We start from the raw sequence: 57,671 nt of genomic DNA, 5'->3' as shown, positions 1-57,671 counted from the left end.
TAACAGCTATGAGCATGCTGATGCTGTTTTTAATGGCCCTATAGGGGAGAAGATTTACGAAAGTCTTAAACCTCTGGGAGTTAAAATTCTCGGCGCTTTCCCGAGAGGATTCAGAGTTGTTTCTAATAATAAAAAACCTATCAATTCCATTGAAGATTGTAAGGGTATTAAAATGCGGGTATGGCAGGGTGAAGTTATTATTAAACTAATGCAGGGCTTTGGGTTCAGCACAGTTGTTATGCCCATGAGCGAGGTCTTTACGGCTTTGCAGCAGGGAGTTGTACATGGACAGGATAACCCCTTGATGACCTCTTATTTCTCTGGCTGGTATGATGTGCAAAAGTATGTTGCTATGACCAACCATATTTTCGGTTTCCAGTATTTTGTTGTTAACCAAAAGGTTTGGGACAAACTTTCCGCAGAGGAACAGTCTATCGTTATGGATGCTACCAAAGCTTCCATTGCAGAAATTACCCGTCTAACGAAAGAACAGGAGAAAGATGTTCTTCAGAAGACTATCGACAAGGGCCTTGAAGTTACATACCCCGATTTGAAACCTTTTGTCGAAAGCGCCCAGCCTATTATTGCTAATTACATAAAAAGCTGTCCCGAGGCAGAACCTTTTGTTAATGAGATTCGAGAGATCGGGAAGAAATTCGAGAAATAGAATACATCTGTTTTTTTAGCAAGGGGAGGCCTAAAGGGGCCTTCCCTTGCCATGAAATAAAGATCAAAGCCCGTGGTTTGAATTATTAGGTGAGAGGAGCTTGTTCTCATATGAAAAAAATGGCCATGGCTCTGTACGAGCTCATGTACCGTATCGCTGATGGACTTGCGATTACGATGCTAGTTGTTATGGTGTTATCTGTATTTACGAACGTAATTTTCAGGTTCTTTTATATGGCTTTCCCGTGGGTGGATGAGGTCAGTCGTTTGGCTTTTGTGTGGATGTCTTTTATGGCGATAGCTTCGGGGTTGAGAATTGGTCTTCATCCAGCCTTCGATGCTTTATCTGAGCAATGTCAAGGCGTTAATGGAAAAATTTTACAGACGGCTATAGATGTCCTTATCGTTGTTTTTTTGCTTTTCCTTCTTAAGGGGGGCATTGATTATGTCTCTAAAGTCTATGTGCAAAAAACGTCAATACTGGTTATTTCTGTAGCTTGGCAATATGCAGCAGTACCGGTAGCCACTGTTATGATGCTGTTAGAGATGGTTCGTCAGCTTGTTTGTATATGGACGCCTGAAGAATTGGAGGAAGCCTAAGATGGGAGTGCTATTGGCTTTTCTTGGATCATTGATGGGATTTACTGTTGTTGGTGTTCCCATTGGTTTCGGTATTGGTTTAGCAGCGTTAATTCTGATGCTTGTTACTGGAACTTTAGAGCCTATGGTTTTGGCTCGTCGGATGATAACTGGGGTTGATGTTTATACTCTTTTGGCTATCCCTTTCTTTATGTTGGCTGGGGAGATTATGAACAAAGCAGGTTTGGTTCACGATATCCTTATGTTCGCTAACGCCCTTGTTGGCCGCGTTCGTGGCGGATTGGCCTATGTTAATGTTATAGCGAGTATGCTTTTCGCAGGTATTAGCGGTTCCGCAGTTGCTGATGCGGCAGCCTTAGGGTCTCTTGAAATGCCTATGATGGAAAATGGAGGGTACGATAAGAACTTCTCCGCAGCTATTACAGCAGCATCATCAGTGATCGGCCCCATTATTCCGCCAAGTGTTCCCATGATTATCTTAGGGTCTATCGCGCAGATTTCCATCGCTAAGCTTTTCCTTGGCGGGGCTATTCCTGGAATACTGATTGGTATAGCTCTTTTGTTTGTATCGTACGTGATATCGAAGAAACGGAACTACCCACTCAGCGAAAAAGTTGGATTCAAGGAGTTTTTAGGAGTCTTTAAAAAGACTATTTGGGCATTGATTCTCCCCGTTATTATTCTTGGGGGGATTCTTGGGGGAATTTTTACTGCTACAGAGGCTGGCGCTGTGGCTGTAATTTATGCTGTGATTGTGTCTTATTTTCAGTATGACGTTAAGTGGTCGGCATATCCTGAAATTTTAAAGAGTGCTGCTTTGAATACTGGCGTTGTTATGCTGGTTTGTGCTTCTGCTATGGCTTTGACATGGTTTTTGGCTGTAGCTCAAGTTCCACAGCTCCTTACGAATGTTATTATGAATATAACTGAGAATAAGATGATGTTTTTGCTGATTCTCAATATCCTCCTCTTTTTGGTGGGGATGGTTATTGACCTCACTCCGGCCCTGTTTTTACTTGTTCCTATTCTCTTGCCCGTATGCCGGTCATATGGGATTGATGATATCCATTTTGGGATCATCATGGTAACAAACTTGTGCGTAGGGCTTATTACTCCTCCTGTCGGAACTGTTTTATATGTTACGAACTCTATTTCAAAAATTTCTTTAGGCGATCTCGTAAAATCTCTGTGGCCAATGTACATTGCTCTTTTTGTAGTGGTGTTGCTGGTAACGTACATTCCACAGTTAGTTTTATGGTTGCCTTCTTTTATGTAGTGGGAAGGTGAGAGAGGTGACGGTGTATGGCACAGAAAGATAAAGTGCTTGTATTGCAAAAGGCAATTTCAATTTTAGAAGATCTTTCGGACCGTAGTGAGCCAGCAGGTCTTACTGAAATTGCGAAAGCAACAGGGCTATCAAAAACAACAGCATATCGAATTCTTTCTACTCTGCAGGATAGCAATGTCCTTTTAAAAAACTCTCATGGGCGTTATCAAATAGGTCCGGCTGTGGTGAAGTGGTCAGCTGCCTATAATCGTCGGTCTGGGTTGCTTGAGATGTCGAGAGATGTTTTGGAAGGGATGCGAGACTATTCTGGAGAGACCATACACCTTTTTGTCTTTGAAAATGGTCGAGCCTACTATCTTGAAAAGCTTGAAAGCCCCAGCCCGTTAGTGATGCGTTCGCAGGTAGGAGTAGAGTTGCCTCTCTATAGTACAGCTGGCGGAAAGGCGATTCTCTTTGCCCTCCCCTCTAATCAACTTGATGACTATTTAGCAAAAAATGTTTTAGAGAGACGCACTCCGAATACAATAACAGATCCAGACAGACTTAAAGAGTTTCTAAAGCAATATAAATCTCTAGGATATAGCGAGGAGATACAAGAAAACGAGGAGGGCATTCGTTGTGTAGCAGCTCCGGTTGTAGATGGGAATGGATATCCTATTGGAGCTGTAAGCGTATCGGCACCTGCCTATCGATTCGATGATAAAAAAGCATCGGTAGTGGGACGAAAGCTGGCACAGGAAACGGCGAAGATTTCTTTGCGTATTAGTCGACGACATATGGAAGGAAACAAGGAGGCATAGCAAGTGGAGTATCTTCGAAAATATGAAGTCCTTTCTGCGGTTCAGGAACAGGGGATCGTAGGCATTATTCGTACAGAAAGTGTGGAAAAGGGAATAGAGATGGCAGATGCCATGTTTCATGGCGGCCTTAAGGCTATAGAAGTTTCTATGACGTTTCCAGGAGCTCTTGACATTATGCGTACAGCTGTAGAACGGCACAGAGATAATGACTGTTTTATTGGAGCTGGTACTGTGGTGGATGAAGCCACGGCTCGAATGTGTGTTGTAAATGGTGCCGAGTTTATAGTTTCTCAAAGTTTACATCAAGAGGTGGTTCAAACCTGTAATCGGTATGGCCTTCCAGCAATACCGGGCATTGGAACAGTTACAGAGCTCATGCGGGCTCTAGAGCTTGGTGTAGATGTAGTGAAAGCATTCCCAGGAAGTGTATTGGGGCCCAAATTTATCAAGGCAGTTCATGGCCCTGTTCCCTATGCTCATATCATGCCTGTAGGGGGAGTGTCTCTTGATAATTTGGAAGAATGGTTTAAAGCTGGAGCTTTTGCTGTTGGGCTTGGTAGCGCTTTAACAAAACCAGCGGGATCAGACGGAAGCTACGAAGCTGTTTGCGAGGCTACAGAAAAAGTTTTGAAAGAGATTGCCCGGATTCGAGGTTCTATGAAATAAGAAAGGAATGGTTTGTTATGGCGAAGTTTATTACATTTGGTGAAATTATGCTGCGGCTCACCCCGCCAGATCACGAAAAAATTTTACAGACGCCTCGCTTTGTTGCCACCTTTGGTGGTGCGGAGGCTAATGTAGCTGTGGCTCTTTCAAATTACGGAGAGGATGCGGCTTTTGTTACAGCTGTCCCAAAGAATCCTCTTGGAGATGGAGTGATGCATGAACTTCGCAGCTTCGGAGTGGACACTCGTTTTATACGTAGAAGCGGGGAAAGACTTGGGCTTTATTTTACGGAGACGGGGTCGTGTATGAGACCTTCAAAGGTTATTTATGATCGTTCTCATTCTGCCATTGCAGAGGTGAAACCTGGAGATTTTGATTGGGATGAGATTCTTGAAGAAGCTGCATGGTTTCACGTAACAGGCATTACTCCTGCTATTGCTGAGGGGACAGCAGCAGTAACCCTTGAAGCGCTGAAAAAATGCAAGGAGAAGGGAATTACTGTTTCTTGCGACTTGAACTATCGAAAAAAACTTTGGAAGTGGGGCAAGAAACCCCTTGAAGTTATGCCCGAACTTATGAAATATGTAGACGTGGTTATTGCCAATGAAGAGGATTGCCAGAAATGCCTGGGGATAGAGGCAGATATTGATGTAACTTCTGGCTCTCTTGATGTAGCTACATATAGAGCGTTGAGCCAGAAAATGCTCACCCTCTTCCCTGGAGTGAAATATTTAGCGGTGAGTCTTCGTGAAAGTATAAGCGCTGATTGGAATAATTGGTCGGCTCTTTTAGCTGAGCGCGGGGAAGTGTATGTAAGCCGCAAATATGAGATTCGCCACATTGTAGATCGTATTGGAGGAGGAGACTCTTTTGGTTCCGGCCTTATCTATGGCTTGAACCACTTTGATACGCCTCAGGAAGCTCTGGAGTTTGCTGTAGCGGCATCAGCATTAAAGCATACGATCTATGGCGATTTCAATCGCGTTTCTGTTGATGATGTTATGACTCTCGCCGGCGGAGATGCTAGCGGCCGTGTTCAGCGTTAGAGACTGTAAAGGAATCTCATTATGAGCCATATAGCGAAGTTCGAGCTCTTTAAAGTTCCTCCGCGTTGGCTTTTTCTTAAGATAACGACAGATGATGGCGTGACAGGCTGGGGCGAACCAGTAGTGGAAGGTCGAGCTTCTACTGTAGCTGCCGCCGTTCGTGAAATGGAAGAGTATCTTATTGGTCGCGATCCTACAGAGATAGAAGATATTTGGCAAGTTCTTTATCGTGGCGGATTCTATCGGGGCGGTCCTATTCTTATGAGCGCTATTTCTGGTATTGAGCAAGCGCTGTGGGATATTACCGGGAAAATATATGGTCTTCCCGTTCATAAGATACTTGGTGGGGCTGTTCGTCAAAAGGTACGAGTTTATTCTTGGATAGGAGGAGATCGTCCTTCAGATGTGGCAGCTCAAGCCCGAGAACGATATCAGGCTGGGATGACGGCTATAAAAATGAACGCCACAGAAGAGATGGGATGGATCGATAGTTATAAAAAGGTGGAAGAGGTTTTAGCCAGAGTTCAGGCCATACGAGATGTCCTTGGCTATAAAATTGATATAGCCCTTGATTTTCACGGCCGTGTCCATAAAGCCATGGCCAGGGTGCTTATGAAAGAACTGGAGCCCTATCATCTCATGTTTGTGGAAGAACCAGTGCTTATCGAGAACCGTGAAGCATTGGTAGAGCTCCGCCGCCATGCTTCTATGCCTATAGCTACGGGGGAACGTAATTTCGGTCGGTGGGATTTCAAAGCGTTGCTTGCCGATGGCGCCGTAGACATTATTCAACCCGATGTAAGCCATGCTGGCGGAATTCTGGAAGTAAAGAAAATCGCCGCTATGGCAGAGGCTTATGATGTAGCAGTAGCCCCTCATTGCCCTTTAGGACCTATTGCTCTGGCAGCGTGTCTGCAAGTGGATTATTGTACTCCTAATGCTTTTATTCAGGAGCAAAGCCTCAACATTCACTATAACGTAGGAGCGGATCTTCTTGACTATCTGGAGAATCCGCAGCTTTTCGATTATAAGGATGGTTTTGTAGGGGTATTAACAGAGCCTGGATTGGGTATTTCTATTGATGAGGATGTGGTGCGACAGCGCTCAGATGAAAGGTTGTGCTGGAAGAATCCGGTATGGAGAATGGAAGATGGTTCCATTGCTGAGTGGTAATGTGAGCATCAGTGGCACTCTCCTCTCGATTCCCTCGCTCTTCTTGTCAAAAAGGACGGGTGTTGAGTAGCAATCCAGGTTATGTGTAAATTCAGCCTCATACTTTCGAGTTCTTAAGTTAAGTAGCTACGAGGATCAAACGTGAATGCTTTTGCTAGAGATACGAAAAGGGGGTTGCCTTTAAAAGGCAACCCCCTTTTTTAGTCTGCCACTCTGTGAAAAAGTTTTTAGAAGGCAGGAACGACTCCACCGTTATATTTAGAGAGTATGAAGTCTTTGACTTTATCTGACTTTAAATGCTTTAAAAGTATTTGAAATTTGGGGTTATCTTTATCTTTTTCCCGAACGGCAATAATATTGGCGTAAGGGGATTCTGATCCTTCAAGAAGTATTGCGTCTTCCGTTGGTTTAAATCCAGCTTCTATGGCATAGTTCCCATTGATAACAGCACCGTCCACATCTGGAAGAATTCGAGGTAATTGGGCTGCTTCGATAGGTTTGAATTTAAGTTTCCTGGGGTTTTCCACTACATCTCGTTCTGTAGCCTCTAGTCCTGCTTTGTCAGAGAGGGTGATAAGACCGTTGGCTTGAAGAAGAAGAAGGGCACGACCACCGTTAACACTGTCGCTTGGAATAGCTATAAGGGCCCCTTCTTTCAGTTCATCAACAGTCTTTATTTTTTGAGAGTAGAGACCGAGGGGTTCTACGTGGATATCGCCTAAAGAGGCCAATTTAGTGCCGTGACTTCCATTGAAATTTTCGAGGTAGGGGAAATGCTGGAAAAAATTGGCATCAATCTCTCCGTCATCTAGAGAGAGGTTCGGTTTTACGTAATCAGTAAATTCAATGATTTCGAGAGTAACATTTTCTTGTGCCAGATCGTCTTTAATGACCTGCAATATTTCTGCATGGGGTACTGGAGAAGCTCCGATTTTAATAATTTCTTGAGCCAAGCTTGCAGAAGGTACTAAGGATATACAAAATAACGCAAAAATAGTAATAAAACGTGCTGATCTCTTCATTTTCAAACCTCCATTTTAAGAATAGTTACTTCTGGTACTTCTTATGCTTTTTTATCCCCTAGCGGTTCCTTGATAGATATAGAGCGGTTCTATTCCCCGCAGCTTGAACTATCTGCACAAATAATATGATGACAACTACTGCGGCTATAAGTACGTCTGTTTGAAAGCGGTGGAAGCCGTAACGAATAGCTAGATCTCCCAAACCGCCACCTCCGATGGCTCCTGCCATGGCTGAATAGCCAACAATGTTAATAATGGTAAGGGTCTCTCCCAACACAAGACCGGGCAGGGCTTCAGGTATCATGACCTTGAACACAATGTCTTTGGGGCTTGTCCCCATGGCTACAGCAGCTTCAATAAGTCCTTTGTCCACCTCCTTTAAAGAGCTTTCTACCACTCGTCCTACGAAGGGAGCGGCTCCGATAGAAAGCGGAACAATTGATGCTGTTGTTCCAATAGTTGTTCCCACAATCAATCGGGATAGAGGAAACAAAACAATCATGAGGATAATGAAGGGAAACGATCGACATACGTTTACGATCCCATTCAAAACCCCATAAAGCGGTTCATTTTCGAGAAGCCCCCCTTTTTCTGTAACTACAAGAGCTATCCCCAACGGGAATCCGAGGAGCGTAGCAAAAAAAGTAGAGAATAAAACCATATACAAGGTTTCTAACGTAGGTGTAGCAAGTAAGTTAAGGAGCGAAATCCATTTATCCATTCCAAATCACATCCACTTCCACATTTTGTGCTCGTATGTAGGAAAGGGCAGAGTTTATCTGCTCGGGGTTGCCGGCAAGTTGAACTGTTAAATTACCAATACGACTACTATGAAGATGGTCGATTTCGCCGGCAAGTATGTTAATTTCTGCGCCGCTTTTTTTTATAGCTTGAGAAATTACAGGTTTTTCAGCCATATGACCGTTAAAAGAGAAGGTAACAATGGGGCACCCAGCCTCTCTTGGAAACTTCTCGTGGGAATATGTGGTGCGAGGTAAATGAGAAAGAAACTCTCGGGCTGTTGCCGATTGAGGCCGCATAAAAACGTCTTTAACAGGGCCTATTTCCACAACTTCCCCTTTTTCAAGCACTGCTACGCGATGGCATATCTGACGAATAACTCCCATCTCATGAGTTACCAAGACAATCGTAATTCCCATTTTGCTGTTAATCTCTTCAAGGAGAGAGAGGATAGACTGAGTTGTTTTGGGATCAAGGGCGCTTGTGGCCTCATCGCAAAGAAGTACCCGAGGGTTATTGGCTAAAGCCCGTGCGATGGCAACTCGTTGTTTTTGCCCGCCACTTAACTGAGAGGGGTAGCTTTGGGCCTTGTCTGTAAGGCCTACTAGCTCGAGCATTTCATATACTCTCTTTTCCATAGATTGGCGAGACCATTTCCCTATTTCAAGGGGGAAGGCTACATTTTGAAAAACGGTCCGAGAGGTGAGGAGGTTAAAATGCTGAAAAATCATGCCAATATGTTTGCGAAGAGCTCGTAGTTCCGATGTGGAAAGAGAGGTAATATCTGTTTCATCGATAAAAATTTTACCGCTAGATGGATCTTCCAGGCGATTAAGAGTTCGGAGAAGAGTTGATTTCCCGGCCCCGCTTAACCCTATAATTCCAAAAATTTCTCCAGACTTGATCTCAAAACTAATATTATTTAGGGCTTTAAACTCGCCATTTTCAGAAATAAAACTTTTTCCTAAGTTCTGTATGTTGATCATCGCTTTTCACCTGCCTTTAAAATTTTAAGAAATTTAAGCCATAAAAAAGGCCGGACCTTCACAATGAAGGCCCGGCCTGATTTATGGTCAACAAACAGCGCTAAACTGCGCCGACCACACCAGGAGGGCCGCCGCACATGCACATCATCATGCTATTCATAGCTATTACCATGATTATATTCATGCTATTCCCTCCTTATTTCTTAAAGGTGTGATGCGCAAATTGTGGCATATGATATATGAAATATGGTGCTGTGTCAACCTCAAGGGTCACCGAATACCTCCAAATGACAATGTGCCACCCCATGTTTTTCCAAGATGTGAGAATAACGATTAGATTACTCTATGAGTTAGCGCTTAAAAACAACAAGAATTTTTCTTATTTCTCTACCAGATGGAGGGCAAATCCAGATATTTGTTTGTCCAGGTAGATTGCTTTAAGTTTGCCATCCTTCCTTTTTGCCGTTTCTGGAAGGGTATGAATGCCTTGTCGTTCAAGATATGCGATTGCACGTTCTATAAAGTTTGTGCTAATAGCTATATGCCCTTTTTCACCGAGATATGGTTCTTTCATAAATTCAAAGCTCGTTCCAGAAAAAATGGAGCTGTTGCCATTTTTTACAGGGAAGTGGAACATCTGTTCGAAAGTTGACGCTTCCTTGAGGGCTTTTTCTTCGCTGATCTCATTAATCCCTATGTGGGCAAGAGAAAAGTTCAGCATGGACAAAACAGTCTGTTGTACTAACTTTGCAATTTCAGTAAAGGCGCCAGCAGCTAGAAGGTCGCTTTTTACCATCCAACTACCACCACAAGCGTGGACAGAGGGAAGAGACAGATAGCTATTGAAGTTTTCAGCATTGACTCCACCTGTAGGAATAAACTTTACACCTTTATAAGGGCCGGACAGGGCCTTGATCATCGCTACCCCTCCAGATGCTTCTGCAGGGAAAAACTTAAGTATAGATACGCCTCGTTCTAAACCCATTTCTATTTGCGAGGGAGAATTGACTCCAGGCGTAATTGGAATTTCATGCTCTATGCAGTAGTCTACCACTTCAGGATTAAAGCCAGGAGAAACGATGAAGGCTGCCCCTGCACCTACCGCTTTTTTTACCTGCTCTACAGAAAGAACAGTGCCAGCTCCTACAAGGAGTTTAGGCAAGTCGCTTGAGAGCCTTCGAATTGATTCTTCTGCAGCGTCAGTTCGAAATGTAACTTCAGCTACAGGAAGTCCTCCTTGGAGTAACGCTTCTCCAAGGGGCACAGCCTTTTCCGGGCTGTCTATTTTAATAACAGGGACAAGGCCGCATAGCCCAATATGTTCGAGCACTTTATTCATTGCTTACGTCACTTCTTTCTTTATCAGGTTCAATCGAGGGCATGATCCCCTTCTCAAGGGTGCGTACTCCAGAGAAGAGGATCCCCTTGTTTTTATCGTTGGGTAACAGGCGTAAGCTTGTACTCTTTGGCAAAATCTTCAAGCATGGCAAATGTAGCATCGTCAAGCTCTACACCTTCCTGAAGAGAGGTGCGCCGTCGTGCCGCTTCTTTTTGTCCGTGAGTATAAATTTGTTTTTCTCCAGGGAGAGGGGTGCTGTTCCGAAGAGCTCTTAGAATGTCTCCCACGTAGGTTTTGATGGGCTCGGGATCTCCGAAGAGATCAAGACGGAAAGCCGAGAAGAAGTGTCCAACATTGGCATCGGGCTTTATGAAAATGTCTCGGGTCCAACTTCCCATAGAGAGGGGCGCACAAAGCAGTTCTACCAGAAGTCCGAGGCCATATCCCTTATGCCCGCCCATTTCTTCTGTGGAGCCACCTAAATATATCTGCCCACCTAAAGGGGTGGCTGGATCAGCGAGAAGTTTGTTTGCTTCCTTGGCGCAGGTGATAGGTCGTCCTTCTTCATCAAGAATCCATCCCTCTGGGAGGTCTTTATTTCTATGTTTATAGACTGATATCTTCCCTCGGGCTGCAGTAGTGGTAGCCATATCTAGAAGGAATGGGTCTTCTTCATCAGATGGAATTGCAACTGCGATGGGGTTTGTGCCAAGCATACGCTGCCGTCCGAGAGCAGGTACCGAGCAACGGATGGTGTTTGTAAAAGCTCCTCCTACAAAACCTTCTTTTGCGGCTTGTTCTGCCCAAAGACCGGCCATGCCGAAGTGATTGGAATTACGAACGGCTACGTAACAAGTTCCATTTTTACGAGTTTTTTCGAGACATATATCCATGGCAAATTTGGAAATATGAGAGCCTATACCGTAATGACCGTCAATAACAGCGGAAATAGGAGTCTCGTGAACAACTTCTGGTTGGGCTTCAGGGTGTACGTGGCCGCTCCCTAACTCGTTCCTGTAGACTTTCAGGCGGGTTACACCGTGAGAAGGAACACCTCGTGCGTCGGCTTCGGTCAAAACTTTTGCGGTAATTTCTGCCTTGTTTCGGGGATATCCTATCTTTTCTAATACATCGGCAGAAAAACTACGTAGGGCTTCATACCCTACACGTTGAAATGTAGAAGACATTTTAAGCCACCTCTCCTTCTTATTTTATAAAATTCATTAATGTAAAGCTCCTTTTTCTAAAACTTTTGAGGACATAACACATGTATATAAAGGGAGAAAGAGAAAGAAGTCAAGGTTTTTTATCCGTTTAACGGACCGCTGGTTCGCATATTGGATAAATATTCTTTGTAATCAAAGATTTCTAGGGACTCCAATGTATTAAAAAATATTTTTGCTGGATTTCCCTTTTTCATTCTTAAATAGCGCAACAAGTGATGAATGGTGCATTTCCATTCTATGAATGGAGAAATAGGACGCAACTGTCTCTAAAAAGAGACAGTTGCTATGTGTTATTACAACCAACATTTTCCGGAAATGCTGGTTTATGCTGGTATTTTACCATATATTTACTTTGTGAAGAGATGTTGTTTTTTAACTGTCATAGTGGTATGATACAGCGTGCCAAAAAATGATTGACCTTTTATAAAAGGGCGGGGATAGAGTGAATTTATTATTAGATACAACGAGTGACATCCCGTTAAATCAGCAGATTAAAGTTCAATTAAGATATTTGATTTTAAGTGGAGAGTTGTCTCCTGGTATGCAAATTCCCAGTGTAAGAGAGCTCGCTGCTTTTTTGAAAACGAATAGGAATACGGTCGCAAAGGCTTATAGGGAGTTGGAAGAAGAGGGGTATCTTGATATTCGTCAAGCTGCAGGTACTTATGTGGCTCAAAACCTTGATATACCTCCTCGTAAAGAGACGAAAGAGTTTGTATCCGTCTTAAAAAAAGCAATGCAGCAAGCATCAGAGTTGGGTTTTAGTTCTGAAGAGTTTGTGAATATGGCCCAAATGCTTATGCTGAAAGAGAAAAATAGCGGATCTAATGTAAAAGCTCTTTTTGTAGAATGTAATCCCTTTGCCCTTGAACAATATGTAAAAGATTTAACAAATGCTCTCGCCATTACGGTGGAAGGGGTCTTGTTAGACAGCCTGGTAGAAAAACGAGTTGAAGAGAGTTTTTTGGATTCTTTTGATGTGATCATTACTACGGCTGGACACTACCCGGAAGTGAAGAGAGTTTTAGGCAGTCGCCAGAACATTTATGGCATCAACCTCGGCCCATATTTGAAGGTGGTGGAACAACTTCTGGAATGCCCTAAAGATATGAGGATCGGCGTGATATGTATGTCTCCTCGTGGTGGGAGTGAAGGTTTGAAGTCATCTCTTCTGAATCTGGGCATTAAGGGAGATCTTATTACCGAAGGGTACTCTAGTGATGATGATATTAGACGGGTTGCGGCTGTCTCAGATATTCTTGTCGTCTCTAAATTTGCGCTTATGCATAAGAAAGATGTCTTTGAAAGGATGGGGAAGCGAGTTATTGAATATGAGAATGTGCTTTCCGAGTCCTCTATAGAGATTTTACGAAAGATTATAGAAAAGATCGTAAGTCATAAGAGTTGGGCTTAAGGAGGTCTGTTCATGCGTGCCATCCATATTGATCGAGATACGAAGAAACTCATAGCTGTGCTTAATCCTGGTTCTACGTCAACAAAGGTGGCACTGTATTCTGATAGGGAATGTCTTTTGGAGCGTTCAGTTTCTCATTCCCCAGAAGAATTGGCAGCAGATGTCTTTGCTCAAGTACGTGTAAGACGACAGGTTGTAGAGGAGCTATTTGCAGAGGTAGGGGTGTCAGCTAAGGATATATCTGCAGTAGCAGCAAGAGGTGGTCGGCTTCGCCCTATCCCCTCAGGGGTTTATAGGATGAATGGCCAAATGATAGAGGATAGTCTTAATGGGACATCGGGGAAACATGCTTCTGCGCTAGCGGTACTTATAGGGAAAGAGCTTGCTGCAGCTTCTAAATGTCCTGTTTTTGTAGTAGATCCGGTTTCGGTGGATGAATTTTTGCCAGAGTCCCGGCTTTCTGGACTGAAAGATATAGAACGTAAGTCTTTAGGGCATGCTTTAAATAGCAAGGAAGTTGCCTTCCGTGCAGCCTGTGACCTTGGGAAATCTTATGAGGATGTAAACCTGGTTGTGGCTCATCTAGGCGGTGGAACTACTGTTAGCGCACATAAAAAAGGCCAGATGATCGATCTTGTGAATGATTTTGAAGGAAGTTTTACTCCAGAACGGGCAGGAGGCCTTCCCACTCTGGAGCTAGTAAATCTCTGCTTCTCTGGTAAATATACGAAAGAGCAAGTAATGCGAAAGATAGAAGGAGAGGGAGGCTTTTATTCCTACCTTGGAACAAAAGATATGCAAGAAGTAGAAAGACGGATCGAAGAGGGAGATTCTCAAAGCGCATTAGTAATGAATGCTTACCTCTTGCAACTGTCAAAAACAATTGGGAGCCTTATGGCGGTTCTTTCCTTCTCTGTGGATGCTCTTTGTGTTACTGGAGGAATTGCACATTCCTTGAAAGTTACTTCCTTTTTAAAAGAAACTTTTTTGCCTGTCGCTCCAGTGTACATCTACCCAGGAAGCTTTGAGGTAGATACTCTGGCCAGGCGTGTATTAGGGGTGCTCAACGGTCAAGAGAGTCCCAGAATCTACCCAGGAGGCGAAGAAGAGTGAAAAGTTTTTTAGAATTAGAGAATGCTCTCCAAGAAAAATCAAATCTTGGAAAGATAACGTTCGCTGTCCCATGTCCCTATGAAGAAAGCATTTTAGTAGCTCTTTCCGAAGGAACGAGGAAGGGCTTTTGTAAGGGTGTCCTTGTAGGGGATTGTAAGAAAATAGAAGAAACAGCAAAAAAATCTAATATTGAGCTGACTCCTTTCGAAATAGTAGAAGAGAAAGAGGATGCTGTAGCTATCGAGCGCTCTTGTGAGCTCTTAGAGGATGACGCTGTATCTTGTTTGATGAAAGGTCTTGTTCATACAGGGGCTTTCCTTAAGGGAATTTTGCAACGAAAAAATCTTTTGACAAGTTCTTTGCTTACTCACGTAGCTGTATATGAAATTCCCGATCGCGATCTCCTCTTCGTTTCTGACCCCAGTATTATGGTTCAACCCACTATCGAACAGAAAAAAATCATTATTTTAAATGCCCTGCATGTTATGAGACAAATTGGCATATCCCATCGTCGAGTGGCGGTTTTGTCTAGTGTAGAGGCTCCCGCTCCTGCGGTTCCCTCTTCGGTAGAAGCTTTTGAGATTGTTCGTGATCTTCGCCCTTCCCTGTCACAGGAAGAATATATAGAAGGCCCTTTAGCATTAGATAATGCTTTCTCCCTTGAAGCTGCCGCTTTAAAAGGTCTGTCTGGTCCTGTTGCAGGGAAGGCGAATTTGTTTATTGTCCCTTCTCTTGATGCGGGTAATATCTTTTGCAAGGGGTTGACATATATCGGTAATTTCCCATCGGCGGGAATTGTGGCTGGCACTCGAAAGCCCGTAGTTCTGACTTCTCGCTCAGCTGGAAAGGAAGAGCGATACCACTCAATGCTTCTTGCTTGTTTAATGGCTTAACTTTAAACAATACGACTTTTTTACAGAATGAAGGAGGAATGTACATGAAGCTACTGGAAAATATGCCTATGGAGGGAGCACCATACTTTAGCGATGAAAAATGGGTTTCTCCCATGAATTTCATGCCTGAAGTAAAAGGAAAAGAGACTTCTGAATCTGTTTATATCCATGATGTAACCCTTCGCGATGGAGAACAGACGTGTGGCTTGAACTGGACTGAAGACGAGCGAGTGGACATTGCAGTTGCCCTTAATGACCTTGGCGTAAAAAGCATTGAGGTGGGAATGCCCATCATTTCTGACGATATTGGCCGAGCCATTGCCCGTCTGGTAAAGATGAACTTGAAGGCTGAGCTTATTCCTTTCTGCAGAGCTCGTCGTGATGATATTGAGAGTGCTGCTAAGACAGGTGTTGAAAAAGTCATTATAGAACACGCTGTTAATCCTTATACAGACTATTATGCCTATCACGTGGATACGGAAAAACTCATCGATCGTATCGTCAGTAATATTGAGTATGCAAAATCCCTTGGCTTGAAAGTTACCTTTATGGGATGGGATGTAACCCGTGGCACTCTTGAGTACGCCAAGAAAATCTATAAGGCCGTAGTCGATGCGGTACATCCTGAAGCAGTAGTTTTTACAGATAGCTTTGGTGTGGCCACTCCTCATGCCGTTTATCGCGCCGTTCGTGAGCTTAAAGAAGAACTGAAGATTCCCGTAGAGTTCCACGTGCACAACGAGTTCGGCATGGCCATGGGGTCTGTTATGGCTGCTGCCTATGCCGGTGTTTCGGGCATTCATTCTTCTATTAATGCTTTAGGCGAACGAACAGGAAACGTAGCTACAGAAGAGGTTGCGGCAGCTTTAGAACTGTTGCTGAACATCCATACAGGTATCGACCTGAAGAAAATAGACAGCATTACCAAGATGGTAGAGAAAATAACACAGATTCCTATTCACAGAAATAAGCCTATAACAGGTACGCGCCTATTCTGGATGGAGTCTGGAGTTGTTGTACAGGCGAAAACTCGTCTGGAAGAAGCAGGGATTCAGGCAGCTATGTTCCCTTATCTACCAAGTGTGGTCGGCCGTGAAGAGGCAAATATCGTTATAGGTGGATCTAGCGGAAAGGATAGCATATCTCTGTTCCTTGATAAGCTTGCCCTTCCTTACGAGGAAGATGATCTTCAGCCTTTAACTGATCGAGTGAAAGCTCTTGGTCGGGAAAAAAGAGACGTAGTTTCCGAAGAAGAGTTTAAACGCTTGTACGAGGAGTATAAAAACGAGAAGTAACAAAAGGGGGGACGTCAAAAAAGAGAAACTGTCGTAACCCAATTCATAAGCATTACGTGTCATAGGTTGCAATATTGGGAGAAACAAAGAAGAACTCTGTAGGACTTGATCTTTACAAAGGAGGATCAACATACGATGAAACGCAGTGTACGGTTAATCGCAGCTCTTTTACTTGTTTTCTGCCTTTCTGGATCTGCCCTTGCTGCAGATACAATTCGGATAGCCCTTGTGGCTCCTTTTACGGGTCTGGGTTCCATCCTGGGAGATTTTATTAAAAAGGGTGCTCAGCTAGCTGTTGACGAAATCAACGCCAAAGGCGGCATTGATGGGAAACAGATCGAGATGCTTGTGTACGATGACCAGGCTAACCCCAGCACCGCTATGAACGTTGTGCGGAAGGTCATTAATGACGATGTGGTAGCTATTTTCGGGCCCAATATGAGTAGTGCTGTTCTCGGTGTCCACTCACTTGCGAAACAGTCCAAAATACCCATGTTGGTAGCCGCCACATCGCCAAACTTGGATTATAGCAAAACTAAAAACGATTATCTATTCCGCTTGAGAGCAAACGACGACGCAAGAGTTTCAGCCATTGTGAAGTACGTTGTTGAGAAGCTTGATGTGAAAAAACCCGGAATTATTTACGGTACCACTGACTATTGTACAGCAGCTTTGGCAGTAGCAGAAAGAGAGTTTAAGAAATATGGCATCGAAGTTGTGGCAAAAGAGCAGATGAAAGAAGGAGACAAAGACGCTACAGGTCAGCTTCTTAAGCTGAAGAACTCCGGATTCGATTGTCTCGTTGGCTTTACACATGAGCCAGAAGCAGCCATCTGCATCACTCAGGCTCGGCAGCTCCAGCTTGACGTACCTCTTATTGGTTTCTCTGCTTGGAGTGCTCCTGTCGTAAAGGATCTTGCCGGAGACGCTATGGTTGGCGTATATGCTGCTATGGGCTTTGACGAGAATGATCCTTCCCAGGCAGTCCAGAATTTCGTGAAAAATTATAGCGCAAAGTGGGATAACGAATCTCCTACAGATCCTGGTCAGGCTTATTATGATGGTATCTATCTCTTTGCAAAAGTTGTTGAAGCAGCAAAGAGCACTGATGGCCCGGCTTTGATCAAAGCTCTGAACGAAGTTCAGATTGATGGCGTACAGGGCATGATGAAGTGTGACGAGAATCATAACTTCACTAACTATACATTTATAGCACGTTATAACGGATCTATCTGGGAAAAACAATAGATTTTTGAGGCTGCTACATTAACAGCACCTCTTTGAATCGAAGTTAAATACGTGCCGAGAGCCGTTGCTGACTCTCGAAGAGGGGCAGCAACGGCATTTATTTCTTTAAAGTTATAGTGGAGGGAAACTTATGAACCTGAGCGATGTGGTTCAAAACTTAGTTAGCGGCATGTCCATAGGTTGTACATACGGACTCATAGGTTTGGGAGTTGTATTCCTGTGGCAGAGTATTGAACGGATTAACTTTGCGAATATTAGCTCAGCTATGTTGAGCGCCTATCTTTTTTATACGTTCTACTCAAGTTTAAAGTTGGGATTCGTACTATCCTTTGTCTTTTCAATAGCCCTTCTGGCTCTATACGGCTTGATGTTGCGTTATCTTATTTATGAACCCATCATCCGTCGAGGTGGAGCTAGAATGGAGTTTGTTGTGGCGACCTTGATGGTGTGTACTTTCTGGTTGACAGTCATCATTGTCATTTATGGGGGATTGCCCAAGCCATTCCCGCCAGTTTTCGGGTCTTCTGCGGATTTGGTTGAGGTCGGTAGCGTTCGTTTGCCGAAGTTCTATTTCTATATTTTTGCCGTGGTTCTTTTCCTGATGGCTTTCCTTCACTTCCTATTGAGAAAAACTTTAGTGGGGAAAATTTTCAGAGCTACTGCTCAGAACGGAACTGCCGCCCAACTCATGGGAGTTAACGTCAATCTTTCGAGATCTCTAGCATTTATGCTTTCTACCATGGTTGTTGGTATTGCCGGGATTCTTCTGGCTCCAGTCTATTTCGTTTCCCTGGAGTTGGGAGGCGGGAGCATTGGTGTTAAAGGTTTTGCCTCGGCAGTTATGGGAGGATTGATGGATCCCTATGGCACCCTTTTAGGTGGAGTTGTTTTGGGCATTATAGAAAACTTCTCAACCCTGTTTATCTCTTCAACGTACAAAGATGTCATCTCTTTCTGTATCCTCGTTCTTGTTCTCATAGTAAGGCCCAGTGGAGTCTTTAACTGGACTGGTAACAGGGATAAGTAGGGGAGGAGGCGTAGAATATGAAACTTTCACGTAAATTTTTTATTATAATAGGGGTATTGTTGCTCCTTAGCTATCCCATGGTAGAGACGAAAGATTTTAGGGTTTTCCTTACGAATAGGGCGCTGCTTCACGCTATTCTTGTTTCGGGGCTTGTTTTCCTAACAGGATTTGCTGGGCAGATATCCTTGGGACAAGCGGGTTTTTATGCTATCGGTGCTTATGGGACGGCTCTTTTGACAACTCGCCTGGGTCTCCCTATCCCCGTAGGTATTGTTGGCGGTATCTTACTCAGCCTTGCGGCGGGACTGATTTTGAGTATTCCTTCTTTCTCGTTGAAAGCCTTCTTTTTGTCTCTTGTCACTATTTCTTTTGGGCAAGTTGTGTGGATGCTCGTTCTGAATGCGATTCCTCTTACAGGCGGGCCTGGCGGCTTGTTCGGTATTCCTCAGTTCCATATAGGCGAACATTTCTTTGATAACAGAGCCTATTACTATGTGTTCCTTGCCATTCTCTGTATTTCTATTCTTTTAATGTACCGTATAAAACACTCTTATATAGGTCGAGCCATGTTTGCCATTAATGACGACGAAGTGGCAGCAGAGTCTTGTGGCATCAGTTCGAAGAAGGCAAAGATTTTTGCTTTTGGTTTTGCTTCCTCTCTGGCAGGTTTGGCTGGAGCTCTCTATGCTCACTTTGCCGGCTTCCTCAGCCCGGAGCCTTTTACATTCGGAGAGTCTTCGAACTTTGTTGCTATGGCGGTAGTAGGCGGGCTAAAACACATGGGCGGTGGAATTATTGGCGGCGTAGGTCTTACATTTCTTCCTGAGCTTCTTAAGTTCAAAGGGTGGGAAACCTACTATATGCTTTTCACTTCCTTAATAGCGATTTTGTTCGTTGTTTTGCTTCCTACAGGCCTTGGCCCCTATTTTTCGAAACTTTTCAATAAGATTTTTGGCAGCAAGAACGATATGACGCAGACCTTGCATCATGTAAGGGGGCTGAACCGATGAGCATCCTTTTAGAAACTCAAAAAATGACAAAAGCCTTTGGCGGTGTATTGGCCAATAATGAAGTAGATATAAAGATTACAAAAGGGGCGGTAACAGCCCTTATAGGTCCTAACGGGTCAGGAAAAACAACATTTATTAACCAGGTATCAGGAGCTATGAAGCCTACGTCAGGCAGTATCCTTTTGGAAGGACAAGATATTACGAAGCTTGAGGGATTCCAGTACGCTCGCCGTGGAATAGCGAGAACCTTCCAGCGTATAAACCTTTTTAACAGCCTTTCTGTAGTAGAAAATGTGCTGACGGCCCGACGAAAATTTTTTGGATCATCGCTTTTTGATATTTTCTTTGCTACACCTCGGCTTAAAAAAGAGGAGAAGGAACAGTTTGACTATTCCATGGAACTTCTCAAGCTTCTAGGTCTTGAGAAGGAAGCTTTCGAGCGCCCGACCTCTCTGCCTTATGGGAAGCGGAGAGCTTTGGAAATTGCCAGGGCGCTGGCATTGGAACCCAAACTGCTCCTCCTTGACGAACCAGCAGCAGGTATGACGAAAGATGAGTTCAAAGATATTATGCAGATCATGCTCCTTCTTAAAAAGAAGGGAATCACCATGTTGCTTGTGGAACATACTATGGAGTTTATCAGAGAAGTGTCTGATTGGGTGTATGTTCTTAATTTCGGCCAAGTTATTTGCGAAGGGAAATTCGAAGATGTGGAGAAAGATCCTGATGTTGTCGCTGCATATCTGGGTGGGGAGGATATGGAATGAGTCTCTTATCGATCGAAAACCTCTCAGTAACATATAACGGAATTTATGCTCTCCGAAACGTAAATATTCGAATAGAAGAGGGAGAAGTCGTTTCGGTTCTTGGTCCTAACGGGGCTGGAAAATCTACATTACTGCGCACTATTTCCGGCTTGGTTCGACCTGAAGAAGGTGGGGATATTCTCTTTAGGGGACAGTCTATTCTAGGGTTGCAGCCTCATAAAGTTGCGAAGGCAGGTATAGCCCATGTCCCTGAAGGACGACAGGTTTTTCCTGAGCTCAGTGTCCAAGAGAACTTAGAAGTGGCGTCAGCTCTGTTGAAACCAGCGTCTAAAAGGGCTTCGGAAATTGAACAGGTTTACGAGCTCTTCCCCGAACTCGGACGTCGTAAAAAGCAGTTTGCCGGAACCATGAGTGGTGGAGAGCAGCAGATGCTGGCTATTGGTCGAGCCATGGTTTCTGGGAATGAGTTGATCATGGTAGACGAGCCTTCCATGGGACTGGCACCTGTTGTTGTTATTCGTATCTTTAAGACGTTGAAAGAGATTATGGAAAAAAGAAAGCTTACACTTTTGCTGGTAGAGCAGAATGCCAAGCTTTCTCTTCCTCTCAGTGACAGAATTTATATCTTGTCTCAAGGCGCTATTACTCTTGAAGGCAGTGCAGAAGAGCTTAAAAATCAGGATACGATCCAAAATATGTACTTCGCAAAGAAGTGAGGTGGAGAAAAATGGAGCAACGCTACTCTTTAACCTATACCAAAGATAAAGAGTTGTCTTTTACTCTTCCAGAGGACGTTGTAGTGCAGCAGATGAAAAGTCGCAGCGGGGTGATTGCCAAAAGCCCGGAGGCTATTTGTCGAGCTGTCAGCAGTGCTCTGAATGCTCCATGCGGTAAATCGCTAGAAGAAGTTTTGGAAGAAAAAGGAGCTCCATTACTCTTAATTGTAGATGATCATACTCGTAGTACGCCTGTAAAAGAAGTTTTAGATGTTCTTGTTCCTCGTCTAGAACAGTGTGGTCTAAAAGACTCTGATATAAGCATTATTACGGCCAATGGAACACATAGAGAAATGATTCCGGAGGAAGTTGATGGGAAGTTAGGGGAGTACGGAAAACGTTTTAAGGTATATCAACATAACTGTTACGCCTCAGAGTCTTTAGAAAGTTATGGAGATCTTGATGGTATTCCTGTACTTTTGAACAAACACCTCAAAGAAGCTAGGACCATTCTTGCTGTAGGTTCTACAGTTCCTCATCGCTTTTGTGGATGGTCTGGTGGTGGAAAGATTATTACCCCAGGGCTGAGTGGGTATGAAACTATATTCCAGACACACTGCCGAGCCCTTCTTCGTGAGCAGATTGCGCCAGGCATGTATCCGAACTGGTTCCGCACTTTTATAGACGAAGTGGGACGAAGAGCTGGCTTAAGCTTTGTTGTGAATTTTGTTTCGGGAGCGGAGGGGTATTACGGAGTAGTGGCAGGAACTCCTGATAGTACTCTTATGGAAGGGATACGTATTGGCATGGAATACTCCTGCCAGGAGTTTGACGAACGATTCGACGTAGCTATTATCTCTTCTTACCCAGCTAGTCAAGATTTGTGGCAAAGCGGGAAAGGGTTTTATATTGGAGAGCATTTGGTGCCTGACGGGGGAGTAATTATTCTGGCTTCTCCTCTGATCGATGGTACAGGTGATCATCCAGAGTTTGCATCAGCTCTCCGTATGTCTGTGAAAGAGATAGAAAGTCTTCTCGCAGATAGAAAAGTATCAGATCCTTTGGGGGTATCAGCTTCTTGTGCTATTCGAAAAATTATGGAAACAAAGACCCTCGTACTTGTCACAGATAACTGCCACGTGAAGAAGGAAGTGGAGGAGATTTCTGGTATTCCTGTCTGTTCTTCCATCGGTGATGCTCTTCAGTTGGTACAATCCAAAAAGATGCGTCGAGTGGCTCTTGTTCAGGATTTGTACGTGTTACCTCTGGAACGTAAAAAGTAAAAATGGGGTGAAGCTATGCGTTTTGCGTTTATGATTATTACTCCAGACGTTCAGGGAAGTCAGGTTACAGGAGTTCGGGGTCCTTTTGAAGACCTTTTCCCAAGGTTAAAGGAGTTAGGGTACCAGGGTGTAGAGGTGATGTTAAAAAATCCTTTCAATGTGGATTTTGATCAGATTTATAGCCTCTCTAAAAAATATGATTTGCCTGTCTGCTCTTTATGTACTGGAGAAATGTACGGAGAAGACAAAATCTCTTTGGGAGACCCTGATCTTGCAGTAAGACGAGAAGCCCTTAAGCGATTCAAGGCTTTAGTGGAGGCGGCAGCTCTTCTGAATACGCATGTGAGTATAGGAAGAGCGCGGGGGCGATTTGTTGATGGGGTTCCCAAAGAAGATACTCTGAGGTGGGTTCAAGATGGGCTTAGGGACGTTGCGGAACTGAACAGGGATGTTCACCTTTTGCTTGAACCTATTAACCGGTACTATGAAAATTTCATTATATCTACTCAGGATGGCGTGGATTTCGTTAAAGACCTGAATGTTGTCAACGTTCGTCTTATGCTCGATTATATGCATCTTGTTATAGAGGAAGAGAACGCAACAGAGAGCGTTGCTCTTGCAGCTCCGTATCTGGATCATGTTCATGTGTGTGATTCTGATAGGAAACCTTTAGGTCAAGGGAATCTGGATCTTGCTCCGTTTTTTGCGGCGTTGATGAAGGTCGGCTATAAAGGCTATATATCATCTGAAGCCTTTCCTTCAGACGATGAAGAGAGAGATCTTCGAGAGACAATAGATGAAATGAACCGTTTTTCTCGGGAAGGTTGTAGCCTTCTTGGAGAGGAAAAAGAGTGCAGCGAATCTCAAAAAAAAGAAATGCCGAACGCCATTCTTATCGACAAGAAAGACAATGTACTAACTACTTTTCGCGAGATTCAAGAAGGAGAGGTTCTCGTCGCTCGAGACTTTGACGGAACGCTGGTTGCTGAAGAAAAGATACCGAAAGGGTTTAAAGTCGCCATAACTGCTATTCCTAAGGGTGCAACTGTTTATAAGTATGGAAAAACTATCGGGACAGCTACATCTGATATTGGTGCTGGAGCCATGGTTCATGTTCACAATATCCGTAGTCACCGTGGGAAGGAATCGAAGGTGGATTAGCATGGGAGATAAAAATAAAACCCTAAAGGGATATATGCGAAAAAATGGGACGGTGGGTATTCGTAACCATATTCTTGTTCTCCCTCTCGTTGTTTGTGCCAATTCGGTAGTTGAGGAGATGGGAAGAAGATATCCTGATGCTATCACTGTTCCCCATCCATACGGCTGTACTTTCGATCCATCAAGCAATAAGGAGATCACAGACATTTTTGTAGGATTAGGCAGAAATCCTAACTTCGGTGCCGTCCTTCTTGTCAGTTTAGGGTGCGAAACCATCAAACTGCATGAGGTATACGAAGGCATTCGTCTTTCTGGGAAACCAGTAGGAGTTGTTTCAATCCAGAAAGAAGGGGGCACAGGCCGAGCTATTGAGAAAGCTGATGCTATAGTGCGAGAGTTTATGGCCCTTCTTGAAAAAGACGTGAAGGTAGATGTTCCTCTATCCTCCCTTATTGTTGGGACAGAATGTGGTGCTTCCGATAGTTATTCAGGTCTTTCTGCTAATCCAGTTGTAGGGCATGCTTGTGATCACTTTGTAGATAGTGGCGCAACAGTTTTTCTTACAGAAGTTACAGAATTCCTTGGCGCTGAAGATATATTGGCCCAGCGATGTGTCTCTGCAAAAGTGGCGGAGAACCTTATGGAGTATGTTCGCGAGACAGAGGGTTTTATGGCTCAAGTTGGTCATAGCGAAATAGCAGATATAGCTCCTGGCAATATTGCAGGAGGTCTGAGCACTCTGGAAGAAAAATCTTTGGGATGTATTCGAAAAGGTGGAACGCGCCCCATACAGGAAGTTGTTCCTCACGGTGGATGCCCTAGAGGAAGAGGCCTTGTCGTGATGGATGCACCAGGTCACGACGTAGAATCTATGGTTGCTATGGCAGCCGGAGGAGCGAATCTCATATTCTTTACCACTGGCCGGGGAACTCCTACTGGATGTCCTGGTGTCCCGGTTATTAAAGTTTCGAGTAATACAACTACCTACAATAATATGCGAGATAACATAGATTTCAACGCTGGCCCTGTTATTGATGCAGGGAAAAGCATTTCCGAGCTTGGCAATGATCTTTTCAACCTAGCTGTAGCTGTAGCTAATGGGACTCAAACGTGTTCAGAGAGATGGCGTTGCCGGGAATTTGCCATTAGGAGAAAGGGCGTTAAAGCCTATATTCTTTAGCTTTCAATGGCTTGTCACGTGATTTATATGAATATTTTTCGTATATAAAGATTTTACCTCCGAAACACCTCACAGCACAAAGCGGGGACCTATAGTAATAGGGTCCCCGCTCTCTCTTATTTTTTTCTTAGACAAGAGCTATAATTTGCAATAAATAAAAATGAATATTTTTTTATTCTAAAAAGGATAACTGTTTCTTTCCCTTTGTTATTTGAAATAAGGCTTGGCGAGACGACGCTCGACCATCATTCGTAAGAGGAGAGTATCGCTCCAATCCCGGCCAGGATGGGTATATTTATCGATGGCAATAACAAAAAGTAAGGACAAAACAATAACACAGAAGACTATAAGAAACTGCATGAGGAGAGAGGGGCCTTCTCTATGTCTTTTTGGGGGCTTTTGGTAGTTCCTCACTTTTATCACCTGCTTTCAGGTGCATGTATACTATATATTATTCCATAAGGTCAGAGAAGCTTATGCTGGCTAATAAATTGTGCATATACACATATATTATACTATATTACCTTATAAGGCTTGTTGGGAAGGGGGAATGAAGATGGCTTTATGCCGAGCCTTACGGCTTATCCGTCTTTTCGCTAAGGAAGGCAAACGTGCCTGGCTTGTGGGTGGTGCAGTGAGAGATTTATTGATGGGACGCACTTCCTTTTCTGACATGGATGTAGCTGTTGAAGGAGAGGAAGGAGAAATTCAGAATATTTTTCCCCACGCTATTTTTGTTGGAAAGAAGGGGAAGCGAACTGGCATAATCTTTTTTGAGGGAGAGCACGTGGATATTTTCCCCCTCGGCTCATATCCTCTTGAAGAAGATTTGGGGAGGCGGGATTTTACGGTAAATGCCATAGCTATAGATGGAGAGGGGGACGTGTATGATCCTTTTGGAGGGCTGATAGATTTAGAAAAGGGGCTTCTTCGCTTTAACGGCGATCCTGTGGAGCGTCTTAAGGATGACCCCATTCGAACATTGCGTCTCTGCCGCTTTTCAGCCTCGCTGAGTTTAAAAATAGATGAAGATTCTTCCAATGCTGTGAAGGCTTTTGCCCCCCTTATTCCGCCTATTCCTGGGGAACGAATTGGGCATGAAGTTCTGAAAGCTCTTGATGGAGATGCCTTGCTTTTTTTCCGATTGGTGAGCAGTCATCAACTTATGCCTGTTTTTTTCCCTTTCCTTGAAGTTTTGAAAGATCAGCGCCTTGTTTTTGGTGACCACTATGAAGGAGGGAGGCTCCTTCATTCACTTCTTTCCCTTCAGTCGGCTCAAAACATTCATGCGGAAAGCGCCGTACAAATGGCGGCATTGCTTCATCATGTAGGCTGTCCGTCTGTAGAAAAATATTTAATTGATTGGGCATGGCCGGCTGCTCTTCGCAACGAAATCGAGATGTTGGTAAAGTATCATTCATTACTGCTGTCTCCCCTCTCTTTAGAAACAGCGGTTTCTATAAATGGAGAGCTAGGGGCACACATAGTTGAAAAGTTGTTCCTTCTTGCTCGTGCAATATTGGCGGCGTCGGGGAAATCTGACGAGTTATGTCGAAAAAACCGTATTCTCTATAGCGCAACGGCAGCTCGGCTATTTTGTGCAGATTTTCTTCCAGATGGTGATGAGCTCATGTCGATGCTCAATGTGGAGGAGGGCCCTCTTATTGGCATTTTGAAAGTAGGGCTTCGTCAAGCTGTGGCTAAAAAAGAGATCCGTAGCCGTGAAGACGTGGTGAAGTGGTTAGAGAAAAACACCCCAGACGGAGGAGTCCCCACATCAAAGTAAAAGGGAGAATAGAGGGCTTGAAAACTCCTCCGCCAAGATGTTTTTAAAGCAATCTGTCGATTATTTTTTCTAACAAACAGGAAGCGAAATGACAATCTTCCAGAGAACAGAAAGCTTGTGGAGTGTATGCTTTTTGTACAGGTATAGAAAGAGAGAGGGTAAGGAAGACTGCCTCACCCCCTGTCGTAGGGTTATAGTTTTATTGAACCTGCCAGAGATGTGGCTATCCCTATCCAGTGTCGCATCTCTTCCATGGTAGAACCTTCCATTCGTACCGTTCGCCCATCTACGCGAATAACCCCTGGAACATAAGACACTTCGTCACATTGGCGGGAATATTTAAACGTAATCTCTAAGGAATAAGGAGTAGCAATTTTCATAACGGGGGCTTTTTTAGATTGTATAGACGCTACTGCTTTTTTTGCCGCTTCTTTCAAAAGAGAGAAAGAGACGGAAGGAGGTAATAGGGTTGCGCAGCTGTTAGAGCGCCCTTCTTTTACAGCACACGTAATGAGATTGCTCCCTAAAAGCGCCAGAGCCTCTCGACAGGCGGCGGCATCTCCAGAGACGAGTGCTACGGGAATATGATGTTCAGCACAGACTGCGGCATTGAGCCCGGTCTCACCTACGTTGTGGCCATTGAGCGTTACGTTGAAGACAGAACTTCCAGAAACAGTGTGGTCTAGCACCGCTTCTGGCGTCCCTGCCATAGCATGGTAGGCGATAAAAAATGCTCCGTCGCATCCTTGAACCCCTTCAATCATGCCAAGTGCTTTGGGAGTTCCAGAGATAAGCCGAACCTCTTTGGGCAACTGCGATACATCAATATTAATCATTCGTGCATGTGAATCGTTTACAAGTATTTCGGTTGCGCCAGCTTCAAGTGCTCCTTCAACGACGGCTTTTAGATCGTGATATTGCATTGTGCACCCAAAAGCGTATTCATTTACAGCCTCGGCACGTACGTGTAAAGGACTTACGATGCCGGTAGCCCCTTCCATATCCACGCTTATGTAGATCTTCACTGGAATCACCTCAATAATAAGAATTCAATGCTTTGATTGACAATTATAAATGATCGTTGTAAAAATGGATAGACAAATGGACCCATTTTTTTATCCATTTAGGGATGAAGGGGAAGGGGGGAACGGAATGGAGGGAAAACTACGAGCAGATGAGGTAGTTTTTCGCCATGTTATCGCAAAGCTTGTTGCCAAAGAATTGCGCCCCGGAGACAGAATTTATGAAACGGCCCTGAGTAAAGAACTAGGTGTGAGCCGTACTCCTATACGACAGGCTATTAGTCGTCTTATTGCGCAGGGAGTTCTTGAAAATAGGGAAGGGCAGAAGGGATATGCAATCCCCATTCTTACTCCTGAGGATATGCAACAGGTTTATGTTTCTCGGGAAGTGGTTGAAGCTCAATGTGCTTACTACGCGGCTTCTAATGCCACACCGGAAGATATTGCACTTCTTTGGGACTATAATATGCAAGAGCGACGCCTTTATGATAGTGATGAAAAAGAGCGTTTCGCCAATCTCAACGAAAAATTCCACCTTTCTATCGTTCGGCTCAGTGAAAATATATATTTGCAACGTTTTGCTCTCCAGCTCTATTGGCGAGCGCAACTCTATACTTTCTATCTTGGAAGCTTTTACCGTACCTACCGAAACCTTGCGGAAAAAAAGGCGTTCCCTCAAGATCCTGACCACCATACAAACTCAGAACATGCTCGTATTATACGAGCCATAGAAAATAAGGATAGTGAGGAGGCCAAACTATCTATGGCCGATCACATACAACGTACCTATAGGCATTTTTGTAGGTTAATGTAGAGTTTCTTCTAGAATTTGGAAGGATGTGTAGATGGATATTTTACATATATAGGGGGTGGATGAGGCCGGAGAAAAACCATCTATGGTTTTCCGGAGGTGTCGTGGAGACATTCCAAGTCCTGTAAATCCTCCTTCGGGGTGTGGTTTCCATTCCCGTTGCTCTATGGCGAAAGATATTTGTAAAAGAGAGGTTCCAGAGTGGCGTGAAATAGAGACAAAGCATTGGGTTGCTTGTCACTTTGCGTAAAAATGAGGGAGTAGTTTTATGAAAAAACAGAAACGTATTGCTGATTATGGTATTTTAATTGGTCAAATGGAGCGAGGAGCATTAAATGCTATTACAGATGTTCCGGGAGTAAAAGTGGGGCACTGTACTCTTGATGAAGGATCTGTAAAAACAGGTGTCACGGCGATTCTTCCTCATGAGGGGAATATGTTTCAGGAGAAATTAGTGGCAGCGTGTCATGTAATTAACGGTTTTGGTAAATCTGTGGGATTGGTACAAGTAGAAGAAATGGGGACCCTTGAAACGCCTATTATTCTTACAAATACATTGAGTACAGGGACGGCAGTAGAAGCATTGGTGCGCTATATGTTAAAAGAAAATAAAGATATAGGTCGAGAAACGGGAACGGTCAACCCTGTAGTATGCGAGTGTAACGATGGCTTTTTAAACGACATTCGTGGTTTGCATGTAAAGGAGGAGAATATTTTTTCTGCCCTCGCACGTGCGGATAAGGAATTTGAAGAGGGGAGTGTAGGGGCAGGTAGGGGAATGTCGTGTTACCAGCTTAAAGGGGGGATTGGCTCAGCTTCACGTGTTTTTACTATAGGCGGAGAAAAATTTGTTCTCGGTGTTTTAGTTCTCTCAAATTTTGGGGAGAAGGGAGACTTAGTTATTGATGGCTTGAAAGTCGGGAGAAAAATAGTAGAAGTCGAATCTTCGCTAAAAGAAAAAGAACAAGGATCCATTATTGTTATTATATCTACTGATATTCCTATGACTGAACGACAGCTGAAGCGAGTTTGCCGTCGTGCTTCCGTAGGCATTACCCGTACGGGAGCTTATATTGGGAATGGCAGCGGCGAGATTGCGTTGGCTTTCACTACGGCTAATCGGTTTTCGCACTATGAAGACAGAGCGGTTTGCCCTATAGGGATGTTTAATGAAAATCATATAAATGTTGTTTTTCGTGGAGTTGTAGAGGCTACAGAAGAGGCGGTGTTGAATTCTATGATTTGTGCTGAAACGACTATAGGGCGAGATGGGAATATTCGTCGTTCTCTTAAGGAATATGAATCATTTTTTGTATGCTCCGATTGATAATTCAAAGCATTGATTATATGATGAATATACTTTTAGGAAGGTGCGACGAGCTTTTCTATATTCTCGTAGGAGGGAAGAACTGCATGAAGAAAAAATTATGGATAGCTTTGCTCATGGCGTTAGCGTGTGTTTTTGTTGTGTCTGCGGCTTTTGCTGCCCCTCAGCCAGGTGGCATTTTGAGGTGGCGCTTGATCAATGATCCACCTTCTCTCGATCCAGTTTTTTCTAACATTACAGTGGCAACCCGTGGTTCAAACCTGTATCTGGAAACTTTGGTAACTACATCTGCAGATGGGAAAAAGATACTGCCTCTTTTGGCCGAAAGTTGGGAAGTTAGCGACGATGCTTCAGTTTGGACCTTTCATCTTCGTAAAGGAGTTCACTTCCAGAAAACAGTTTTAGGAGAAGCGACGCTGAATGGTGGTCGCGAGATGACGGCAGAGGACGTAAAGTACAGCTTTGAACGTCTCGTAAAGATGAAAGCAGCGCGGGTCTTCTTCGCAAGCAGCATTGCTGGGTATAAAGACCTGAATGATGGCAAGGTTGATGAATGGAGTGGCATCAAAGTCCTTGACAAGTATACGATTCAGTTCACCCTCGAGTCTTCTTTTGCTCCCTTCCTTGCGGTTATGACATACCCCAATTTTGGCATTGTTCCTAAGGAAGATGCGGAAAAGTGGGGGAAGGAGTTTACCTTCCATCCAGTTGGTACTGGACCGTTTGTTCTTGAAAAATGGGATCATGATAACCTCGTTTCCTTCCGAAAGAACCCCGATTATTGGGGAAAAGACGCTGATGGGAATCAGCTCCCCTATCTTGATGGTATCGATCTTGTTGTTATCCCCGATAATAGTGTAGCCTATCTTGAGTTTAAGAAGGGTAATATCGATGTGCTGCCAGATATTCCTGACGAGTATTATCGCGAAATTAAAAAAGAATTTGAAGGTCAGTTCCAGGAAATACCAGGTTTGGACGTTCAGTATTACGGCATGAACCAGACGAAGCCTCCTTTTGACAATATTAAGGTTCGGCAGGCTCTGAATTACGCAGTGAATAGAGAGGCTATTAGTGAATTAGTCCTTAATGGACGTTATTCGGTAGCAAAAGGTGTTCTGCCCCCTGGTATGCCCGCCTATAATCCTGATATGAGATGTTATTCCTATAATCCTGAAAAAGCCAAAGCGCTTTTGAAAGAAGCAGGGTACGAGAAAGGTTTTGAGGTTACTCTCCATTACAATAATAACCCTCGTCATAAGGCTATAGGCGAAGCAGTTCAGGCGCAGCTTGCCGAGCTTGGCATTAAAATGAATCTTTCCTCTTCTGAGGTAGGGGCACATTATGATGCCGTTCGTCGTGGCGATTATGGCTTGTTTAGGGCTGGATGGGCTGGAGATTATGTAGACCCTGATAACTTCCTTTACACATTGTTCTACTCAGGGAACATTGGCCCTCAAGGGAACTACTCTCGATATAAGAACGAAGATGTAGATACGTGGCTTGTGGACGCTCGTCGAGAAACTGACCGTGAGAAACGTATTGAGCTTTACAAGAAGGCAGAACAGAAAATTGTTGATGATGCAGTGTGGCTTTTCCTTTTCTATAGCACGAACAGCCTCGTTACAGGACCGAATGTAAAGAACGTTCATCTTGATTTCTTGGGAGACTATATGACGAAACTTACCCAAGTGTATATTGAAAAATAAAATTATCGCATAGTGACGGAACTTAAGGAGGGAGACCGTGAAACGGTCTCCCTCTTTCGATTGGATATTAGAAGAAGAGAAACACGTGAAAGGAGCTTATACCCTCTATGAAACGAAACGTAGAAATAACAGATTTGTTGAAATATCGTTTTCTTTCAGTGCCTTCATTTTCTCCAGATGGCGAGCATATTTGTTTCCGGGTTCACCAAGCTTTACGAGAGGAGAATTGTTACTCTACAAACCTTTGGATCTACAATCTTTCTCGGGGAGATCTTCGTCAACTTACTACCTCGGGGAAAGAAAAAATTTTTGCATGGAAGCCAGACGGACGTTCTCTTATTTTTGCCAGTGAGAGACAAGAGCCAGAAAAAAATAAGACGTATCTTTACTCTATATCTATAGATGGAGGGGAAGCATATTCTTTAGCTCAGATTCCCATGTCTCTTTCATCGCTCGCTGCTCTTAACAACGATATGCTTTTAATCACAGCTTCTTTCGAGCCAAAGTATGAGAACCCAGATGAAGGGGACTATATAGTTTTTGATCAGATTCCGTTCTGTTCCAATGGCAAAGGATATACGGGCCAACGCCGTAATGGATTATATGTGTATAAGCTTTCCACAGGAGAATTAACGCGGCTTTCTCCTGAAGATATGGATGTGGAAAACTTTTGCATCGATGAAAAATGCAAGAAGGTTTTGGCCTGGGGGCCACGCTATCGTTATGTTAAAGGGCTTTATAACGTTTTATGGGAGTTCGATGTTACGACTGGAAGAGGTTCCGAACGCCTGCAAGGAGAGACGTTCACGTGTAGATGGGCAGGTTATGTTAATGGAGACATTTGGGTTACTGGTAGTTATTTAGATAAACACGGTGTCAATGAAAATGTTAAATTTTATAAGATTCTCAAGCAGGATATTCAGTGTATATCTCCCGATTTAGATCGAGGCTTGCGGAACTCTATCGGATGCGATTGTCGATATGGAACAACAGATCTGAACCTCGCTTTTTATGCCCAAGACGATACAGTTTGGTTTGTTTCCACTGATAATTTCCGTTCTCATCTTCACACTATCAAGTCGGATGGTTCTATAAAACAGGTCACCCATGACCTTTTTTCGGTGGATGATTATCGCATATATAAAGACATGGCTGCTGTTATAGGTTTAAAAGGTCTTGCTCTTCAGGAGCTTTATCTTGTTAAAGATGGTAAAGAACAACAGGTAACTCACTTTAATGACTGGCTTGGAGAAGAGTGTAACCTCCCTGAACCTGTTCATGTGGTTGTGGATAATGGGACGGATATGCCTATAGATGGGTGGTACATGAAACCAGTAAATTACGAAGAGGACCGAACATATCCTGCTATTTTAAATATTCATGGTGGCCCCAAGATGACTTTTGGGGATGTCTTTTTCCATGAAATGCAATATTGGGCTGCTCAGGGATACGGAGTCTTTTTCTGCAATCCCAGAGGAAGCGACGGGAAAGGGAATGGCTTTGATGATATTCGAGGTAAGTATGGTACTGTAGATTATGAAGATATAATGACTTTTACCCATTGGATTATAGAAAATGTTCCTTTTGTGGATAGAAATCGCCTTGGAGTTACAGGTGGCTCTTATGGTGGATTTATGACGAACTGGATTATTGGGCATACCAACCTTTTCAAAGCGGCTGTTTCCCAACGAAGCATCAGTAATTGGGTGTCGAAAGCCGGGGTCTCTGATATAGGGTATTATTTCGTGCCAGATCAGCAAGCTGCTGATATCTGGACTGATGTAGAAAAATTATGGTGGCATTCTCCTTTAAAGTATGCAGATCAGGCTCAAACTCCAACTCTTTTTCTTCACTCCGATGAAGATTATCGTTGCGAATTGTCACAAGGATTGCAAATGTTTTCCGCTTTAAAACGTCATGGCGTTGAAAGCCGTATGTGTGTTTTTAAAGGCGAGAACCATGAATTGAGCCGAAGCGGGAAGCCCCGGCAACGTCTTGCCCGCCTAAGGGAAATGACAAATTGGTTTGATCGTTTTTTGAAAGACAAGAGATAAATAGGATGCTCTAACAGTTTGTTCAGCACCCCAAAAGTCGGACAGAAAATCCAGCGTTTGGGGTGCTCTTATCTTTATTTATTATTTATGTTCGGCGAGTAGATATTCGAGGCAGGTTCTAGTTGCAAAAGCAGAAGCGCCGAGACCGTAGCAATCGAATTCCTTTTCGTAGTAATCTACTGCGGCTATATCGAGATGAGCCCATGGAATAGTAGGATCTACGAATTCTCTTAAGAACATGCCGGCTGTAATAACGCCGCCTCCAGGGCCACCAGTGTTTACTACATCTGCGTATGGGGTATCAATTTGTTCCCGAAGCTTTTCGTCGTCCATGGCAAAACGGTGGAACCGCTCGCCTGCTTTTTCAGCAGAGAGAAGCACGTCGTTACTCAGCTTGTCCCAGTCAGAAACAAGGCCAGCAGTATAGTTTCCAAGGGCGGTGACAGCAGCACCTGTAAGAGTGGCCATGTCGATAATAGCGTTAGGCTTGAGAGTGGATGTGTAAGCAAGCATATCTGCTAGAGTCACTCGTCCCTCTGCGTCAGTGTTTTTAATTTCAATTGTCTTGCCATTGAAAGCGCGGATGATGTCGTCGGGTCTATAGGCATTGCCGTCGGGCATGTTTTCTACAGCACCGAAGAGACCGTGAACTTCGTAGGGACATTGAAGGGCTGGAAGAGCATTCATAATGCCTAGAACATTGCAGGCCCCAGTTTTATCGCATTTCATGGTTTTAATGCCATCCCTAGTTTTTATACAAAGCCCGCCGCTATCGAAGGTAACGCTTTTTCCTACGAGGGCTATTTTTCCAAGGGTCTCTTCCCCTTGAGGATGATATGTAAGGTGAACGAGTCTTGGGGGTGTTTTAGAACCCTTTCCTACATGCCAAAGAGCTAAAAGGCCTTTGTCTTGAATCTGTTGCTCGTCAAGAATAGTGAGTTCCATTCCATGACGGGAGGCTATTTCTCGGGCAATGTCGGCCATAATGAGGGGAGTGATTACATTGCCTGGCTCATTGGCTAGGTCTCGCGAGTATGTTTGAGCGGTAGCAACATGACGCCCCTGCTCCATGGCTTGAAGGTCCCCGCCTTCAAGGAAGAAAGATTCACATGTTGCAGCAGGAGATGTGTCGGTAGTGCGATATTTAGTAAACCGGTAATTGCCAAGAATAGCACCTTCAGCTATAGCTTTGCTGCTGGCGGCTGTGGGAGGTTCGGGGAGGGCGAGAGAAAAAATTTTAAGCCCTATGGTTGTCCCTTTCCTAATATATTCAGCAGTTTTATTTCGGTATAGGGTTGTAAGATCAGAAGATCGTTCAACTCTTTTTCCGAGCCCAATAACAGCAAGCCAATAGGAGCCTTCGGAAAGCGGAATAAACTGAATGGCACCCTTTTTACCCCATTTCGAAAGAAAGTCACTATAGGGGGCCAAGGAATCTGGTAGCTTTGCATCTTCGAAGATCATAAAACCTCGAACACTCATAGGTGTTGTATAAGATGGGGGTAAGCTTAAAAAATCCATGATGAACACCTCCAGAAATAGTGGCATTACATATCTACTATACAACAAAGGGAGAAAGAGAGGATATAATTTTAAAGGTTAGTTGCACATCGTTATTATCTTCGAGTAGCTTTGGTGGTGTGGGGAAGAGATCCTTTCAATCCTCGAACACCGTGTATCCCAACTTTCTAGAATATGGAGGCGTAGTTTATGACCGATGGAAGCAATGTAACTCTTTCTTATTACGAAAAGGCTCAGGAACTTCATGAAAAGCACATGGTTGTGGATGCTCATTTCGATCTTTTACCATTGGTGTTAGGGAAACGGTTGAAAGGAGAGACTCACGTTATTGAACGGGATTATCTTCCTTCTTTGAGGGCAGGGGGAGTCAACCTTGTCATTTCGTCTCTTTTCGTCCCTAACGAGTACTTGCCTGAAATGGGATTGCGCCGAGCCTTGGATTTAGTGAGCGTACTTCACGCAGAAATGGAGGAAAGCCCAGGCCTCTTTTCTTTGTGTAGGAATACCCAGGAGATACGCCATGCCAAAGAAAAAGGGGAACTTGGAATTCTCCTCTCCTTTGAGGGACTTGAACCTATAGGAAATGATCTCGCTTTGCTTCGTATCTTTTATGAGTTGGGAGTGCGAGGGATTGGAATTACATGGAGCCGTCGGAACTTTGCCGCAGATGGTTGTTTTTTTAATCCGGTAGAGGAAGGGCGAAAGGGTGGGCTAACAGAATTTGGCGTTAAAGTTGTACGAGAAGCCACCCGCCTGGGTATGTATTTTGACATAAGCCACCTTAATGATGAAGGAATGGAAGATCTGTTTAGTTTGTATCAGGGACCAATCATGGCTTCTCATTCTAACTGTAGATCGTTAATGCCCTCTATGAGAAATCTCACAGATGATTTAATTGGCAAATTGGCACGAAGTGGTGGAGTTATGGGTATGAATGTTTGTAGTACTTTTGTAGGGGATCCGGATGTAAAAAAGCTGGACGAGAAAGATCTGGCCAATCATGTAGATCATATCCGGAGTTTAGTGGGAGTAGATCATGTAGGTTTTGGTTTCGATTTTTGTGATGAAATGAGAGATTTTACCAAGCCGGGACCTCATCGAAATTATGATTGTATTAAAGGGCACCATCATTCTATAGAATTTACAGCAGAGCTTCTATCGAGAGGGTATAGTGAGGATGAAGTAATAAAAGTTATAGGCGGAAATTTCATAAGTTTTTTAGAAAAGACGATAGGATAAATAAGAGAGGGACTTTTTAAAGTCCCTCTCTTATAGTAAGCATATAGAGCCTGGCACTCTTTTATATAACGGAGCTTTTTATTTTTCTTGGAGGAAACAGGCAGTGTAATGCTCATCTCCACGATCTCTAAGCTCGGGAGTTTCTTGAGAACAGCGCTCCATGACATATGGGCAACGGGTATGGAAGCGGCAGCCTTTTGGAGGATTGGCGGGAGAAGGAATATCTCCTTCCAGGGGAATTCGGATTCCTCGTTGCTCGGGGTCGGGGAGAGGGATAGATGAAAGAAGGGCTTTTGTATAGGGATGCATGGGATGCCTGAATATCTCTTCTTTTCCCCCTAACTCCACTATAGTGCCAAGATACATAATAGCAATTCTGTCGGAAATAAATTTCACCACAGAGAGGTCATGGGTAATAAAAAGATATGTGAGGCCGAACTCTTCTTTCAGATCCATAAGCTCGTTGAGAACCTGGCTCTGTATAGAGACGTCCAAAGCACTTACAGGCTCGTCGCAAACTATAAACTCTGGGGCTAAGGCTAGGGCCCTGGCGATGCCTATTCTCTGTCTCTGCCCCCCTGAGAACTCGTGGGGATAGCGGAAGCGGTGCTCCGGAAGAAGCCCAGCTTTCACAATAATGTTTGTAATGTAGGTATCCAGCTCTTTTTTTCCCGTGGCAATGCCGTAAAATTTTACGGCTTCTCCTACTATTTCTTGCACTGTCATACGGGGATTGAGACTCCCATAAGGGTCTTGAAAGATAATCTGGATATTTTTCCGAATCTCCGCAGGATTTTCCTTCAGAGTTTCCCCCACGTCCCTTCCCTTGAAATAAACAGATCCGGCTGTGGGAGTGAGAAGATGCATAATAGTCCGGCCTGTTGTAGATTTGCCACATCCGGACTCTCCTACTAATCCAAGAGTTTCCCCTCTTTTTATAGTGAAGGACACGCCATCCACAGCTTTTACGTAGCCAACGGTTTTTTTGAATATTCCTTTCTTTATAGGAAAATATTTTTTGAGCCCTTCGACCCTGAGAAAGTCCTGATCGTTTTTATTCATTTTCCACACCTACCTTCTCGGGGTGATCTTCATAGAGCCAGCATCGAATAGCTCGATTATTGGAAAGAAGATAAAGGGGCGGTTCCTCTGTAGTGCATCGATCGAAACATTCGGAGCAGCGATTGTGAAATTTACAGCCAGAAGGGAAATTCAACGGGCTTGGAACAACGCCAGGTATAACATCAAGTCGTTTTGCCTGTGTATTGAGATGAGGGATAGAGTGAAGGAGGCCACGGGTGTAGGGATGCTGAGGTTTTTTAAAAAGAGGGACGACTGGTGCTCTCTCCACAACTTTCCCTGCATACATAACAACTACATTCTGCGCCATTTGGGCTATGACACCGAGGTCATGTGTAATAAAAATAATAGCCGAATTCATTTTTTTCTTGAGTTCGTTCATGAGATCAAGAATTTGAGCTTGAACGGTTACGTCAAGAGCTGTAGTTGGTTCGTCGGCAATGAGAAGGGATGGGTTGCATGCTAGCGCCATGGCTATCATGGCCCTCTGTCGCATTCCTCCAGAAAGCTGATGAGGATACTCTGTCATTCTTTGACGAGCGGATGGAATACTTACCAACTCCAAAAGTTCCACTGCTTTTTCGAAAGCCGCCTTATTATCCATGTTTTGGTGAAGCCGAAGAGGTTCCATAATCTGCTCACCAATAGTAAAGACAGGATTGAGACTCGTCATAGGCTCTTGGAAAATCATGGAGATGTCATTCCCTCGAATTTTTTGCATCTCTTCTTCCGATAATGTAGTGAGATCTTTCCCGTCAAAAATGATCCTGCCTCCAGCTATTCGACCAGCTGGGCGTGGCAAAAGCCCCATAATAGAGAGGGATGTAACTGATTTTCCACATCCGGATTCTCCCACTATTCCTAGAGTCTCGCCAGATTCTACTGAAAAGGAGACGCCATCGACTGCCTTCACTGTTCCAGCATCTGTATCGAAATATGTTTTAAGGTTTTTGACTTCTAGCAATGCCATGTTTTTCCCCTACCTTTTCAACCGTACATCAAGAGCGTCGCGAAGACCATCACCTACGAAGTTAAAAGCGAGAACGGTGTACATAATCGCTAATCCGGGGAATATTGCCCACCACCATTGCCCAGTGGTCAAATATCGCTGGCCTTCAGATATCATAAGTCCCCAGCTTGGCGTAGGTGGTTGTGCGCCAAAGCCGAGGAAGGCCAAACCGGCTTCGGTAGTAATAACTCCGCCCATCCCCAATGTGGCCTGTACGATGATAGGAGCGATGGCATTGGGAAGAATGTGACGAAAAATGATTCTTGAAGTAGGCAATCCAAGGGCTTTTGTCGCCTCAACATATTCTCTTTCTCGAAGAGAAATAAACTGAGCTCTGGCTACACGGGCAATAGGAACCCATGAAACTATACCAATAGAGATAAAGATGACGATCATCCCAGGATTTTTAAAAACAGCTACGACGGCAAGAACGAAGAGGAAGAAGGGGAAAGCGAAGACGACGTTAATAAGCCATGAAATGATGTCATCTATATACCCGCCAAAATATCCTGCCAAGGCACCAAGAGTAACGCCTAAAAGGAGGGACACGATGGTAGCAAAAATTCCAATCTGCAACGATATTCTGGCCCCATAAATAATTCGGCTTAAAATGTCCCGCCCGTAAAGATCTGTGCCCATCCAGTGTTCTGCAGAAGGAGAGGCAAGTTTTGCTTTGATCCCTTCTGTCCAGACGAGCTGTTTAATAGGGTCATGAGGAGCTATGAGAGGCGCAAAAATAGCTACAATAAGCAAGCTGATAACCATAAAAAGGCCTATCATAGCCAACTTGTTGCGACGGAAACGAATCCAAGCCTCGTACCATAGGTTACCAGTAGTGATTTTTTCTGCCATAACTCTTTCTCCTGTCAGTTTAGTCGTAACGGATTCGTGGATCGAAGAAACCGTATGAAATGTCGACGATGAGGTTGGCGATGAGGAAGATGATCGCCATGAAGATAACGGTTCCACGAATCATGGGGAAATCCCTTGCTATAAGGGCATCTACAGAAAGTCGTCCAATGCCTGGCCATGCGAAGATTGTTTCTGTCAGAACAGCGCCAGAGAGAAGAGATGCTATTTGAGTTCCAATAATAGTGATGATAGGGATCATGGCATTTTTGAGGGCGTGTTTCATAATGACTATGTTTTTGCCTAACCCCTTAGCGCGGGCAGTTCGGATATAATCTTGACTGAGGACTTCAAGCATACAGGATCGGGTAAGCCTGGCTGTTAATGCGGCAGGCCGAATGCCTAATGTGATCATGGGAAGTATGAGATATTTTAAAGAGCCATCTCCATATCCCGCTCCAGGAATCCATCCAAGAGTATACGCAAAAACAAATAATAACAGGAGACCAATCCAGAATACTGGCGCGCTGACTCCTGCTATGGCAACAAACATAGCCGAGTAATCAAAAACAGAATATTGTTTTACTGCTGAGACAATACCGGCTAAAATGCCGATAGTAGTTCCTACAATAAGAGCTCCGACAGCTAATTTAGCAGTGGCCCCAAGGCGATTTACAATAGCATCGAACACTTTTTCGTTTGTTCGATAGGATGTTCCAAGGTCTCCTTTGCATACTTGAGAAATAAAGCGGACGTACTGGACGTGGAGCGGGAGATCAAGGCCTAAATCCGCTCGTATTTTTGCAAGGGTTTCTGGGTCGCCACGTTGCCCCATCATAATCATGGCGGGGTCTCCGGGCACTACATTAATGAGGAGAAAAACAGCAGTTATAACGCCCCACACAACAGGAATAGTGTAGAGAATTTTCCTCGTGATGTAAGAAAACACGATGATCATCCCTTTCTGTCGTTAAATGTGTTTCGAAAAATAACAGGTGAAGATTAAGTCAAGAATACACCCCCCCCAAAATGTAAGACTTGGAAAAATGATACACTATAAACTCTTTCAGAGAAAGAAGAGGTTGTTTTTACGGATAAAAAAATATAGAGAATATGGAAGTTTAATTTTTATAGAGTTATACAGAAGAGAATAAAGAACCCCCCTCAAAAAAGAGGGGGGTTGATGTTTTTTACAGATTTTTTAAACGTCGAGATTTCGAACTTCGTGGGCATTGGCAACAATAAAATCTCGCCGCGGTTCCACCTTATCGCCCATAAGAATGCTGAAGTATTCATCAGCTGCCATGGCATCTTCAACCTCGATGCGTTTGAGAACTCGATTTTGAGGGTCCATCGTGGTCTCCCATAGCTGTTCAGGATTCATTTCGCCCAAGCCCTTATAACGCTGTACGCCAACTCTTTTGGGGTCTGAGGAAGAATCCACAGTTTGACGTAGCTCTTTATCGCTAAAACAGTAGGTAACTTTTTTCCCCTGCTGAACGCGATAAAGGGGGGGCTGAGCCAAGTAGAGATGGCCTTTTTCTATAAGGTCTGGCATATAGCGGAAAAAGAAGGTGAGAAGCAATGTGCTTATATGGGCTCCGTCTACGTCAGCATCTGTCATGATAATAACCTTGTTGTATCGTAACTTTTCATAGTCAAAGTCATCACCAATGCCACAGCCTAATGCCTGTATGATAGTTCGGATCTCGTTGTTACTCAAAACTTTGTCAAAACGAGCTTTCTCCACGTTAAGTATTTTCCCACGCAATGGAAGGATGGCCTGGAAACTTCTGTCGCGTCCCTGTTTGGCACTGCCGCCTGCTGACTCTCCTTCGACGATGTAGACTTCACTGATGTGAGGATCTTTGCTGGAACAGTCTGCGAGCTTACCAGGAAGGTTCATGCCTGTCATAGCCGTTTTACGTACAAGCTCTCGGGCTTTCTTTGCTGCGGCCCGGGCTTGCCGAGCCTTCAGAGCCTTTTCTACAACAGGTTTAAGTACGTCCTCATGTTCTTCCATATATGTAAGAAGACCGTCGTAGACAATGGAATCAGTGATTCCTTTTATTTCACTATTCCCTAACTTTGTTTTAGTCTGCCCTTCAAATTGAGGGTCCGACATTTTTACTGAGATAACGCAAGTCAATCCTTCTTTTAAGTCTTCACCAGAAAGGTTTTCATCTTTTTCACGAAGCATTTTGGTTCTTCTTGCTACTTCATTAATGGCTCTGGTAAGAGCTGCTCTAAATCCAGAGACATGGGTTCCACCCTCAATAGTATGAATCATATTTGTGAAGGCATAGATTCTTTCCAAGTACCCATCATTATACTGAATACCTACTTCTACAGAGGCTCCATCTTTCTCCCCCTGGATAACAACAGGTTCTGGATGAAGAGGAGTTTTCCCCTTGTTAAGATATTCGATGAAGGTTTTGATGCCGCCTTCGTAGTGGAAGTCTATGGTTTTACCGGAACGGCGATCTTCAAGGGTTATGCGCAAACCGGGGTTCAAGAAAGCCATTTCCCGAAGACGTCCTGCTAGTACCTCACTGGAAAATCGTACTTCATCGAAAATAGTTGGATCAGGGTGAAAACATACCAGAGTCCCTCTTTTTGTAGTGGGGGTCCCTTCTGACAAATCTGTAACTGGTATCCCTTTCTCAAAGCGTTGCTTCCGTGCTACGTCATTTCGATATATGGTAATTTCAAGCCACTGAGACAGTGCGTTGACGACAGAAACGCCAACGCCATGAAGTCCTCCCGAAACTTTATACGCCTGGTTATCAAATTTCCCTCCAGCGTGAAGTACAGTAAGAACAACTTCCGATGCTGGACGACCGCTAGATGGGTGAGGATCTGTAGGTATTCCCCGTCCATTATCTTCAACCGAGACACTCTCATCCTCATAGATAATGACAGAGATCTTGTCGCAGTAACCGGCAATAGCTTCGTCTATGGAGTTGTCAACGACCTCGTACACGAGATGATGGAGGCCCCGAGGCCCCGTATCTCCAATGTACATGCCAGGGCGCTTGCGAACGGCTTGAAGGCCTTCCAGAACTTGTATGTCTTTGGCCGTGTACTGTTTGGCCGGTGTTGTCATATATGATCTCCTCCTTGGTACTTTTGCTTGAATTCCTGAGCACGACGTCTTGATTCTTTCGTGAAAGCGCGGTATCTTCTTGACAGAGTTTCAGGTTTAAAACCAGTAGCGGCAACTGATCCGTCTTTCAGATAGAGAGCTGTTTCGTCCCCATGACGTATTATGGCGACTATTTTTCCTGCCGAAATGATACCTTGTCCTTCGAGGGGAATAAACATGCTCTTACATCCTTTCTTTTCCTGTGGCTGCAACCTAAATATTATACCAAATATGGTAGAGTCTTGCTTTTGATAAGTTTTAAGGAGGAGCTCTTAATTGAAATTCTTTTCTTTGTTAAAAAAAACTCTTTTTCATCTCGGTTCTGCTCTTCGCTCAGAGTGGCAGACTTTTGCTGCTGTTATTGTGGGCAATGTTCTCATGGCCCTTGCAGTGGTTATTTTTATTATGCCTAATCGATTCCCTGACCTGGGAGTTTCAGGGCTTGCAGTACTCTCTAATTATGTATGGGGTATCTCACCATCCTGGGTTATTCTTATAGGCAATGCCATATTGATGCTCTGGGCCTGGCGAGAGCTCTCGCCTCGATTTGTAATTTGGACGTTGTTTTCAATTATTCTTTTTTCTTTTTTAATCAAAGTTTTTGAGTTTATTCCATTCCTTAATCTCAATGATAAATTTATGGCGGCAGTTGTTAGCGGGGTCATAAAGGGATTTGGGGCAGGCCTAATTCTTAGAATGGGGGCATCTACAGGAGGGCTCGACATACCGGGTATGGCCCTTCGTAAACGTTATGGCATAGAGATGGGGCAATTTTCCATATCGTGTAACTCCGTGATACTGCTTCTTTCCGCCTTTGTTGTGGGAATTCAGTCTACTATTTATGGCGTCGTTGCTCTCTATATATATGGGATCGTTCTCGACAATACGACCCGTTCCTTTGACAGGCGGAAGCAAGTGTTTGTTATTACGAATCATCCCCATGAAGTGTCAGGGTTTATTACGGGAAGCCTCCATCGGGGAGTAACTCTTCTTCATGGAGAGGGAGGGTTTTCTGGGAAGGAACGAATTGTCCTCTTGGCCCTTTTAGAGCCTCGACAAGTTGTGGCTCTAAAACGTTTCCTCGCAGAGAACGATCCCCATGCTTTTATGTCTATTAACGAGGCCTCCGAAGTAGTTGGGAAAGGATTCAAGAGCTGGAAGTCTCTATAGGCTGTAGCAACCGTATCTGGACGGCCATGAACATTCATGCTTGAAAGGGCATGGAGTGCAACGTCCAGGGAGAGGGGAAAAAGGCCCCGCTATCCCTCCTTTTGCCATGGTTTTGATAGCCTCCTCAAGTTCCTCCCATCCTTGAGGGTCGGGAGTATCCACTTTTTCTTCCTGCCCCTCTCGAAGATGCCATAAAGCAAGAGATATTCGAGAGGGCGCGAAGATCTTTTGAGCTGCGAGACCGTAAAAAAGAATTTGGTCGTTATAAAGATTTTCTGGCACTTTCGAAATAGTTGTAATTTTATAATCCCTTATGAAGAGGCAATCTCCTTCCTTCCAAAGAAGATCGATAGCTCCTCCCATTTGTGGCCCTTGTGGAATATGGAGTTGGAATGGGACCTCTTTCAGGACGGTGTCAGCATGTTTTTGAATTCTCTCTACAGTTGGGCTCTTTTGGAAAGTAGAAAGCCATGTATAGAGCTGATGAGGAACGCCTCTATGAAACCAGATGGGTCTAAGGTCCGAAGGTAGCTTTTCTCCGAATATCTGCCAGTTATTTTCGTTTGGGAAAAAAACTTCTATTGGTTCTTCTACAAAATTCCATTGCGAGAGAAGATAGTGAGCCAAGCTGCCAAGATCTGTTCCTCCTTCATCTCTTTCATCGCTGGGCTGTTCCCATACGAGCTCTTGCCCTTGCCTATGTTTTAAACGGAAAGCGTAGGGGCAATATCTATAAAGAGCAAAAGATGTTGCGCTTACTCTGCTAAGAAATAGACAGTTTTGCTCGGGGCATGGAACGGCTATGGGAGCATTCTCTTGTTCTTTCTCTTTGCCTTCATTAAAAGGTGAGGAGAGTGTCGGTAGGTCTTCTTCCTGTATAAAAGCAGCGATATCCCCCTCTTTTTTACAAAGCATTTCCAGCCAAGATCCTTCTTTAGGGATAAGCCCTTCTTTTTTGGATGGAAGAGCCCCGCAGAGGATAAGACTATCCCGGGCACGGGTACAGGCCACATAAAAGAGGCGTTGCCACTCTTCATATTCGTCTCGAGCTTCTAATAATTTGGCTAAAGACCAGGTAAGAGGACTTTTATCGTTTTCATTTCCCGGAATACGACTTAAAGCAATACCGAGTTTCTTAGAGGGGGTGAGGCTACTTTTTTCTCCACTATTGCTTGTTCGTTCCATTCCCATTAAAGCCAAAACAGGAAACTCCAATCCCTTGGATCCATGTACGGTCAAAACGCGAATAACGTCCTCTTTTTCTCCGGCAGAATCTGCTTCTTCTACTTTTTCCTGTCGTCGTACCGCTTCTCTCAGGTATGCGGCACATCCAGGAAGGCTTGTTCCTATAGATGACTCGAACTCTCGTGCGATGTCTACTGCTTTCCTCAAGTTGGCTGCTACTCTGCGTCTTTTCCATGCAGGAAAGACCAGAAGGGTTGCCCCTCTTTCTAGAAAAGAAGCGAGAACGGCTGATGGACCGAGGAGATGGGCTGTGAGTCTCCAATCTTTTATCATGAGGGCAAGTTCCGGGTATTCTTGACAAAAAGCATGAACTCGATAGCCGGCAGGATGTTGAGAAGCCAAGTTTCGAACATCCTCCAGGGAAAGGCCAGAAAAGGGGGAAGATAAAAATCCCATGAGATCTGCTTCACTCTCAGGATTATCTAGAAAATTCAGCAAAGCTATGAGGTCTTGAATTTCGCTTCTAGAAAAGTAGCTGGTACTGCCTTCCAAATATATAGGAATATGAAATTCCTCAAAGAATACTTTCTCTAATAGAGGGAACCATATGGAGCGAGAAGGTACAAGAATTGCCATATCGCTCCATTGTACAGGGCGTTGTTTTTGTTCTTTCTTGTCCCAGATTGTCTGTTTTTTGTGATGATAGGAGAAAAGTGTATGAGCAAGCCTTCGCGTTTGGCGGAGTCGTACATCATCGATGGACTCTTGTTTCTCTCCTGCTTCTATAAATAACAGAAGGGGGTCAACGGTACATTGTTGCCGTTCTTCATGGAACTCAAGGTGTCGGGGCACCTTTAAGGGGTCGTAAGGAAGGGGAAGCTCTTCTCCTAACCCTTTCTTCCAAAGGAGGGCGAAAAGACTGTTTACTCCCTGAACAAGGTTTTCTCGGCTTCTAAAACTGGTATCTAAAACTATATAACGCCCTTCTCCGCTTTGAGCTCGACGAATATAGGAGCCGAAGAGGGTAAGATCTGCATGGCGGAAGCGGTAAATAGATTGTTTAAGGTCTCCTACAATAAAAAGGCGTTGGTTTTCCTGGCAAACTTCCTGAATGAGCTGGTCTTGAAGGGGATTTGTGTCTTGAAATTCGTCGACTAGAATTTCCTTAAATCGAGAAGCATAGTGGGGACTATTTCCCAAGGCTTCTATTGCATAACGAATCATATCATCAAAGGAGAGTCGGTTTTTCCTGTGCCGAAAAATGTCCCATCCTTTCCAGAAAAGAGCGGATATTTGCATAATATATCGTCTGTAAACGTGTTCGTTTTCTCCTATCCCTTTGCTATAAGCCTCAAGCCAAGGTTCATCTTTTTTCAGACGATCTCTGTAGCTTCGCACTGGTTCTCCTAAATGTTCCGCAATTTCATCACTTAGTTTGCCAGAAGCTCCCTTAAGGCAGAGAATTAATGATTCTATGAATGTGGGCAGATTTTCATCTAAGGGACAGGTATTCCAATCTCTCTCGAGAGATTCTATTCGTTGGCTCAGGGTCTTACTTGACCTTCCTAGTTCCGTTAAAGAATAGAAAAGCCCTTCTTGCGGCTTAAGGAATTTATTCCATTCATCCCTCCATCGCTGAAAGATAACAGGTTTAAGGGATTGAAGTAGGGATGCGTCTCGATCTGCGAGTTCATTGCCCCAAGTCCATATATCTTCTGGCGATAGTCCTTGGCTTGCGAAAAGAGCCAGGCAGCTTTGAGCCGTTCCGACTATAGCTGATGGGCCAAAATTGTTGACGCAGCTCATAAAAAGAGGATCGTCCAGAAGCTCTTTGACTTTTGCGTACCACTCTTTGGGAAGCTGTCGTTGGAACCAGTGTTTATCCCAGAGATCCAGGGCTTTCTCCCCCTCATCCCAGAACAAAACCTCTTGTGGAGGTGCTACTATATTCGATTCGGGGTCAAGAGTTGTTGAGAGCCCGCTTTCTTTAAGGACTCGCATTGAGAATGCGTGAATAGTGGAGATATATGCTTCATCAATTCTCTGAGCAGCTTCTAAAAAGATCTTTTTATACGAAGGTATTTTTTTGGAAAGGTCCAAGAGCAAGCTTCTAATCCGTTCAGACATTTCGGTCGCTGCTTTTTCAGTAAAAGTTAAAGTAAGAATTTCATCTACTTTGGCTCGACCTGTGGCGATAGCCCAAATGAAGCGCCAAGCCAAGGTCCATGTTTTACCAGTACCAGCACCTGCGCTTACAACCACGAGGGGGTCGTCAGCGGTAATAGCCTGAAATTGTCCTAGCTCTGTTTGAGATCTAAGGAAGGTTTCAAGGTGGTTATTCTTCGTCATTTTCTTCTCCTCGTCCTGATAGTTCTGAGCGTCGGCATAGTTGTGCAAGAGAGCAATATCGGCAGACATCTGAATTATAGCGAGGAGGATATTGTGTGGAGATAAGGCTTTGTGCCATCTCCTTCAATCCTTGTTTAGCTTCGTTCATAGTCCTTTGTAACCCCATGTTATCCCGCCCGTTTTTTACCCCCACTATACATTGAAGGTCGCCGGAAGAAATATAGCCAGTAAGAGTGCAATCCTCATGACATATATAGATAGTTCCACTAATCTCCTGTATTGGCGCCGGCAAGACTCCTTCTCCTTCAAGAAGAGCTAGCCCATATGCTGCAAGTTGCAAGCTTTTATTTCGCCCATTACTTTTCCCAAGTTTATAATCGAAGATGAGAATCCGTCCATCTCGTAAATATTCAATACGATCCGCACGTCCCGTGAAGGGGACTCCTCCTATGGTGAGTACGGGGAGATCTTTTTCACGATACTGTTGCTGTCGCAATTCAGCAAGCCCGGCCTCTTCTATAGATTGCTGAATTTCAGCCATAGAGAGGCATTGAGAAAGGAGGTTTTCTCGATATCGCACCAGATATGATGACTCTAAAAGTTGTGGGTAACTCTTCTGAAGAGCTTGTTCCCAAAAAGAAGGGACAAGATATGGAAGAGGTTCTTTTCCTTTTAGATAGACGTTCCAAACTTTATCCCAGAGAGTGTGGAGGGCGGACCCAATATTTCGCGGGTCAGCTCCGAAGGAGGCAGGCCCTTTTATGTCGAACAAAGTTGTACAGGAGAAACGGAACGGGCAATTTATGTAATCATCAAGTTTGCTGAGTTGCCCATGGAGAGGCTGGGGTGCAATATGATGATCAACAGGAAGTTGCCGCTTAGCCCCCTGAAAAGGGTATGCATTCTCTCGGATCTCTACCTTTTCTATAATAAAATCATCCTCTCCTGGCAAAAGTTTGCTGAGAGAACGTTCTAAAGGATCTATGTCTTGAGGTAGCGTTATCCATCCATCTAGAAGAGCATTGCCCATAAAAGGGGTCACCGGTAAGGGGCGTCCTGAGGAGTCGGCTGCAGGAGAGCTTATAATAACAGCTTCTTCTCCACAGGCGAGTAACCGACGAAAAAGTCCCTCTCGTTGTTGCCGTTTTTCTTTGAGAAGGGGGAGATGTCCCCTCTCTGTTTCGGTGATTTCGTGAAGTATTGCTTTGCGGTGATCTGGGAGAAGGGGGGACTCACTGAGCTTTCCAGGCCAAACTGCAGCAGTAAGGCCTGGCATGATCCATAGAGACCGTTGGGTCAGGACAGGTGGAGTTCCTACATAAAGAGCAAGTGCTCCTTTTACAGATGGGGGAAGCCATATGGTAGCTACAGATGCCCAATGACACAAAAATGTCATAGCATGTCCGTTAGAGAGAGTATCTTGCCCTGCTGGACCGATTCTGTTCTCCACTTCTGCAAGGTTTTCTATTTTATGTTCTGTTTCTCGTAAAGCCGCATTGAGCCGGCGAAGAGCTTCATCGAGTTCGGGATGATTTATGGCCCATTCAGAGAGTTCTGGTCCCCACGAAGGAGCATCTGTTGCCAAAGAATAGAGAGCTTGCAATAAGTCGGAAGGCGTTCCTCCAGTTCGGAGCTTCTTTACAAAAGAGACCATTTTTTTAAAGGATCCCACTCCTCTTTCGGGAGCTTTTTGCTGGAGAAAATAGTTCCATCCCTCCTCGCTAAGAGAGAAAATATCTGGTGGAGGAGGAGTTTGTAGTTCTTTCCCGGCTAAACAGGGTTCTCTGAGGAGAGACCATGTCTTTTCAAGAGGCCACCACTCTTCACCCACTTCCCATATTCGTTGAGCCAGATCCCAAAGAGGAGTTTGATCCACAGTAAGCCCTTCATTAACGCTGTAGGGGATGCGGTAACGTTTTAATACTTCCTCTGTTAAAGAGAGGGAACTTCTTTCTATAAGCACGCCTGTTGAATCCCAAGAAGGAGCCTTCCTTTCAGGGGCAGCTACAGAAAAATATCCCTTTTGATTGTGCCAAAGCACCATCTCTCTTGCCAAAACCTCAATTTCCATTCGAGGAGATCCGGCAGTTACTCGAATGCAGCCTGTCGTTTGAGAAGAAGGCGTTGATTCAAGGGTACCCCAAGGGAATTGATCTATTGTTGTGTATAGGTTTTTTATTCCGGTGGTGGGAGAAAATATTGAGACATGGCCACCAATGTTCATTATCTCTGATAGAAGTACCTTCTGGCTTGAGCTGAAGCTGAGAAATCCTACAAAAAGAAAGTTCTGTTTTTCTATCCATTCTTGAGATATATTTCCGCCTTTTTCGAGAAGTTCAAGAGTGACAAGAGGTACTTGTGCACTATCCATAAGATTATAGGCAGAAAGATAGCGTACATATTGGTGATAAAGAAGACAGAGAACCCCTTCCCCACTCTTTTCGAGAGGACAGGAAGTGGGTGTACACCTTGAACATCCAAGAGAAAGGCCGAGGGTTTCAGGTTGAATAGCCTCTCTGAGGAGTTCTCGACAATGAGCTCCTAATATAGAAGCGAAGCCTGGTTGACGCACCCCCGGCGGTAATGGTGAATTTTCAGGGCATCCCTCAAGATATTCCTTCAATATATGACGAATAATAAGCCAATGATCTGGAGGGTCTATTTGACGGCGAGGCTCTACTCGAATGCCTTTTTGGTGAAGGACTCTAACTATATTTTGTGTGAGGTCTTCCCATCGCCATATGGCTGGCTGAGAGTGTCCCCAAGCTCCTTGGGGCAGTAGAATGTCTTGTAAAAGTTTTTTATCGCGGCTTGTGGGGACGAAGAAAACCTTTGATGTTGCATCCAGACTTTTGGGGGAACGAAGCTCCTTTTCCAGTTCAGAAATATGACGATATAAAACAACCCTGGGTTGTGTTCCCACAAGAAATCCCTCCTACAGCAAATATAATACGATAGTTTTATTTTACCCTAATATTCAGCTTCCTCTAGTAACAAGAAGGCGGTTTGAGATATACTTTACATAAAGTGTAAGAGAAGGAGGGATAAAATGAAAAGAATTATTTTTTCTATGATTATTTTGGGAAGCCTTTTTCTCGGAGCATTTGCCGGAGCCTGGGCGGAAACAGAAAAGGAGAAGAGGCTCACGTTGGTCATTTCGGCGCCGGCTCTCGAATATATGAAAACTCTTCCAGCACCCCTCTATTTAGATTGGGGATATTACAGGGGAGCTTGAGGGGAGGAGGAATCGGCTCTCGTGAAGAGTCGAGAACCCAGGGATCCTGAATCTTTTATAGAAATTTCCAACGATCAGATGAGCTTGTTTGTCAGAAAAAATATGAAATTTCAAAACGATGTAGTTTCTATAGAGTATTTTGAGTATATAGGGAAAAAAGTGTTGATTTGCCGTTCCGTTTTCTAAGCACATCGAATGATGTAGAAGAAGTAGAAGAATGTGTTGATAAAAGCAGGGGAAGCTACAGACACTATGGCTTTCTTTGCTTTTTTTATTTACTTGGGGTACGATTCTTTAAACTATAAACTATATGTATAAAGGTAGTTTCATTGAGGTGGTATGAACGTGGTGAAAGCGGTTGTTTTCGATTTTGATATGACATTGGCTGATAGTAGCTATGCGATTACAGAATGCACGAATCGTTTAGCAGAAGAGCAAGGGTTGAGACCTGTTACGAGGGAAGAGGTACTTAAAACTATAGGGATGCCTATTCGGGATGGATGGCTTTTTCTTTGGGGACGTTTCGAAGAAGATTGGCTTGTTCGATATCGAGGATTTTTTGTAGAGCAGGAGTACGCAGGAATTCGAGTTTTCCCAGGTACTGTTCCTCTTTTAAAATCTCTCCAGAAAAAAGGGATAAAACTTGCTGTAGCCTCGAATCGTCAGAATGCTCGACCTGTAGTGGAATCGCAGAGACTTGAAGGTTTTTTTGAGTATATTATCGGTATTCAGGATGTTGAGAACCCCAAGCCAGCTCCCGATATCCTATATAAGAGCATGGAGCTTCTCAAAACTGATCCAGAAGAGATTTTTTATGTAGGAGATACAGATTTGGATATGATGACTTCTGTAGCTGCAGGGGTTCGAGGTTTAGGGCTTTCGACGGGGAATTTTTCTAGAGAAGAATTGCAAGCTTCCGGAGCTTGGAAGACTTTTGAAAAAATAGAAGATATCCTTACCTTGTTTTAAGGCGTTGCCCTTGACGCCCTAATCTTTCCATTTGCGGCAGTAGTTTTATCTGAGGTGATTATATGGGTAGAAAAGCAAATAGACTCATAAAAGAGAAGAGTCCTTATTTACTTCAGCATGCCTACAATCCTGTAGATTGGTATCCTTGGGGGAAAGAAGCCTTTGAAAAAGCAAAGGCGGAAAATAAACCTATTTTTTTAAGTATTGGATACTCTACCTGCCATTGGTGCCATGTAATGGAGCGGGAAAGTTTCAATGACGACGAAGTCGCTCTTCTTCTTAATGATGCATGTGTCTGTATAAAAGTAGATAGGGAGGAACGTCCCGATATTGACAATGCGTGTATGGCTGTGAGCCTTATTATGAACGGTAGTGGCGGCTGGCCTCTCAATCTTTTCCTCACGCCAGAAGGAAAACCTTTCTTTGCCACTTCGTATGTTCCTAAAAGGACGATAAAAAATATTCCGGGACTTGTAGAGATGGTTCCCCGTGTTAAGTGGTTATGGCTTATGAAACAGCAAGAAGTCCTTCGTTCAGCCGATAGTATTATTGAGGCGTTGGAAAAAAGCCATGTGGAGAGCAGAGGAGCATGCCCAGGGCAGAAAACTGTTATGGAAGCCTATAAAGAGCTTCGGCAGCGTTTTGACCCCCTAGGGGGCGGTTTTTTTGATGCCCCCAAGTTTCCCACTCCTCACATTATTTTGTTTTTGCTTGAGTACAGCAAGATTTTTGGGGAGAAGGAAGTTTTTGAGATGGTTCAGAAAACCCTGGACCGCATGGCTATGGGAGGGATTCATGATCATATTGGGGGTGGCTTTTCCCGATATGCTACTGATCGGGAATGGAGAGCCCCTCATTTTGAGAAGATGCTTTATGACCAAGCTTTGCTTATGGTTGCCTATACGTCAGCATGGGAATTAATGGGACAAGATTCTTACACGAAAGTAGTGCAGGACATTGCTACTTATGTTTTGCGCGATATGAGAGATTCAGGTGGTGCTTTTTATACGGGAGAGGACGCAGATAGCGAAGGGCTGGAGGGTCGTTTCTACCTTTGGACAGAAGATGAAATTCGACAGGTCATGCCGGCATCTGAAGCGAATCTTTTTATTCGGGCATATGGCATACAGCGTAAGGGGAATATATACCAGCAAATGACAGGGAGTCGTCTAGGACAAAATGTTCTTTATATGCCCCTCTCTTTCCCTGAGCTTGCAGAAGACGTGGATATGGATTTGGAAGAGATAGAGAAACAGTTGGCGATAGCTCGTGCGAAACTTTTTGATATGAGGAATGAACGGGTTCGCCCTCATAGGGATGAAAAAATTCTTACAGACTGGAATGGATTGATGATCGCCGCGTTAGCCTATGCTGGTCGGGTTTTTGAGGAGCCTCGATATGTTGAGGAAGCCAAGAGGGCGGCGGATTTCCTTTTAGCGAAAGCTGTCTCTTCTGATGGCTGTGTGGTTCATCGCATCGTTCAGGGAGAGGGAGGAGTAGAAGGATTCCTTTCAGATTATTCTTTCTTGATCTGGGGGTTGTTAGAGCTAGAGGAGGCCACTGGGAATACAACGTATGGGAAGAAGGCTCGCTGGCTTCTAGATGAGACGAATCGACGTTTTTTTGATGAGGAGCATGGTGGCTATTTCATGTCTCAGCGTAAAGAAAGCCTGCTTTTTTTCAATCCTAAAGATATAGAAGATGGCGCTACAATTTCGGGGAACTCCGTGGCAGTGATGAATCTTCTCCGTTTCCACCGTCGTGAAGGTAATAAGGATTTCCTTAAACGTGCACGGCGGACTGGGGATTTTTGTGGAAGTCAGATAGAACAGAATCCAGCTATGTTTACACACTTCCTTACTGCAGCGATGTTCCTTTAAGGTGCGAAAGAACAGCCTCCTATTAGAGTAGCCCCAAAAAGTTGAACAGAAGGTCCAACATTTGGAGGCACGATTGGGGGCTGTTCCTTATTTTGTCTTCCCTTTTTTCCGCATGTAAAGTACGTAGATTACAGCGAGAACAGTGCAAAAAATAGTGGCCCCTATAGTAACAGAGTGAAGATATTGTCCTACTAACTCTTTGTTATTTCCAACCCAGTATCCTACTAAAGCTAGAATAGTAACCCACAGCCCAGAACCTAATGCTGTAAAGAAGCAGAAGGGGAGGAGGGGCATTCGAGAAAGTCCTGCGGGGAGAGATATATATTGGCGTATTCCTGGAAGAAGTCTTCCTATTAATGTGCTGATATGTCCGTGATGAGCAAAAAATTGATCAGCTTTATCAAGTGTATCTTTGCTGATAAAAAAGTATCGTCCGTATTTTTCAAAAAAAGGCCGGCCGAAACGGAGAGAAATCCAGTAGTTGAAAAGAGCGCCTAAAATACTTCCTATAATGCCAGAAAGAACAACAAGCCATAGGTTCATTTCTCCAATCGAAGCGAGGTATCCAGCAGGAGGGACCACGACTTCGCTAGGAAAAGGGAAAAAAGAAGATTCCAAAAACATGAGGCAAATAATACCTGTATAGCCGAGACGTCCAATAGTTTGTACAAGCCACGTTACTATGAAATCCACGATCTTATTCTCCTTTATGACACGATGTCTTATTATGGTTGGTATAGCAATATTCAAGCTGTTTTACTTCTTTTATGTAGAGAAACAGCGTTATTATAGCGGCAAAAATGTCGGAGAGGGGAAAAGCAATCCATATTCCTTGAAGGCCTCTTAACAAGGGAAGGATGAGGACAAGCGGAACGAGGAGCAGTACTTGTCTAAGCATGGATAACAGAAGAGAAGGGCGGGCTTTGCCTATAGCCTGAAAAAGACCGGACGCCATGACTTGAAAACCTATTAAAGGAAAGCCTAAAGACATAAAACGAGAAGCTTTAATGCCAATGCGGAGAACGTCTGTATGGGATGTAAAAGGCGAAAGAAGCATTCCGGGGGCCCAAAACATAAAGGTTGCTGCGATGGAGCAAATTATAGTGGAGATTAGAATTGTCAACTTCATTGTGGCTGTCACGCGATAAAAAAGACGAGCTCCGTAATTATATCCAACAATGGGAAGAAGTCCTTGAACAAGGCCGAAAATAGGCATAAGGGCAAATTGGGTTATACGGGAAAGAATGCCGGCAGCGGCAATAGCCGCATCGTTCCCCCATAGAGCTAACTGGCGATTAATGACGATAAGAGAAAGGCTGGCTGCTCCTTGGCGAACAAAGGCAGCAAAACCTATTAGAACCATTTCATGAAGAATTGACGGATAGGGTCTGAGGTGGATAAGATTAAAGCGGACTTCACTTTTTCTAAAAAAATAATACCATGCCAACCATAAGGCCGAGGAAGCTTGAGCTATAATTGTCGCTATAGCCGCACCTTTGACTCCCATTTTTAAAGTAAATATAAAAATAGGGTCAAGTACAATGTTAATACCAGCAGATATAAGCATGGTCCCCATGGCAAAACGGGCGTTGCCTTCCGCTCTTACAGTATTATTGCAAGCGATGGAAAAGGCAAAGAAGATAGATCCTAAAAACAATATTCTCATATATGTCGAAGCAAAAGGTAGTATTGCGTCAGTAGCGCCAAAAAGACGAAGAATGGGGATTAAATAAGTGTTCCCAAGGATTGCAAGCAAAGAACTGGAAATTATAGAGGCTCCTATAAGATTTCCAAGAGTTCTTTCTGCTTTTTCTCTGTTCCTCTCTCCGAGACTTCGTGAGATAATAGAGGCGCCTCCCACTCCAATAATTTGAGCTGTGGCTATAATAATCATTTGTATTGGAAAGGCTACAGAAACTCCGGCAATGGCCAGCATCCCTACTCCCTGCCCCAGGAAAATAGCATCTACCACATTGTAAAGTGCTTGAGCTATCATGCCTACTATGGCGGGTAGGGAAAGTCTTGAAATTAATTGGAGAACAGGTTCTTTTTCCAGAAAAGATGATTTATGCGGCATAATGGTTCCTCGTTCATTTTTTTTAAGTATATCAAACTCGTAAGAAAGCGGTTGAGAGAGTGGAGTGATTGAGATATCGTTGTTCGGATTTTCTTGTAGGAGGAGGGATGATAATGTTGGAATCTCTTCCATATTGGAATGTGAATCTCGATATGGATGTGGTCTCTTGGTTGCCTTTAGGCATAGACTATCGTCCCATATCAGTGAACTATATGTACAGTGGCGAACTTGTAACTTTGGCGAACCTTTCTTTGGCTCTACAAAGTGAGTTGTTTTATGTATCGAGCCCACGTCTCGGTTTTGCGGGGCCTTTTCTGCGAGATCGGATGATTATTCCTGGACGGGGGAAAGGGTTATCTTTTGGGTTTACTGCAGTGTTTGGATACTCCGAGCTTATGGAAGATTTAGTAGCTCGTGAAACAGAAAAAAGTCGCGGTATAAGGGCCGGTATGTCTCTCTGTAATTTTTGGAACCGCGCCATGCTTTTAGGGAGTTTTAAATCTATTGTACTGACCAGTGTAACTCCTTTCTTTGATGATGAAGATTTTTTGTCTCATTTTATGAAGGCGATGATGGAAGTAAAAGGGGACCCTAATTTGGGTTTTTTTGCCGAACAGTTTGGGTATCGTCGTTTTTCTATCCCTTATGAGACAGATGATCCTCTAAAATTAGAGATCAGCCGTTTACTCTATGAAATGGAGTTTGATGAAACGAGAGAGGCTGTGGGACCTTCTCCTGAAGTTGCTTTCCCTTTGCCATTGAATTACATAGTTCGTTTAGCCCAAGGAAAATAAGAGGCTGCCGTTACGGCAGCCTCTTATCATTTCTAAAGTTCTTATTTCTTAGGCTCAGCTTCATCCTTGCTGAATCCAACTGTTTCAAGCCACTCTGTTGGGTATCCAGGAGCTTCCTGTTTCCCGTCAGGGGTTGTGACATAGCCGTCAGAATATTTCCCTACCAGTGTCCAGCCGAGCTTCCACCAGCCGTCCACAACGTTGTTTATAGTTTCGTTAGTATACTTGGTGAGATATTCTTTGGCTTTCGCTGGATTCTCCTTATAGAGCGCCAGCGCTTTTTCCTCGATCTGAGGCTGCATCATAAAGAACTCGTCTTCATAGGATTTCTGCGCAGCTTTAATATCTTCTATCATACGATCATATCTCAAGTCGGCCCAGTTAGAAACAAAGTTGAAGGCCCAGTAGGCAGAATCAGGATCAAATTCGGCTCGTTTGCCCTCGGAAACGCTCTTGGGCAGACTTGTCACGCCGGCATAAATAGGCATATAGACTGTGGAGTGAGGTGCATCTTCACCAAACCAGAGTACGCCGCCAACGGCTTCTGGCATCCAGTCTCGTGCCTGTGCTACAAAGCTATAGGAGCAGCGGAAAATGGAGATAGCCCGAGTCCAGTCTACGTTCTTCATGTTTTCAGGACGAACTGATTTGGGCGTAGGATAACGATTGGGATTCCCAAAGGGCCCTGCAGCCATCCCCTTCGTGAGATCAAAGCGAGTGCCTTCATAATGGTCTCGGTTCACGGCCATGAGGTCTCTCGGAGAGAGCTTTTTGTCGGGTTTAACCATAAGAGGATACATCTCAGCTGCATTTTCTGCCAGTTTGAGGGATGGAGCAAGGAGTCTCATAACGCCCCATTCGCGGCGCTGCTGATAATAAGGGGTCCCGTAGGGTTCAGGATTATATATCTTATGGAAGACGAATTTTTCTCCCTCTTTCCACCAGCCCATCTCTTTGGCAAAGTCTTTAATGTTCTTGGAGTACATAAAGTTATCTTTGTCGTCCCATTTGATTTCTCCGATGCGAGAGCGGTTCGCTGCCATGGCGAAGCAGTCATCTGGAACACGCTGAGCGACCCATACGGCGCCAGGTTTGCCACTTTCAGGAGTCCAGAGAGGACCAGGGCCACAAATATCGAACATCCAAGCTTCGTCTTTATCTGCAATGGTCAGCGTTTCGCCACCATCACCATATCCGTATTTCTCTGCGAGCTCGCCCATAACCTGGATGGCTTCACGGGCGGTTTTAGCTCTCTGAAGAGCGAAAACTTCTAGCTGTTCAATCATGAACCAGCCTTTATCACAATAGTTTTCGTCTCGGCCACTCCATGTATCCTCGCCTATAATGAGAGAATGTTCGTTCATAAAAGGATACCCTACATGGAAATAGGTATACGTCTCTTTAGCCTGAGGAATTTCCCCAACCTTTACAAGAGGCTTATCGGGGCGAGTCCCGTGACAAATTTCTTTATAGACAGGGGTCATTTCCCCTTCTTTATGGGTACCACCAGGAATAATCTGAACCCGGTTATCGTACCAGCCATCACACGTATGGGTGACCATAACGGAACCGTCAGTAGAAGCTTTTTTCCCCACCAGAATGGTTGTACAGGCAGAAGCCATTGTCCCAGCGAGGAAAACAACGAGAGAAGCGAGAGTTAGTGCCTTGAGCATCTTAGAATTCATTTACAAATTCCCTCCTTTTTAGTACACCTTGCAGTCAAAACCAGCTCATTTCCTGACCTACATCCCTAAAATTCTATTCCTCAGCTCTTAGTGTCACCCCCTCCTGTTAATCGTAAAA

51 protein-coding genes (1 of these 51 running past the window's edge) are annotated in these 57,671 nt (G+C 44.1%); 32 read left to right on the top strand and 19 right to left on the bottom strand.

Features of this window, described 5'->3' with window-relative positions:
- From B4J50_RS09110 to dgoD, 7 genes are all read left to right on the top strand, one after another.
- Positions 1-667, top strand: partial view of a TRAP transporter substrate-binding protein gene (locus B4J50_RS09110; RefSeq protein ID WP_286847533.1) — the 3' portion only. The gene continues 335 nt to the left of window position 1, outside the view; only the last 667 of its 1,002 coding nucleotides appear in the window; its start codon lies off the left edge, out of view; the stop codon is at positions 665-667.
- A 110-nt stretch (positions 668-777) separates the two neighbouring features.
- The gene (locus tag B4J50_RS09105; RefSeq protein WP_286847532.1) at positions 778-1,266 is read left to right on the top strand and encodes a TRAP transporter small permease; all 489 of its coding nucleotides are present in this window, start codon (positions 778-780) and stop codon (positions 1,264-1,266) included.
- Between the two features lies 1 nt (position 1,267).
- Entirely contained in the window at positions 1,268-2,542 is a 1,275-nt protein-coding gene (locus B4J50_RS09100; RefSeq protein WP_286847531.1) for a TRAP transporter large permease, read from the top strand.
- A 26-nt stretch (positions 2,543-2,568) separates the two neighbouring features.
- On the top strand, positions 2,569-3,354 hold the full coding sequence (locus B4J50_RS09095; RefSeq protein ID WP_286847530.1) for an IclR family transcriptional regulator: 786 nt from the start codon (positions 2,569-2,571) through the stop codon (positions 3,352-3,354).
- Positions 3,355-3,357: 3 nt separating this feature from the next.
- The gene (locus tag B4J50_RS09090; protein ID WP_286847529.1) at positions 3,358-4,020 is read left to right on the top strand and encodes a bifunctional 2-keto-4-hydroxyglutarate aldolase/2-keto-3-deoxy-6-phosphogluconate aldolase; all 663 of its coding nucleotides are present in this window, start codon (positions 3,358-3,360) and stop codon (positions 4,018-4,020) included.
- Between the two features lie 17 nt (positions 4,021-4,037).
- Entirely contained in the window at positions 4,038-5,066 is a 1,029-nt protein-coding gene (locus B4J50_RS09085; RefSeq protein WP_286847528.1) for a sugar kinase, read from the top strand.
- Positions 5,067-5,087: 21 nt separating this feature from the next.
- Positions 5,088-6,239 carry a galactonate dehydratase gene (gene dgoD / locus B4J50_RS09080; protein WP_286847526.1) on the top strand — a complete coding sequence of 384 codons (1,152 nt, stop codon included), beginning with the start codon at positions 5,088-5,090 and terminating at the stop codon, positions 6,237-6,239.
- 227 nt (positions 6,240-6,466) lie between these two features.
- Here dgoD and B4J50_RS09075 read toward each other — a convergent pair whose 3' ends face one another.
- The 5 genes from B4J50_RS09075 to B4J50_RS09055 form a co-directional block, all read right to left on the bottom strand.
- On the bottom strand, positions 6,467-7,261 hold the full coding sequence (locus tag B4J50_RS09075) for a MetQ/NlpA family ABC transporter substrate-binding protein (protein ID WP_286954106.1): 795 nt from the start codon (positions 7,259-7,261) through the stop codon (positions 6,467-6,469).
- A gap of 58 nt (positions 7,262-7,319) precedes the next feature.
- Entirely contained in the window at positions 7,320-7,982 is a 663-nt protein-coding gene (locus B4J50_RS09070; protein WP_024821525.1) for a methionine ABC transporter permease, read from the bottom strand.
- On the bottom strand, positions 7,975-8,988 hold the full coding sequence (locus B4J50_RS09065) for a methionine ABC transporter ATP-binding protein (protein WP_024821526.1): 1,014 nt from the start codon (positions 8,986-8,988) through the stop codon (positions 7,975-7,977). Before B4J50_RS09065 ends, B4J50_RS09070 begins: the two co-directional genes overlap by 8 nt.
- A 379-nt stretch (positions 8,989-9,367) precedes the next feature.
- Positions 9,368-10,327 carry a bifunctional 4-hydroxy-2-oxoglutarate aldolase/2-dehydro-3-deoxy-phosphogluconate aldolase gene (locus B4J50_RS09060; protein ID WP_286847525.1) on the bottom strand — a complete coding sequence of 320 codons (960 nt, stop codon included), beginning with the start codon at positions 10,325-10,327 and terminating at the stop codon, positions 9,368-9,370.
- 92 nt (positions 10,328-10,419) lie between these two features.
- The gene (locus tag B4J50_RS09055) at positions 10,420-11,514 is read right to left on the bottom strand and encodes an Ldh family oxidoreductase (RefSeq protein ID WP_024821528.1); all 1,095 of its coding nucleotides are present in this window, start codon (positions 11,512-11,514) and stop codon (positions 10,420-10,422) included.
- A gap of 481 nt (positions 11,515-11,995) precedes the next feature.
- On the opposite strand from B4J50_RS09055, the gene B4J50_RS09050 reads away from it, so the two are divergent.
- From B4J50_RS09050 to B4J50_RS08995, 12 genes are all read left to right on the top strand, one after another.
- Entirely contained in the window at positions 11,996-12,967 is a 972-nt protein-coding gene (locus tag B4J50_RS09050) for a GntR family transcriptional regulator (protein ID WP_024821529.1), read from the top strand.
- A gap of 12 nt (positions 12,968-12,979) precedes the next feature.
- Positions 12,980-14,080, top strand: coding sequence for a butyrate kinase (gene buk, locus B4J50_RS09045; RefSeq protein ID WP_024821530.1), 1,101 nt, complete (start codon positions 12,980-12,982; stop codon positions 14,078-14,080).
- Positions 14,077-14,973: a phosphate acyltransferase gene (locus tag B4J50_RS09040; protein ID WP_024821531.1), complete on the top strand. Its 897-nt coding sequence runs from the start codon at positions 14,077-14,079 to the stop codon at positions 14,971-14,973. Before buk ends, B4J50_RS09040 begins: the two co-directional genes overlap by 4 nt.
- A gap of 44 nt (positions 14,974-15,017) precedes the next feature.
- On the top strand, positions 15,018-16,268 hold the full coding sequence (locus tag B4J50_RS09035; protein ID WP_211235515.1) for a LeuA family protein: 1,251 nt from the start codon (positions 15,018-15,020) through the stop codon (positions 16,266-16,268).
- Between the two features lie 135 nt (positions 16,269-16,403).
- Complete coding sequence (locus B4J50_RS09030; protein ID WP_034326186.1) at positions 16,404-17,516, top strand: ABC transporter substrate-binding protein; 1,113 nt, start codon at positions 16,404-16,406, stop codon at positions 17,514-17,516.
- Between the two features lie 130 nt (positions 17,517-17,646).
- A complete protein-coding gene (locus B4J50_RS09025) occupies positions 17,647-18,543 on the top strand; it encodes a branched-chain amino acid ABC transporter permease (RefSeq protein ID WP_024821533.1) in 897 nt (298 codons plus the stop codon).
- Positions 18,544-18,560: 17 nt separating this feature from the next.
- Complete coding sequence (locus B4J50_RS09020; protein ID WP_024821534.1) at positions 18,561-19,553, top strand: branched-chain amino acid ABC transporter permease; 993 nt, start codon at positions 18,561-18,563, stop codon at positions 19,551-19,553.
- Complete coding sequence (locus B4J50_RS09015) at positions 19,550-20,320, top strand: ABC transporter ATP-binding protein (RefSeq protein WP_024821535.1); 771 nt, start codon at positions 19,550-19,552, stop codon at positions 20,318-20,320. Before B4J50_RS09020 ends, B4J50_RS09015 begins: the two co-directional genes overlap by 4 nt.
- Positions 20,317-21,036, top strand: a complete 720-nt coding sequence (locus tag B4J50_RS09010; protein ID WP_024821536.1) for an ABC transporter ATP-binding protein — start codon at positions 20,317-20,319, stop codon at positions 21,034-21,036. The genes B4J50_RS09015 and B4J50_RS09010 overlap by 4 nt, the downstream gene beginning before the upstream one ends.
- Positions 21,037-21,047: 11 nt before the next feature.
- Entirely contained in the window at positions 21,048-22,319 is a 1,272-nt protein-coding gene (locus B4J50_RS09005) for a lactate racemase domain-containing protein (protein ID WP_024821537.1), read from the top strand.
- A 15-nt stretch (positions 22,320-22,334) separates the two neighbouring features.
- On the top strand, positions 22,335-23,480 hold the full coding sequence (locus B4J50_RS09000; protein ID WP_024821538.1) for a TIM barrel protein: 1,146 nt from the start codon (positions 22,335-22,337) through the stop codon (positions 23,478-23,480).
- A gap of 1 nt (position 23,481) precedes the next feature.
- Entirely contained in the window at positions 23,482-24,660 is a 1,179-nt protein-coding gene (locus B4J50_RS08995) for a UxaA family hydrolase (RefSeq protein ID WP_024821539.1), read from the top strand.
- 207 nt (positions 24,661-24,867) lie between these two features.
- Here the strand turns inward: B4J50_RS08995 and B4J50_RS08990 are convergent, their stop codons facing one another.
- Positions 24,868-25,020: a hypothetical protein gene (locus tag B4J50_RS08990; protein ID WP_156923317.1), complete on the bottom strand. Its 153-nt coding sequence runs from the start codon at positions 25,018-25,020 to the stop codon at positions 24,868-24,870.
- Between the two features lie 196 nt (positions 25,021-25,216).
- Here B4J50_RS08990 and B4J50_RS08985 point away from each other — a divergent pair, with 196 nt between their 5' ends.
- The gene (locus B4J50_RS08985; protein WP_024821541.1) at positions 25,217-26,446 is read left to right on the top strand and encodes a CCA tRNA nucleotidyltransferase; all 1,230 of its coding nucleotides are present in this window, start codon (positions 25,217-25,219) and stop codon (positions 26,444-26,446) included.
- 191 nt (positions 26,447-26,637) lie between these two features.
- On the opposite strand, the gene B4J50_RS08980 is transcribed toward B4J50_RS08985, so the two are convergent.
- Positions 26,638-27,471 carry a M55 family metallopeptidase gene (locus B4J50_RS08980; RefSeq protein ID WP_286847521.1) on the bottom strand — a complete coding sequence of 278 codons (834 nt, stop codon included), beginning with the start codon at positions 27,469-27,471 and terminating at the stop codon, positions 26,638-26,640.
- Between the two features lie 127 nt (positions 27,472-27,598).
- Here B4J50_RS08980 and B4J50_RS08975 point away from each other — a divergent pair, with 127 nt between their 5' ends.
- The 5 genes from B4J50_RS08975 (at position 27,599) to B4J50_RS08955 (ending at position 33,366) form a co-directional block, all read left to right on the top strand.
- Positions 27,599-28,282, top strand: a complete 684-nt coding sequence (locus B4J50_RS08975) for a GntR family transcriptional regulator (RefSeq protein WP_024821547.1) — start codon at positions 27,599-27,601, stop codon at positions 28,280-28,282.
- A gap of 55 nt (positions 28,283-28,337) precedes the next feature.
- Entirely contained in the window at positions 28,338-28,529 is a 192-nt protein-coding gene (locus B4J50_RS08970) for an oligopeptide/dipeptide ABC transporter ATP-binding protein (RefSeq protein ID WP_286847520.1), read from the top strand.
- 18 nt (positions 28,530-28,547) lie between these two features.
- Positions 28,548-29,606 (top strand): P1 family peptidase, encoded by a 1,059-nt coding sequence (locus B4J50_RS08965; RefSeq protein WP_024821552.1) that lies wholly within the window; start codon positions 28,548-28,550, stop codon positions 29,604-29,606.
- Positions 29,607-29,692: 86 nt separating this feature from the next.
- A complete protein-coding gene (locus B4J50_RS08960) occupies positions 29,693-31,312 on the top strand; it encodes an ABC transporter substrate-binding protein (RefSeq protein ID WP_024821553.1) in 1,620 nt (539 codons plus the stop codon).
- Positions 31,313-31,419: 107 nt separating this feature from the next.
- Positions 31,420-33,366, top strand: coding sequence for an alpha/beta hydrolase family protein (locus tag B4J50_RS08955; protein WP_286847519.1), 1,947 nt, complete (start codon positions 31,420-31,422; stop codon positions 33,364-33,366).
- An 81-nt stretch (positions 33,367-33,447) separates the two neighbouring features.
- On the opposite strand, the gene B4J50_RS08950 is transcribed toward B4J50_RS08955, so the two are convergent.
- The gene (locus tag B4J50_RS08950; protein ID WP_286847518.1) at positions 33,448-34,887 is read right to left on the bottom strand and encodes a leucyl aminopeptidase family protein; all 1,440 of its coding nucleotides are present in this window, start codon (positions 34,885-34,887) and stop codon (positions 33,448-33,450) included.
- Positions 34,888-35,076: 189 nt separating this feature from the next.
- Here B4J50_RS08950 and B4J50_RS08945 point away from each other — a divergent pair, with 189 nt between their 5' ends.
- Positions 35,077-36,126, top strand: coding sequence for a dipeptidase (locus tag B4J50_RS08945; protein ID WP_024821556.1), 1,050 nt, complete (start codon positions 35,077-35,079; stop codon positions 36,124-36,126).
- Between the two features lie 78 nt (positions 36,127-36,204).
- Here the strand turns inward: B4J50_RS08945 and B4J50_RS08940 are convergent, their stop codons facing one another.
- The 6 genes from B4J50_RS08940 to B4J50_RS08915 all read right to left on the bottom strand — a co-directional run bounded on the left by B4J50_RS08940 (position 36,205) and on the right by B4J50_RS08915 (position 42,388).
- A complete protein-coding gene (locus B4J50_RS08940) occupies positions 36,205-37,188 on the bottom strand; it encodes an ABC transporter ATP-binding protein (RefSeq protein ID WP_024821557.1) in 984 nt (327 codons plus the stop codon).
- On the bottom strand, positions 37,181-38,176 hold the full coding sequence (locus tag B4J50_RS08935; protein ID WP_024821558.1) for an ABC transporter ATP-binding protein: 996 nt from the start codon (positions 38,174-38,176) through the stop codon (positions 37,181-37,183). Before B4J50_RS08935 ends, B4J50_RS08940 begins: the two co-directional genes overlap by 8 nt.
- A 9-nt stretch (positions 38,177-38,185) precedes the next feature.
- Positions 38,186-39,067, bottom strand: coding sequence for an ABC transporter permease (locus B4J50_RS08930; protein ID WP_024821559.1), 882 nt, complete (start codon positions 39,065-39,067; stop codon positions 38,186-38,188).
- 19 nt (positions 39,068-39,086) lie between these two features.
- Positions 39,087-40,013, bottom strand: coding sequence for an ABC transporter permease (locus B4J50_RS08925; protein WP_286847549.1), 927 nt, complete (start codon positions 40,011-40,013; stop codon positions 39,087-39,089).
- Positions 40,014-40,265: 252 nt separating this feature from the next.
- Positions 40,266-42,170 carry a DNA topoisomerase (ATP-hydrolyzing) subunit B gene (gene gyrB, locus B4J50_RS08920; protein WP_024821561.1) on the bottom strand — a complete coding sequence of 635 codons (1,905 nt, stop codon included), beginning with the start codon at positions 42,168-42,170 and terminating at the stop codon, positions 40,266-40,268.
- Positions 42,167-42,388, bottom strand: coding sequence for a hypothetical protein (locus tag B4J50_RS08915; protein ID WP_286847513.1), 222 nt, complete (start codon positions 42,386-42,388; stop codon positions 42,167-42,169). Before B4J50_RS08915 ends, gyrB begins: the two co-directional genes overlap by 4 nt.
- 97 nt (positions 42,389-42,485) lie before the next feature.
- Between B4J50_RS08915 and B4J50_RS08910 the strand changes: the two genes are divergently transcribed.
- A complete protein-coding gene (locus B4J50_RS08910; protein WP_245587076.1) occupies positions 42,486-43,379 on the top strand; it encodes a YitT family protein in 894 nt (297 codons plus the stop codon).
- On the opposite strand, the gene B4J50_RS08905 is transcribed toward B4J50_RS08910, so the two are convergent.
- Both B4J50_RS08905 and B4J50_RS08900 read right to left on the bottom strand, forming a co-directional pair.
- Positions 43,374-46,913, bottom strand: coding sequence for a UvrD-helicase domain-containing protein (locus B4J50_RS08905; RefSeq protein ID WP_286847511.1), 3,540 nt, complete (start codon positions 46,911-46,913; stop codon positions 43,374-43,376). The genes B4J50_RS08910 and B4J50_RS08905 overlap by 6 nt on opposite strands.
- Positions 46,900-49,836: a PD-(D/E)XK nuclease family protein gene (locus B4J50_RS08900; RefSeq protein ID WP_286847509.1), complete on the bottom strand. Its 2,937-nt coding sequence runs from the start codon at positions 49,834-49,836 to the stop codon at positions 46,900-46,902. The genes B4J50_RS08905 and B4J50_RS08900 overlap by 14 nt, the downstream gene beginning before the upstream one ends.
- A gap of 126 nt (positions 49,837-49,962) precedes the next feature.
- Here B4J50_RS08900 and B4J50_RS08895 point away from each other — a divergent pair, with 126 nt between their 5' ends.
- From B4J50_RS08895 to B4J50_RS08880, 4 genes are all read left to right on the top strand, one after another.
- The gene (locus B4J50_RS08895) at positions 49,963-50,148 is read left to right on the top strand and encodes a hypothetical protein (protein WP_286847508.1); all 186 of its coding nucleotides are present in this window, start codon (positions 49,963-49,965) and stop codon (positions 50,146-50,148) included.
- A 21-nt stretch (positions 50,149-50,169) separates the two neighbouring features.
- On the top strand, positions 50,170-50,334 hold the full coding sequence (locus B4J50_RS08890) for a hypothetical protein (protein ID WP_156923319.1): 165 nt from the start codon (positions 50,170-50,172) through the stop codon (positions 50,332-50,334).
- Positions 50,335-50,493: 159 nt separating this feature from the next.
- Positions 50,494-51,117, top strand: coding sequence for an HAD family hydrolase (locus B4J50_RS08885; RefSeq protein ID WP_024821567.1), 624 nt, complete (start codon positions 50,494-50,496; stop codon positions 51,115-51,117).
- Positions 51,118-51,179: 62 nt separating this feature from the next.
- Positions 51,180-52,997: a thioredoxin domain-containing protein gene (locus B4J50_RS08880; RefSeq protein WP_286847504.1), complete on the top strand. Its 1,818-nt coding sequence runs from the start codon at positions 51,180-51,182 to the stop codon at positions 52,995-52,997.
- Between the two features lie 87 nt (positions 52,998-53,084).
- On the opposite strand, the gene B4J50_RS08875 is transcribed toward B4J50_RS08880, so the two are convergent.
- Both B4J50_RS08875 and B4J50_RS08870 read right to left on the bottom strand, forming a co-directional pair.
- Positions 53,085-53,693, bottom strand: coding sequence for a DedA family protein (locus B4J50_RS08875; protein ID WP_024821569.1), 609 nt, complete (start codon positions 53,691-53,693; stop codon positions 53,085-53,087).
- A 1-nt stretch (position 53,694) separates the two neighbouring features.
- Positions 53,695-55,074, bottom strand: a complete 1,380-nt coding sequence (locus tag B4J50_RS08870) for an MATE family efflux transporter (RefSeq protein ID WP_024821570.1) — start codon at positions 55,072-55,074, stop codon at positions 53,695-53,697.
- 113 nt (positions 55,075-55,187) lie between these two features.
- Between B4J50_RS08870 and B4J50_RS08865 the strand changes: the two genes are divergently transcribed.
- Positions 55,188-55,868 carry a hypothetical protein gene (locus B4J50_RS08865; RefSeq protein WP_286847502.1) on the top strand — a complete coding sequence of 227 codons (681 nt, stop codon included), beginning with the start codon at positions 55,188-55,190 and terminating at the stop codon, positions 55,866-55,868.
- A 41-nt stretch (positions 55,869-55,909) separates the two neighbouring features.
- On the opposite strand, the gene B4J50_RS08860 is transcribed toward B4J50_RS08865, so the two are convergent.
- Positions 55,910-57,553, bottom strand: coding sequence for a dipeptidase (locus tag B4J50_RS08860; RefSeq protein ID WP_024821572.1), 1,644 nt, complete (start codon positions 57,551-57,553; stop codon positions 55,910-55,912).
- Positions 57,554-57,671: the final 118 nt, after the last annotated feature.

Origin of the sequence: Aminobacterium sp. UBA4908 (assembly GCF_002398115.1) — a bacterium.
In the GTDB taxonomy this organism is placed as follows: domain Bacteria; phylum Synergistota; class Synergistia; order Synergistales; family Aminobacteriaceae; genus Aminobacterium; species Aminobacterium mobile.
This window is presented reverse-complemented; position numbering and strand designations above follow the sequence as displayed.

Coding starts and splice junctions, on each gene's coding strand:
- B4J50_RS09035 (WP_211235515.1), top strand. CDS start 15,018: ATGAAGCTACTGGAAAATATGCCTATGGAGGGAGCACCATACTTTAGC.
- B4J50_RS09075 (WP_286954106.1), bottom strand. CDS start 7,261: ATGAAGAGATCAGCACGTTTTATTACTATTTTTGCGTTATTTTGTATA.
- B4J50_RS08930 (WP_024821559.1), bottom strand. CDS start 39,067: ATGGCAGAAAAAATCACTACTGGTAACCTATGGTACGAGGCTTGGATT.
- B4J50_RS08990 (WP_156923317.1), bottom strand. CDS start 25,020: ATGCAGTTTCTTATAGTCTTCTGTGTTATTGTTTTGTCCTTACTTTTT.
- B4J50_RS08945 (WP_024821556.1), top strand. CDS start 35,077: ATGACCGATGGAAGCAATGTAACTCTTTCTTATTACGAAAAGGCTCAG.
- B4J50_RS08975 (WP_024821547.1), top strand. CDS start 27,599: ATGGAGGGAAAACTACGAGCAGATGAGGTAGTTTTTCGCCATGTTATC.
- B4J50_RS09000 (WP_024821538.1), top strand. CDS start 22,335: ATGCGTTTTGCGTTTATGATTATTACTCCAGACGTTCAGGGAAGTCAG.
- B4J50_RS08950 (WP_286847518.1), bottom strand. CDS start 34,887: ATGGATTTTTTAAGCTTACCCCCATCTTATACAACACCTATGAGTGTT.
- B4J50_RS09030 (WP_034326186.1), top strand. CDS start 16,404: ATGAAACGCAGTGTACGGTTAATCGCAGCTCTTTTACTTGTTTTCTGC.
- B4J50_RS08935 (WP_024821558.1), bottom strand. CDS start 38,176: ATGGCATTGCTAGAAGTCAAAAACCTTAAAACATATTTCGATACAGAT.
- B4J50_RS08985 (WP_024821541.1), top strand. CDS start 25,217: ATGGCTTTATGCCGAGCCTTACGGCTTATCCGTCTTTTCGCTAAGGAA.
- B4J50_RS08955 (WP_286847519.1), top strand. CDS start 31,420: ATGAAACGAAACGTAGAAATAACAGATTTGTTGAAATATCGTTTTCTT.
- B4J50_RS09065 (WP_024821526.1), bottom strand. CDS start 8,988: ATGATCAACATACAGAACTTAGGAAAAAGTTTTATTTCTGAAAATGGC.
- dgoD (WP_286847526.1), top strand. CDS start 5,088: ATGAGCCATATAGCGAAGTTCGAGCTCTTTAAAGTTCCTCCGCGTTGG.
- gyrB (WP_024821561.1), bottom strand. CDS start 42,170: ATGACAACACCGGCCAAACAGTACACGGCCAAAGACATACAAGTTCTG.
- B4J50_RS09070 (WP_024821525.1), bottom strand. CDS start 7,982: ATGGATAAATGGATTTCGCTCCTTAACTTACTTGCTACACCTACGTTA.
- B4J50_RS08860 (WP_024821572.1), bottom strand. CDS start 57,553: ATGAATTCTAAGATGCTCAAGGCACTAACTCTCGCTTCTCTCGTTGTT.
- B4J50_RS09085 (WP_286847528.1), top strand. CDS start 4,038: ATGGCGAAGTTTATTACATTTGGTGAAATTATGCTGCGGCTCACCCCG.
- B4J50_RS09060 (WP_286847525.1), bottom strand. CDS start 10,327: ATGAATAAAGTGCTCGAACATATTGGGCTATGCGGCCTTGTCCCTGTT.
- B4J50_RS09005 (WP_024821537.1), top strand. CDS start 21,048: ATGGAGCAACGCTACTCTTTAACCTATACCAAAGATAAAGAGTTGTCT.
- B4J50_RS09105 (WP_286847532.1), top strand. CDS start 778: ATGAAAAAAATGGCCATGGCTCTGTACGAGCTCATGTACCGTATCGCT.
- B4J50_RS09020 (WP_024821534.1), top strand. CDS start 18,561: ATGAAACTTTCACGTAAATTTTTTATTATAATAGGGGTATTGTTGCTC.
- B4J50_RS09025 (WP_024821533.1), top strand. CDS start 17,647: ATGAACCTGAGCGATGTGGTTCAAAACTTAGTTAGCGGCATGTCCATA.
- B4J50_RS09010 (WP_024821536.1), top strand. CDS start 20,317: ATGAGTCTCTTATCGATCGAAAACCTCTCAGTAACATATAACGGAATT.
- B4J50_RS08865 (WP_286847502.1), top strand. CDS start 55,188: ATGTTGGAATCTCTTCCATATTGGAATGTGAATCTCGATATGGATGTG.
- B4J50_RS08895 (WP_286847508.1), top strand. CDS start 49,963: ATGAAAAGAATTATTTTTTCTATGATTATTTTGGGAAGCCTTTTTCTC.
- B4J50_RS08915 (WP_286847513.1), bottom strand. CDS start 42,388: ATGTTTATTCCCCTCGAAGGACAAGGTATCATTTCGGCAGGAAAAATA.
- B4J50_RS08965 (WP_024821552.1), top strand. CDS start 28,548: ATGAAAAAACAGAAACGTATTGCTGATTATGGTATTTTAATTGGTCAA.
- buk (WP_024821530.1), top strand. CDS start 12,980: ATGCGTGCCATCCATATTGATCGAGATACGAAGAAACTCATAGCTGTG.
- B4J50_RS09015 (WP_024821535.1), top strand. CDS start 19,550: ATGAGCATCCTTTTAGAAACTCAAAAAATGACAAAAGCCTTTGGCGGT.
- B4J50_RS09055 (WP_024821528.1), bottom strand. CDS start 11,514: ATGTCTTCTACATTTCAACGTGTAGGGTATGAAGCCCTACGTAGTTTT.
- B4J50_RS08870 (WP_024821570.1), bottom strand. CDS start 55,074: ATGCCGCATAAATCATCTTTTCTGGAAAAAGAACCTGTTCTCCAATTA.
- B4J50_RS08995 (WP_024821539.1), top strand. CDS start 23,482: ATGGGAGATAAAAATAAAACCCTAAAGGGATATATGCGAAAAAATGGG.
- B4J50_RS08880 (WP_286847504.1), top strand. CDS start 51,180: ATGGGTAGAAAAGCAAATAGACTCATAAAAGAGAAGAGTCCTTATTTA.
- B4J50_RS08905 (WP_286847511.1), bottom strand. CDS start 46,913: ATGACGAAGAATAACCACCTTGAAACCTTCCTTAGATCTCAAACAGAG.
- B4J50_RS09095 (WP_286847530.1), top strand. CDS start 2,569: ATGGCACAGAAAGATAAAGTGCTTGTATTGCAAAAGGCAATTTCAATT.
- B4J50_RS08960 (WP_024821553.1), top strand. CDS start 29,693: ATGAAGAAAAAATTATGGATAGCTTTGCTCATGGCGTTAGCGTGTGTT.
- B4J50_RS08940 (WP_024821557.1), bottom strand. CDS start 37,188: ATGAATAAAAACGATCAGGACTTTCTCAGGGTCGAAGGGCTCAAAAAA.
- B4J50_RS09100 (WP_286847531.1), top strand. CDS start 1,268: ATGGGAGTGCTATTGGCTTTTCTTGGATCATTGATGGGATTTACTGTT.